At 32.5% G+C, this 49392-nt stretch carries 42 protein-coding genes; 16 read left to right on the top strand and 26 right to left on the bottom strand.

The annotated features are described in order from the left end of the window. Nucleotides 1-112: 112 nt before the first annotated feature. The 6 genes from WNY78_RS18200 to WNY78_RS18175 form a co-directional block, all read right to left on the bottom strand. Nucleotides 113-1279 carry an acyl-CoA dehydrogenase family protein gene (locus WNY78_RS18200; RefSeq protein ID WP_342874655.1) on the bottom strand — a complete coding sequence of 389 codons (1167 nt, stop codon included), beginning with the start codon at nt 1277-1279 and terminating at the stop codon, nt 113-115. 18 nt (nt 1280-1297) lie between these two features. Beyond that, on the bottom strand, nt 1298-2176 hold the full coding sequence (locus WNY78_RS18195) for a helix-hairpin-helix domain-containing protein (RefSeq protein ID WP_342874654.1): 879 nt from the start codon (nt 2174-2176) through the stop codon (nt 1298-1300). Between the two features lie 10 nt (nt 2177-2186). Further along, nucleotides 2187-3773 carry an alanine/glycine:cation symporter family protein gene (locus WNY78_RS18190; RefSeq protein WP_342874653.1) on the bottom strand — a complete coding sequence of 529 codons (1587 nt, stop codon included), beginning with the start codon at nt 3771-3773 and terminating at the stop codon, nt 2187-2189. Between the two features lie 92 nt (nt 3774-3865). Continuing rightward, the gene (locus tag WNY78_RS18185; RefSeq protein ID WP_342874652.1) at nt 3866-4885 is read right to left on the bottom strand and encodes a potassium channel protein; all 1020 of its coding nucleotides are present in this window, start codon (nt 4883-4885) and stop codon (nt 3866-3868) included. After that, nucleotides 4882-5109 (bottom strand): PspC domain-containing protein, encoded by a 228-nt coding sequence (locus tag WNY78_RS18180; RefSeq protein ID WP_342874651.1) that lies wholly within the window; start codon nt 5107-5109, stop codon nt 4882-4884. Before WNY78_RS18180 ends, WNY78_RS18185 begins: the two co-directional genes overlap by 4 nt. A gap of 55 nt (nt 5110-5164) precedes the next feature. Further along, complete coding sequence (locus tag WNY78_RS18175; protein WP_342874650.1) at nt 5165-6442, bottom strand: DUF2851 family protein; 1278 nt, start codon at nt 6440-6442, stop codon at nt 5165-5167. A 53-nt stretch (nt 6443-6495) separates the two neighbouring features. On the opposite strand from WNY78_RS18175, the gene WNY78_RS18170 reads away from it, so the two are divergent. The 4 genes from WNY78_RS18170 to WNY78_RS18155 all read left to right on the top strand — a co-directional run bounded on the left by WNY78_RS18170 (nt 6496) and on the right by WNY78_RS18155 (nt 10476). Further along, nucleotides 6496-6963 carry a DUF1572 domain-containing protein gene (locus WNY78_RS18170; RefSeq protein WP_342874649.1) on the top strand — a complete coding sequence of 156 codons (468 nt, stop codon included), beginning with the start codon at nt 6496-6498 and terminating at the stop codon, nt 6961-6963. Nucleotides 6964-7063: 100 nt separating this feature from the next. Then, a complete protein-coding gene (locus WNY78_RS18165; RefSeq protein ID WP_342874648.1) occupies nt 7064-8218 on the top strand; it encodes an acyltransferase in 1155 nt (384 codons plus the stop codon). Nucleotides 8219-8388: 170 nt separating this feature from the next. Next, nucleotides 8389-9867 carry a hypothetical protein gene (locus tag WNY78_RS18160; protein ID WP_342874647.1) on the top strand — a complete coding sequence of 493 codons (1479 nt, stop codon included), beginning with the start codon at nt 8389-8391 and terminating at the stop codon, nt 9865-9867. Between the two features lie 15 nt (nt 9868-9882). Continuing rightward, nucleotides 9883-10476 (top strand): DUF6705 family protein, encoded by a 594-nt coding sequence (locus tag WNY78_RS18155; protein WP_342874646.1) that lies wholly within the window; start codon nt 9883-9885, stop codon nt 10474-10476. Nucleotides 10477-10672: 196 nt separating this feature from the next. Here WNY78_RS18155 and WNY78_RS18150 read toward each other — a convergent pair whose 3' ends face one another. Then, nucleotides 10673-11410, bottom strand: a complete 738-nt coding sequence (locus WNY78_RS18150) for a uracil-DNA glycosylase family protein (RefSeq protein ID WP_342874645.1) — start codon at nt 11408-11410, stop codon at nt 10673-10675. Beyond that, a complete protein-coding gene (locus WNY78_RS18145; RefSeq protein WP_342874644.1) occupies nt 11411-12133 on the bottom strand; it encodes a tetratricopeptide repeat protein in 723 nt (240 codons plus the stop codon). It abuts the gene before it with no gap. A gap of 88 nt (nt 12134-12221) precedes the next feature. On the opposite strand from WNY78_RS18145, the gene WNY78_RS18140 reads away from it, so the two are divergent. After that, entirely contained in the window at nt 12222-12347 is a 126-nt protein-coding gene (locus WNY78_RS18140) for a 30S ribosomal protein THX (protein ID WP_342874643.1), read from the top strand. An 87-nt stretch (nt 12348-12434) separates the two neighbouring features. Here WNY78_RS18140 and yaaA read toward each other — a convergent pair whose 3' ends face one another. The 6 genes from yaaA to WNY78_RS18110 form a co-directional block, all read right to left on the bottom strand. Further along, nucleotides 12435-13193 carry a peroxide stress protein YaaA gene (gene yaaA / locus WNY78_RS18135; RefSeq protein ID WP_342874642.1) on the bottom strand — a complete coding sequence of 253 codons (759 nt, stop codon included), beginning with the start codon at nt 13191-13193 and terminating at the stop codon, nt 12435-12437. A gap of 101 nt (nt 13194-13294) precedes the next feature. Continuing rightward, nucleotides 13295-14683: a DUF5672 family protein gene (locus WNY78_RS18130; protein ID WP_342874641.1), complete on the bottom strand. Its 1389-nt coding sequence runs from the start codon at nt 14681-14683 to the stop codon at nt 13295-13297. Then, nucleotides 14667-15851 (bottom strand): glycosyltransferase family 9 protein, encoded by a 1185-nt coding sequence (locus tag WNY78_RS18125; RefSeq protein ID WP_342874640.1) that lies wholly within the window; start codon nt 15849-15851, stop codon nt 14667-14669. The genes WNY78_RS18130 and WNY78_RS18125 overlap by 17 nt, the downstream gene beginning before the upstream one ends. A 155-nt stretch (nt 15852-16006) precedes the next feature. Next, entirely contained in the window at nt 16007-16234 is a 228-nt protein-coding gene (locus tag WNY78_RS18120) for a hypothetical protein (RefSeq protein WP_342874639.1), read from the bottom strand. A 55-nt stretch (nt 16235-16289) separates the two neighbouring features. Next, complete coding sequence (locus WNY78_RS18115; RefSeq protein ID WP_342874638.1) at nt 16290-17330, bottom strand: RluA family pseudouridine synthase; 1041 nt, start codon at nt 17328-17330, stop codon at nt 16290-16292. A gap of 1 nt (nt 17331) precedes the next feature. After that, entirely contained in the window at nt 17332-17892 is a 561-nt protein-coding gene (locus tag WNY78_RS18110; protein ID WP_342874637.1) for a PASTA domain-containing protein, read from the bottom strand. A 180-nt stretch (nt 17893-18072) separates the two neighbouring features. On the opposite strand from WNY78_RS18110, the gene WNY78_RS18105 reads away from it, so the two are divergent. After that, nucleotides 18073-19047: a D-alanine--D-alanine ligase gene (locus WNY78_RS18105; RefSeq protein WP_342874636.1), complete on the top strand. Its 975-nt coding sequence runs from the start codon at nt 18073-18075 to the stop codon at nt 19045-19047. A gap of 33 nt (nt 19048-19080) precedes the next feature. Next, a complete protein-coding gene (gene coaD, locus WNY78_RS18100) occupies nt 19081-19536 on the top strand; it encodes a pantetheine-phosphate adenylyltransferase (RefSeq protein WP_342874635.1) in 456 nt (151 codons plus the stop codon). On the opposite strand, the gene WNY78_RS18095 is transcribed toward coaD, so the two are convergent. From WNY78_RS18095 to alaS, 6 genes are all read right to left on the bottom strand, one after another. Beyond that, a complete protein-coding gene (locus tag WNY78_RS18095) occupies nt 19529-20179 on the bottom strand; it encodes a response regulator transcription factor (protein WP_342874634.1) in 651 nt (216 codons plus the stop codon). The two genes, coaD and WNY78_RS18095, sit on opposite strands and share 8 nt — an antisense overlap. A 68-nt stretch (nt 20180-20247) precedes the next feature. Further along, nucleotides 20248-22131, bottom strand: a complete 1884-nt coding sequence (locus WNY78_RS18090) for a tetratricopeptide repeat protein (protein WP_342874633.1) — start codon at nt 22129-22131, stop codon at nt 20248-20250. Between the two features lie 313 nt (nt 22132-22444). Then, on the bottom strand, nt 22445-24298 hold the full coding sequence (locus tag WNY78_RS18085) for a PQQ-binding-like beta-propeller repeat protein (RefSeq protein WP_342874632.1): 1854 nt from the start codon (nt 24296-24298) through the stop codon (nt 22445-22447). A 10-nt stretch (nt 24299-24308) separates the two neighbouring features. Then, nucleotides 24309-24845 carry a DUF6252 family protein gene (locus tag WNY78_RS18080; RefSeq protein WP_342874631.1) on the bottom strand — a complete coding sequence of 179 codons (537 nt, stop codon included), beginning with the start codon at nt 24843-24845 and terminating at the stop codon, nt 24309-24311. A gap of 142 nt (nt 24846-24987) precedes the next feature. Next, nucleotides 24988-25938, bottom strand: a complete 951-nt coding sequence (locus tag WNY78_RS18075) for a GSCFA domain-containing protein (RefSeq protein ID WP_342874630.1) — start codon at nt 25936-25938, stop codon at nt 24988-24990. A gap of 41 nt (nt 25939-25979) precedes the next feature. Beyond that, nucleotides 25980-28592, bottom strand: coding sequence for an alanine--tRNA ligase (gene alaS / locus WNY78_RS18070; protein ID WP_342874629.1), 2613 nt, complete (start codon nt 28590-28592; stop codon nt 25980-25982). A gap of 193 nt (nt 28593-28785) precedes the next feature. On the opposite strand from alaS, the gene WNY78_RS18065 reads away from it, so the two are divergent. The 6 genes from WNY78_RS18065 to WNY78_RS18040 are packed head-to-tail and all read left to right on the top strand — an operon-like array spanning nt 28786 to nt 32479. After that, nucleotides 28786-29757: a M23 family metallopeptidase gene (locus WNY78_RS18065; RefSeq protein ID WP_342874628.1), complete on the top strand. Its 972-nt coding sequence runs from the start codon at nt 28786-28788 to the stop codon at nt 29755-29757. A gap of 4 nt (nt 29758-29761) precedes the next feature. After that, entirely contained in the window at nt 29762-30091 is a 330-nt protein-coding gene (locus WNY78_RS18060) for a MerR family transcriptional regulator (RefSeq protein ID WP_321222272.1), read from the top strand. 12 nt (nt 30092-30103) lie between these two features. Further along, the gene (locus WNY78_RS18055) at nt 30104-30709 is read left to right on the top strand and encodes a LemA family protein (RefSeq protein WP_342874627.1); all 606 of its coding nucleotides are present in this window, start codon (nt 30104-30106) and stop codon (nt 30707-30709) included. Beyond that, nucleotides 30709-31146, top strand: a complete 438-nt coding sequence (locus WNY78_RS18050) for a TPM domain-containing protein (protein ID WP_342874626.1) — start codon at nt 30709-30711, stop codon at nt 31144-31146. Before WNY78_RS18055 ends, WNY78_RS18050 begins: the two co-directional genes overlap by 1 nt. Before the next feature lie 8 nt (nt 31147-31154). Continuing rightward, a complete protein-coding gene (locus tag WNY78_RS18045) occupies nt 31155-32012 on the top strand; it encodes a TPM domain-containing protein (RefSeq protein ID WP_342874625.1) in 858 nt (285 codons plus the stop codon). Nucleotides 32013-32056: 44 nt separating this feature from the next. Beyond that, complete coding sequence (locus tag WNY78_RS18040) at nt 32057-32479, top strand: hypothetical protein (protein ID WP_342874624.1); 423 nt, start codon at nt 32057-32059, stop codon at nt 32477-32479. A gap of 360 nt (nt 32480-32839) precedes the next feature. Here the strand turns inward: WNY78_RS18040 and WNY78_RS18035 are convergent, their stop codons facing one another. From WNY78_RS18035 to der, 4 genes are all read right to left on the bottom strand, one after another. Then, complete coding sequence (locus tag WNY78_RS18035; RefSeq protein ID WP_342874623.1) at nt 32840-35620, bottom strand: outer membrane beta-barrel protein; 2781 nt, start codon at nt 35618-35620, stop codon at nt 32840-32842. A 103-nt stretch (nt 35621-35723) separates the two neighbouring features. Continuing rightward, nucleotides 35724-35924 (bottom strand): helix-turn-helix transcriptional regulator, encoded by a 201-nt coding sequence (locus WNY78_RS18030; protein ID WP_194509120.1) that lies wholly within the window; start codon nt 35922-35924, stop codon nt 35724-35726. A 3-nt stretch (nt 35925-35927) separates the two neighbouring features. After that, the gene (locus tag WNY78_RS18025; protein ID WP_342874622.1) at nt 35928-36386 is read right to left on the bottom strand and encodes a hypothetical protein; all 459 of its coding nucleotides are present in this window, start codon (nt 36384-36386) and stop codon (nt 35928-35930) included. Between the two features lie 210 nt (nt 36387-36596). Continuing rightward, nucleotides 36597-37904 (bottom strand): ribosome biogenesis GTPase Der, encoded by a 1308-nt coding sequence (der, locus tag WNY78_RS18020; protein ID WP_342874621.1) that lies wholly within the window; start codon nt 37902-37904, stop codon nt 36597-36599. 149 nt (nt 37905-38053) lie between these two features. Between der and WNY78_RS18015 the strand changes: the two genes are divergently transcribed. Beyond that, nucleotides 38054-38569, top strand: coding sequence for a GTP-binding protein (locus WNY78_RS18015; protein WP_342874620.1), 516 nt, complete (start codon nt 38054-38056; stop codon nt 38567-38569). 5 nt (nt 38570-38574) lie between these two features. Here the strand turns inward: WNY78_RS18015 and WNY78_RS18010 are convergent, their stop codons facing one another. Both WNY78_RS18010 and era read right to left on the bottom strand, forming a co-directional pair. Next, nucleotides 38575-39312, bottom strand: coding sequence for a YoaK family protein (locus WNY78_RS18010; protein ID WP_342874619.1), 738 nt, complete (start codon nt 39310-39312; stop codon nt 38575-38577). A gap of 40 nt (nt 39313-39352) precedes the next feature. Then, nucleotides 39353-40234, bottom strand: coding sequence for a GTPase Era (gene era / locus WNY78_RS18005; RefSeq protein ID WP_342874618.1), 882 nt, complete (start codon nt 40232-40234; stop codon nt 39353-39355). A 295-nt stretch (nt 40235-40529) separates the two neighbouring features. On the opposite strand from era, the gene WNY78_RS18000 reads away from it, so the two are divergent. Beyond that, nucleotides 40530-45710, top strand: coding sequence for an immunoglobulin-like domain-containing protein (locus WNY78_RS18000; RefSeq protein ID WP_342874617.1), 5181 nt, complete (start codon nt 40530-40532; stop codon nt 45708-45710). Nucleotides 45711-45999: 289 nt separating this feature from the next. Next, on the top strand, nt 46000-49392 hold a 3393-nt coding region (locus WNY78_RS17995), incomplete at its 3' end, for an HYR domain-containing protein (RefSeq protein WP_342874616.1).

Here is a 49392-nt window from a genome sequence, read left to right as displayed (position 1 = left end):
TTTTCGCTAAAATAATAATTAAGATATTATGTCGCTGGTTTATAATCTTTATTGTCAATTACCATTTTAGCGATAATTGAAATTGATTTTCGCTAAAATAATAATTAAGATATTATGTCGCTGGTTTATAATCTTTATTGTCAATTACCATTTTAGCGATAATCTCACGTAAGATTTCAGAAGTTCCACCACCAATTGGTCCCAATCTACTATCGCGCAATAATCTTGCCATAGGATATTCTTCCATATAACCGTAGCCTCCTAAAAACTGAAGACATTGATAAATCACTTCATCTGCCATTTTGGTTGAACGCAATTTAGAAATCGTAGCTTCTTTAACTACATATTCTCCATTGTTAAGACGATCTGCTATTGAATAATTAAATTCTTTACACATAATCATATCTGCGTAGCAATCAGCAAAGGCATGTCTCAAGGCTTGGAATTTATCAATAGATTTCCCGAAAGCTTGTCGTTCACTCATATACTTTTGGGCATAATCTAAAGCAAATTCTGCACGAGCGTGAGAATTAATACCCATGATTAAACGCTCTAATGCAAAGTGTTGCATGATATAAGGAAAACCTTTGTTCTCCTCACCCATTAAGTTTGATACTGGAATTACTACATTATCAAATGCAATCTCACCAGTGTCTGATGCTCGCCAACCTAATTTATCAAGCTTTGTAGCCGAAATTCCTGGTGTATCACGATCCATTACAAATATGCTAATACCTTTATTACCTAGCTCAGGATTAGTTTTTGCACAAACCACTAAATAATCGCTATATACTCCATTGGTAATAAATGTTTTAGACCCATTAATGACGTATGTATCTCCTTTTTTAACTGCAGTTGTTCTCATACCTGCAACATCACTACCACCAAATGGTTCTGTAATACATAGACAACCTATTTTTTCTCCAGTGATACTTGGTGCTAAATATTTTTCTTTAATAGCGTGATCACCTTCTTTATTAAGGTGAGTCATTGCTAAATAGGCATGTGCCCAAATTGCGGCAGCGAATCCGCCAGAATTTACTTTTTGTAATTCTTCAAGTAAGATAACAGTGTAAAACAAATCGAGATCCATACCACCATATTCTTCAGGATATGCTAAACCGAAGAAACCCATTTCTCCAAATTTCTCCCAAATGAATCGTTCTATATGACCTGTTTTCTCCCATTTTTCAATATGTGGAACAACTTCTTTTTGCAAGAAATCTTTTAAACTTTGTCTAAATAATTCATGTTCTTCTGTGAAGTATCTACTGCTCATATTGTGTTATTTTTATCTTTAATCGATGGACAAATATAACTTAATTATCTCACTTTTTTTGACCGGAAAACCTTTAACTTTTGTTAGTTCATCAAAGGACTTAAATCCTTCTCTAAGCGTTCTCTGCTCTATAATATTATGAGCAATCTCATAATCAATATATTTAATTGTCACCAATTGGGCAATGGTCGCCTCATTAATATTGATTTTAGTAATTGGTTGTGCAGTTTTAACCGTAAAATCGTTTAGCGCTCTTTCAATGACTTCTGGTGACAAACCATATACTTCCTGAAGTTGAACATCTGCAATGAAGTCTCCATATTTTGTTCTGTAGGCTACAATACGCTCAGATAATTTTTCTCCAATACCATACACTCGTTTTAATTGTGCTGCAGTTGCAGTGTTTAAATCTTGTTTTTGTTCAAATGTTTTTGGTTTTGAATTATTTGAAAAACTGTTAGTATAGTTTGTTTTGGGTTTAGGGTTTGTTACCCAATCTGGAAATTTGAAATAAGGCGATATTTCTGCTAAAAGGGAATCGGATACTTTGGTTACCTTTTGAAAGTCTTTTGCAGTATTCACCCATTTATTTGTTTTTCTAAAGGCGTGAAGTCTATCAATTTCAGCATTAGACATTCCTAAAGAATAGCCTTTAAAATCTGTTATATAATTTGGATTGAATGGAAATATAACTGGTTTTGAAGCTTCTAATTTTGCAATTCTCAGAGAATCCATCTCTGCCTCAAACATAGAAATATCTTGGGTATTTGTATCAAATTTTTCAGAAGAAAAATCAATAAAATAATACGCACATTGAACAGCCAATATCAAAATTAGCAATAAAAAAATCCCACTTCTCTGTTTTTTAGTAAACGAAAAGTGGGATATAAAATTCATTGTTTCTGGTTTATGATTTATCAGCTTTAATTGCAGCCATGTATCTATTTAATTCTTGCTTCACTTTAGGTGCAAGGATAATTAAACCAACCATATTGGGAACCATCATGGCAAATACCATCGCATCTGAGAATCCTATTACAGAACCTAAACTTGCTGCTGCTCCAATAACTACAAATATGCAAAATATTACTTTGTAGGTGTACTCTGCTTTTTTAGATCTTCCAAATAAATAAGTCCATCCTTGAAAACCATAGTAAGACCATGAAATCATTGAACTAAATGCAAATAATACAACTGCAACTGTTAATACATATGGGAACCATGATATTGATGATTCAAACGCACTTGACGTTAATAAAATAGCTTGAGCGTCATTTGCTGGCGGATTTAAAGGATCTACAAATCCAGTAATAATTAATACTAAAGCTGTCATTGTACAAACAACAACTGTATCAATAAATGGTTCTAATAATGCAACCATTCCTTCACTTGCTGCATATTTTGTTTTTACTGCTGAATGCGCAATAGAAGCCGAACCAATACCAGCTTCATTTGAGAATGCTGCACGTCTAAATCCTTGGATTAACACACCAATTGCACCACCTGCAATTCCTTCTGGACTAAAAGCGCCATTCCAAATTGCTGCAAAAGCACTACCAATCATATCGTATTTCGCGAAGATCACAAATAATGATGCTGCCACATATATGACTACCATAAAAGGCACAATCTTATCTGTTACTTTAGCAATCTTTTTTATACCTCCAATAATTACAATACCAACAAGAACAGCCATTACTAAACCAAAAGCCCAACCATTTCCGTGTAAAAAGGATTGTTCTCCACCTGTTATATTTTCTACTAATTGAAATGCTTGATTAACTTGAAACATGTTTCCACCTCCAAATGATCCACCAATTACAAAAATGGCGAATAATACAGCTAATACTTTACCTAAACCTCCTAGTCCTTTTTCTTTAAGTCCTTTTGTAAGGTAATACATTGGTCCACCGTAAACGGTTCCATCTTCTGCAATATCTCTATATTTTACACCAAGTGTACATTCAACAAACTTAGAAGCCATACCAAGAAAACCTGCTACAATCATCCAAAACGTTGCTCCTGCACCACCAATAGAAACTGCAATTGCAACTCCTGCGATGTTACCCAAACCGACAGTTGCAGATAATGCAGCTGTTAAGGCCTGAAAATGTGACACCTCTCCTTCATGATTTTCTATAGCAATAGTTTCTATATTATCACCTCCTGGAGTTGAATCACCTGCACCTATTAAAGACTCGTGATGATCTAATTCATCATACTTTCCTCTTACAATATTTACAGATGTAAAAAAGCCTCTAAAATTGATAAAGTTGAAATATATAGTAAAGTAGATTGCTCCAATTATTAAAGGAAATAATACCCAATAGACACTTACAGTATCGGTAAATGGAATTTGATAAAATATTGCTTCTACAAACCATCCTGTTGCATCACCAAATTTTTCATCGATGACTTCATCAATACCTTTGTCTTGAGCAAAAGTTAGAAGCGGTAAAATGAGTGCAAAAATTGAAAGAAGATGTTTCTTCATTGTATAATTTAATTAGTTAGTTACGTATAATGTGACAAGATGCTAAAAAAATTCGACTTTTTAAAGCATCGCTTGTTAAAATGAAACTCCGTTTATGTGATATCGTAGAGCGAATTCAGTTTTTGAATTTGCTCTGGTCTACCTAAAACAATAATTTTAGAATTAGGGACTAATTTTAAATCGGCCTCAGGATTAACGAGATATTCGCCTTCTGCATTCTTAAAACCAATAACATTACATCCTGTTTTTTTCCGAAGATCTAGATCTCTAATTGTTCTTGTTGCAGAAGTATCATACAATTTCTCAATTGGGATTTCTTCTATATTAACATTAGTCTTACCTACAATAGACAAGTTATCAATAAATTCAATTAAACCAGGAACAACCACTAAAGATGCCATATGATCGCCTCCAATTCTATCTGGAAGAATCACATGATTAGCTCCTGCTAATTTTAATTTTTGGTAAGAAGTTTCTTGAGAAGCACGACTTATAATATTTAGTTTGTTGTTGATTTGTCTAGCAGAAAGCACCACAAACAGATTATCTGCATCATTTGGCAAAGCCGAAATAAGCGTACTTGCACGTTCAATTCCTGCTTGTTGTAATATGTCATCCTCATTAGCATTCCCTAAAACAAAAGGCACCATTTCGTTTTGAAATTTCTCCAAAATCTCTCTATCTTTCTCTATCACAACAAAAGTTTTATTATAGGCTAACAATTTTTGCGAAGCCTGTTTTCCATTTCTTCCGTAGCCACAAATAATGATGTGATCTTTAAAACCGTCAATTTTCTTTTGCATCTTTCTTTGTTTTAGTTCTTCAAAATTGTTTTTACTTAAAATATATTCGGTGATGACCGTAATAGCATAACCTAAGATGATTACACTTGCTAAAATTAAAATTATTGTAAATATTTTGGCATTATCATCTAAGGGTTGTACCTCTCCAAAACCGACTGTAGTAATAGTAATCACAGTCATATAAATAGAATCTACCCAAGAGTAATTGGACATGATTTTAAATCCAAAAACGCCAACAAGCAACACAAATACCAACAGAAAAACTGCTGTATAAATTTTTACTCTAAAAAATTTTATTAAGGGATTCATAAATCAAATACAGAAGAGCGTTTGGTATAAACAATATCTTTTATTTTTATCCAGAAAGCAAAAAACAAATACAACGCAAATCCGAAACCTAAAGTAGCAAACGTAAGGTACATAAAAGAAGTCCTCACAATTTTTGCTCTAATCCCAATACGGTCTGCAATACGTTGACACACGTAAAACCCACGTTTTTGAAAATAGTAAAGCATTTGGTAAAAACTGTTCATATTGCAAGTTAAAATTTATTTCTTTTTTTACGCTATCTAATTCTATAAACTTCAATTAAGAAGCATTAGTGAGTAGTGCATTCCCAATTGCGCATTGTAAACATTTATTTTTATCGCAATACTCACTTTTTAATTGAATGAAAGCTTGAGATTCTAGAGCCGATTTCGGTTTATGTTTTAATTGGCTAAAACCATCTACAACAGAATTTTTTTCTGGTACTATTGCATTTATAATTTCTAAAATCGAATCATCAATTGCCTCACCGTTTTGCTTTGCGTAGCAAAATTTTATTGGTAGAATCGTATTTATAAGTAACAAATCTACAAATGCTTTCGTTACTTTTTTTGTGCTCTGTTTAGACTCTTTATCAAAGGTGTAGTGGGTATTCCAAAATGGTGAGGTATTCACTTCAAAAAGTGTATAAATGTCTTTTAGGTTTTCTGCGGAAATTACTTTTGAAAACAACTGCTGTTCTTTATGATATAAATTTGCAAGTTGAGATAATCGTATCGTTGGAAAATTTGGAGGTCGTAATCTAAAAAATTGCACGTTGATAACACCTTGGTTATCTAACTGAAATTTTTGTTTTAGAAATTTGTATTCTTTCTGAAGCGTCTCATAATAATTAGTACTACTCTCCTTCTCCAACAATCCTGCTTGTCCAAAAAGTAAAGCTTCCAACTGTTCTAAGTTAGAACCTGTTTTTCTCACTATTGAATAGTCTATGGAATTTGCTATGCTTGCAAAGGCTGATCCGTTGACTTTAAGTCCGAAGTTTTTGAAAAGCAATTTAAACAAGACAGCTTCCCAATCGTTTTTTGAAGCTTTTAATACCTCTTCAATAGTATTAGATTTTCGTTCTAAACGTTCAAAGTATAATCGTTCTTGCCAATTTTTGAGTGTAAATTCATCAACCTCAGGAAAATCCTGTTCACAGTTAATCCATTTGTTTTTTGAGGAGAAGAGCTTTTGGTAATTATTTAAAATTTCCGAAGAGATAAAAGATTTGAGCTCTAAGGTTGGAATTGTAGAATTATCACTTCTAAAAATTTCTGTATCGTGCTCATAAACTACATGCAAAATCACATTATCATAAGCAGCATCTTGCTCATGACCATGAACAAACCAATCGCTAGATTTGATATGGATTTCTATATTACCAGCCCAAAGCTGATCTCCAATTCTTACTTGACCGTTAAAAAAATCTGGTCCAGAATTATGATTGTGCTGTCCTACATTAACGATTTTTAAACGCTCATGCTGCGTTGTTTTTAATTGGAGTACATTAAACTTTTTATGTAACCATAAGTAGTGTAAGAAATCTTCTTGCATGCTTAAATGTAATTCAATTTTTTAAAATAAATAATATTTTGTTTTTTTATAAGATGAAAACTGCACAACATTTAGCTACACATTTAAGAGGTGTATTTTTTGGAGGCAATTGGACGAGTGTGAACCTCAAAGATCAATTGGCAACTATTACTTGGGAAGAAGCCAACTATAAGATCAAAGATTTAAATACTATTCTTGCACTTACCTATCATATTGGTTATTACATTACAGGTGTGCTAGAGGTTTTTAATAATAGACCACTTGAAATTAGAGATAAATTTAGTTATGACCATTCTAAAATTAAAAATGCAAAAGATTGGGAAACGCTATGTGATACTATTTTAAATCATGCTGAAATTTTAGCACAACACATTGAGGTCTTAAAAGAAGACATGGTTTGGAGTGATTTTGAAGACCCTAAATATGGTAACTATTACAGTAATATAACAGGAATTATTGAACACACACATTATCATTTGGGACAAATTGTTTTAGTGAAGAAACTAATAAAAACACGATAATTGATATATCTACAAACACGTTTGTTGACTTCATTAAAAAAAGTCGAACTTTGATTAACTCAACCAATCGACATCCTAACACATTGTCAAACACTCATGAATGACTCCTTCTAATCCATTTTTTGCGCTTTTAATTATTTTAATTACCTTTTGTACAGGTTATATTATAAATTTAAAATACAAATTAAAAGTTTCTCCAAACAGGTTTGAAACCATTGATGGCTTAAGAGGTTTTCTTGCTGTAAGTGTGTTTATTCATCATTCAAATATTTGGTATACTTACGTTCAAACTGGAAATTGGGCATCTCCAGATTCAAACCTTTTTAATCAACTCGGTCATACAAGTGTTTCTTTATTTTTTATGATTTCTAGTTTTCTTTTTGTGAAAATGCTAATGGATTTCAAAGGAGAAAATTACGACTGGAAGTCATTTTTCGTTAGACGAATTTTTAGGCTAGCACCTTTACATTTTTGTATAACTACAATTATAATAGTCATTGTGTTTATTCAAAGTAATTGGGAACTTAACGTGAGTTATACAACACTTACCAAAAATTTAATACAATGGTATGGTTTTGGAACATTAGGATTAGGACCCATAAATGATTTTAGAGCCACTATAATAAACGCTGGAGTTCTTTGGTCTTTACCTTATGAGTGGTTACTTTATTTTTGTTTACCATTAATATCAATACTTATTTTAAAATCAAAACCAAAACTATTCTATATACTATTAGGTGTTATTTTTATAATAATTAGCCTTCAATTTAGAAGTTATAGATTTGTACATCTTCTATCTTTTTTAGGAGGAGCTATTGCTCCTATAATCTTAAAGTATAGTAAGAAAAGTATAAACTATAATAATTGGTGGTTTACAATACTCCTATTGTTCTCAATGATATTAGTTTTTCAATTTTATTCTTCAAATAATTATATCTGTAAACTTTTCATTATAATATCATTTACACTTATAGCCTTAGGTAATACCTTTTTTGGGCTACTAAAAAATACGACGCTCAAACTACTTGGCGAAATTAGTTACAGCACGTACTTGATACATGGTGTATTATTATTTGTTACTGTACACTATATTTACGGATTAGAACAAACCAAATTATTATCTCAGACAGACTATTGTTTACTAATACTAATGATGTCTCCTTTCTTGATAATTATTAGCTTCCTAACTTATCTATTTATTGAAAAACCTTTTATGGCAAGAGCAAAACGTATTACAATGACCACTATTAGATAAAGCTTGTATTACTTTTATGCGGAAATTTTAGTCCAACAAGCCACGACTTAAAAGTTGAAACTTTAACACTTAAAAACTAAATTGTACTTAGAACTACGTATTGATTTGAACAATTTTTATTTTAGTTTTGTTGTCTAATTAAGACATAAAAAAATCAAATCACCTTACTTATGAAGAAATATCGCTTTAAAAACTATTTATTATGTGGGATATTCCTAATTGGGATTTGTGTTGCAATGAATTCTTGTCAAAAGGATGTCATTATTGATGGACCACAAAACCAAATTAAACGAAAACTTCCTAAAAATCTTAAATCTACTATTATATCTATTGACTCTGTCTTAAATGAAAATAAAAGTATTAAAAGGCAACTATTAAAAATAGGCATGAATTTAAATTCCAAAAATAGAACGTTAACATCAAATTTGGGATTTAGCATTGACACTTCTTTAGTTCTTAAGATAGAAACAGATAGCTACAATAGTTATTCGTTTCAAACAGAAAGAGATACAGAAACACCAAATAATCTAGAAAACTATATTATCACATATTACAATACTGGTAATTATGTTCAACATCTTATAAATTATCCAATTTTAGAAGATGGAATTTATGATTTTGATAATGCCCAAATAGAAATAATACATGATGAATCTTTAATTTTCATGCGTGAAAGTTGTGTTATGGTTGCTGAGTTTGAAGAATCTGTATGCACAGAACATGTTTGTGGTGACCCTCAAGGTGCTGCACATACTTTTGCGCAAGGTGATGCTTGTCTTTATTGGGGAACCTCATTATCTGCTACAAAAAATTGCACCCAAGCTGGCTGGGTAGAAAATGAGTTTTGTAGTGGTGGCTCTGATAATGGTAGTGGACCAGGTAATGGTGGTGGCACAGGTGGTAATAGTAATGATGATGATGATGATGATGATGATGATGAGCCCATAGTTATTATACCTACAGATAACAATATTATTAAACATAAATCAAATTGCAATGCCCTCAATAAACTAAGTCAGTCTGATGAACACAGTGCAAATATTAATCCACTTGTACAAGAATTGAGAACAAGAATTAACGAAGAGAAGGAGTATTCTGTAAATTTTAAAAAGAATATTAATTTTGGTGAGGAATATAGTTTTCCAAATGACGAAGGCATTATTGAAGGTGATAGTAAAACTGTTTCAACCATTCATTGGGGAATACAACAATTTGGAGCTATCCATACTCATCCTGTAGGTACAATCCACATGTTTTCATGGAAAGACGTAGATAGATTAAGATTGGTTTATAATAATTTACACGATAACTTTACTAAAGAAGATGTATTTGTAATGATTGTTAATGGTGATGGCACAGTATATGCGATAAAAGTAAATGATATTAATGCATTAAATACTATATTGGATGAAGAGTTGGAAAACGTAAAAGGCAAAACAATAGAGATTAAGGAAAACAAATTGAATGAAAGGTTAAGTAAAAAATATAGAAAAAGTGACGATGATGAAACTGTATTCCTTGAAAAATTTCAGAATTATGGTGTATCTTTATATAAAGCTGATGACGAAAATTTAAGCAATTGGAGTAGATTAGATTTTGACAACATAACTTTAAACAATCCAAATGTAATATCAATACCTTGTAACTAAAAATAAAATAAAGAAATGAAAAAATTACTAATAATATCAATATTCACAATAGCTTTCACCTGTAAAGCACAAAGCCCAATATTTCCGTTAGAGGATTGGGACAAAGAACAATCCAATGCTTATTATAAAGATTTAGATAATGAATTAGATACCTTTGTAGGCACTTGGCTTTATACTAATGGTAATACATCTTGGAAAATAAAGTTAAAAAAAGAAATAACATTTTTTAATGACAAGTATTATGAAGACCTTATTGTTGGCGAATATCAATACATAGCTAACGGAATCCAAATTATTAACACCTTACCAAATATAGATACTGTAAATGGATATCTTCATGAAATAACAGGCAATTCAATATATAAAAACTGTGACTATTTACCACCAAGTGACTGCATACCTGGTGAGAGCAGATTAATCACATCTTTATCAGATCCATTAACAGGTCACGCTGCAACGGTAATTTTGAGTAAACGTATTGTTGATGGTCTGGAAACTATAATTGCTTATGTGATTTTTGAACAATTAAGTTCATATAATGGTTACTCACTACCTAAACCGGAACCAACAATGCCTTGGCAGAAAGAATATACATTGATTAAGCAATAAAAACACATTATAGTAAAGTTTAAAAGCAAGCAAGTACCGTAATATTTTTAATAAAATCCAGAACTTAACTTTAATTATTGAACACCTTCTAGTTTTGTAGTTATAGAGCAGTAAATATTATACTAAAAAGTAGTTTAAACATTTCAAAATGTTCAAGCTACTTTTTTTTTAAATAAACTATAATATTAATCATACTCTAAAAAAACTCACGATACTGCATGACTCTAAAATCAAACGTATTAAAGTTTGAGTTTTTAGCTTTAAGCTCTTTGTATAATGGGTTTCTACTAATTGAGATATTTGCTGCGCCAGAGGACGAGGTTAATGAGATGGTTTTGATGCTTCTTTTGTTTGGAGATTCTTCGCTACGCTCTGAATGACAATCACACTCTGAATGAGAATCACACTCTGAATGACGTTGGTCTTGATGGTAATCAAGTTCAAACTCATGAATTCTTGGTGTTTCGTTGGAGACTAGTTTTAATTTTAAGTTGTAATTTTTTAGATGTTTTCTGAAAAAATATTCTGGTCCGTTTTTACTGTTGCCACCTGTAAATAAAAGGGTATCTATATTTGGATATTGTTTGAGGTAACCAATCACATCTCTTAATTTGATGTTAGTCATCCCAATATCTGATGCATCAATTTTTTCACGCTCTGCTCTGTCAACAATATCGCAAACTCCAATTTTGTGTTGTATTAAATAGTCTTTACGTTGATCTATGGCCTCTTGAGAATTATCGTATCGTAAATCCAGATTATGGATATTGTCTATAAATTTCCAAAGTGAGTTGTGGTAGCTTCCGTAGCAAAAATTAACATCTTTTTCGAGTAAGTTTCCTGTTGTAAACCTTGGAGGTGGTAATGTACCAACAATAAGTTTTGTGGTGTCTTTTCTAATAAAAGGTTGGTATGGATGTTTGTGTTGGAACATCTATAACGTTTTTAAAAGTCGTTCTACTTCACGTATAGTTGCTCTATATTTTTTTCTATTTATAGTAGTCATGTGTTGTGACTCAATAGAAATCTCGTTTAACAACTCTTTTGCTTCTTCTCCTTTATTTTTATTGATATATAGCTGAGCAATTTGTAGGCGTTCTGCATAATTAGAATAGCGTTGATCTATAAATTTCAACTGCTTTTCAGCTTCTTTGGATTGTCCTAAATTTTCTAATGATAATCCATAATAAAACTGCGCTTTCGAGCCTTTAAAATCGGTATGATCTTTTACTTTTTCAGCATAAAAAATCACTTTATCATAATTTTGAATAAAATAATAGCATTTGATAAGCTGAAATAAGACATAAGTATCATTATGAAAATCTTTAGCTATTGCTGTTTCATAATGTGAAATCGCAGTTTTAAAATCTTTGATTTCTAAAAAGGCATCAGCAAGATTTACTCTATTTTGAAATGTTTCAGAAAACTCTAAGGTCTTTTCTAAATCTCTTACCTTTTTCGATGGATTTATAATTGTTGTTAGTTCTTCTTGAATTTTATTAACATCACGTTTATTATAAACTTGAGTAATGAGATAAATTATACAACCAATTGCAGGCAGAAATATGATTAAAAAAAACCAGTAATAATCGTTCTTATTTTTATACAAATGATAAATACAAAACACTTGCAAGGCAATGATTAAATAATATGGCATTTGATAAATTAAGATTAAAGACTAAAAACACTAAAGTAAATTTTTAAATTTTAATTATCTTAAGATTTATATTTAAAATGAAAAGATCATGGGAAAAGGAGACAAAAAATCAAAACGAGGAAAAATCAATATTGGCAGCTTTGGTGTTAAGCGACGTCGTATAAAAAAACGTCCTAGAACTGAAGACAAGATAAAACCTGGAAAAAAACCGTAACTGAAATTAATTAAGCAATTACGCTTAACTAATAATGAGATTCCTCGTCGTACCTCCATCGGAATGACAAACGGAAATAGTTTTACATTATCTGGTAAACACCAATTCATTGTTACTAGATAAATCTTCAGTAAAGCGATAATTCTCTGCATTAAAACCTTTGATGTCTTCAATCGTTTTAGCATTAGTTTCTATTATATATCTAGCCATTAAACCTCTTGCTAATTTTGAAAAAATAGCAATGGTTTTATATTGTCCATTTTTTAACTCTTGAAACTTAATAGTAATGACTGGTACTTTTAGAGCTTTTGTATCTATTGCTTTAAAATACTCGTTACTCGCCAAATTTAAAAACAACTCGTCATCTTCTAACTCCTCATTTAAAGATTGAGTGACTTGCTTTTTCCAGAACTCATAGAGGTTTTTATTTTTACCGATAGGGAATGTTGTTCCCATTTCTAAACGGTAAGGTTGAATAAGATCTAAGGGTTTTAAAATTCCGTAGAGACCAGAAATTATACGCACTGTATCCTGAACTTTATCTAACTTCTTACTCTCAATTGAATACGCATCTAATCCTCTATACACATCTCCACTAAACGCATAAATGGCTGGTCTTGCATTGTCTTTTGTAAAAGGCAATGTCCATTCTTGGTTGCGCACATAATTTAATTGACCTAAATTATCTGAAATCTTCATCAATTTAGATAAACTCTTAGCCGATTTCTTTTTCAGCAGTTTATTAATACGCAATGATTGGTCTAAAAATCTAGCTTCAGTAGATTTTTTAGTTGGTAGTTTACTATCGTAGTCTAAAGATTTTGCTGGTGATAGGACGAGTTTCATAGATTCAAAAATTTATATCCAAAAATACAAATCTAGGGATGACTTTTCAACTCATTAACAAAAAGAAAAACTATGAATGGATAAATAAAATTTATATAATTCTATTTATTAATCTGTTCCGCTAATACTTCCCACTCAAAATTGAGATATAATTTACTTCTGGCATCTAATGGGTTTGCTGAGTTTTTTAGAATCTCTAATTTATCTGCTATTAGCTGCTCATTAATATCGCTATCTCTAATTAAACTGTTATGCTGAGTTTCTTCGGAATCTTTATGCTCTTTATGCACAATATTTGAAAAACCATACAGATAAAATTTAGTTCCTAAAGCCTTTTGTTGATGGTAAAAAAAGATGTCCTCATAACCGTAATTTCCGGAGAATTCCTCATCAACACCTGTTGTTTTCATGTACACCTTTTTAGTCATAAAAAAAACGTTAACATGTGGTCTTACAGGTTCTAAATTAGAAATGGTATTAAATTTAAACACCGAATTATTAGGTAGACTATAATCTACTAACTTGCTTAATAAATTTTCTGGAAATATCACATCGAGATCTGTGACAATAAAACGTTCAGATTTTGCATAGGTGACACCAAGATTTCTTGCGCCTCCTTGATTCCACATAATATCAGTTGTAACTCTTATAAGCGTATAATTAAGGAAAGTATCCTCTGGTATTTTAACAGGTATTGGAGAATGATCATCTACAAACACAAAATGCATTTGCTTCAGTAAATCTCTACTATAACTACTATAAATATCTATTAATTCTTGTAATGGGTTTGATTGATTGTCCTCTAAATAAATCTGAACAACATAACTTAATTTTATAATGTTAGAATCATCTTTTTCTTTTTGAACTTGATCAATAAATTGCCTATGCTTATCATCACTAATGAATTTCTCACTATCCCATAAAGAAATATCTGCGTTATGAAATCCAAACTGTCCATTCCAAGTATTGTTTTCTACGCTAAATTTTTGTGCAATCTCTTTAGGCGCATATTTTATGCCTTGAGCTTCTAATTCTGGTTTATAAGTTTTACATATTTTAAAATCTTCAGGATGAAAATCAACAATGCTTGGTTCGTTTTTCAAAATATGTAGCAATTTTTTAGACCTCAAACTAAAACCGCCATTTCCCATTCCCCAAAAACAAGGTGCACCAATGTAATCGTACTCTAAAAAATCATTGGACCAACGATTGGGATTAATAACAAAACCATCATATTGAAATACTAAAACAAAATCGGTATCTACATAGTTGTACAGCTCTTTAATCATAAATTCGCTGTAAGCTTCAATTGATGTTATCTTCGGAATTTTAACAACTCGATTATCGTTAGATTCAAAATGTGTTAGGAGTTTAACCGACTTAAAATTGATGAATTTTTCTGAAATATCTGCAGCACAGATTAGTCTGTTTAAATCCACACAGTCTACTCCTAATAAAGTAACATTTTCTAAATTAAGCATTGACTTCATTAATAATATTAAAATCTAAATTAGGAAAAGGTGTAAAAACAAGTAACTTATTTAAAGACTGAAATGTCTCTCTAAATTGAGTTGGCATATGTTCTATTGAAATATCTTTTTCGGTTAAATTATTAGCTAAATATTTACGACTTTCAAAATCTTTAATTTCTAATAAATACTCGTTGGCTTTACTAGAAAAAATATAAGAATCATCTTCAATAATAATTTTAAAATCTGGATTTAAACAATACAAATCCGAAGGTGAATTATATATTTTATGTAGCAATTTAAGCAACTGAAAAAACATTTTCTCAGGCTTCACACTATTTAAACATACACGATCTTTACAGTTAATTATGACTTCATAATTACATTTTAAACCACAATTACCTTTTTTACCCCAAATAAGTTCAACTTTTTCAGAAAAAGCTCCCCAAGACCCTGGACCTGTTGGACCATAAATTGTGAGTATTGGGATATTAAATGCACCAGCTAAATGTGTAATACCTGCATCATTTCCTATATGAAATTGTGCACCAGATACTTCATGAGCAACCGCATCTATATCTCCAGTAATTAGTTCGTAATTTAGATTCTCTTTTACAAAATAAGACTCTGGACTAGGATCATCAGGTCCTATGATAATTTTTGCAGTAAGTTGAGGAAATGCATCATGAATAAGCTCAATCAGTTTTGCATAATAATCTATTGGCCAAGCTTTCAATATAAATCCTGCTCCTGGATGCACTGTATAATAAAGATTTGAAGCTTTTCTCTTTTCAAAAAAAGGATACCGCTTTTTAGATTTTTCTATTTCAGAAAACACTGAAACAATTCCATCCTTATAATGTTCAATAGAATGTTGTCTAACTCTTTTATGCGTATGGTATTTAATTTGAGGCTTTTTTTCTGCAGTATTATTAAATCTTGGATAGTTACCTAATTCAATTACTTCGGTATAATTAGCTTCATCAACTAGATTTTCGTCAATAACTGTAATACCTTTTAAATGGGTTTTAAATAATTGAACAAGCCTAGGCTGAGTTGCATAAGTGACCTTATCAAACTTTTGTTTCAGCATATATAATGACGGAATTGTAAAAAAAATATCACCTATTCCTCCATAACTCTTATAAACTAAAATTGATGATTTTACATCACTTTTTGAAGCACTCATTCTTTTTATTTAGGATATTATTGAAATCATTGAAAAGCAAATACTATTGTAAACAAAAGTGTTTTTCAAATCACACCTTAACGGATCATTTGAAAAACACTTTATTATTTTTTGAAAACTAGTTTTATCTTGAATTCATTCAGAATGAAACACTACTAATCTTCGTAGTATCCATCATCATAATACCCATCATCGTAATAGCCATCATCATAATAACCATCATCATAATACCCATCGTCATAATATCCGTCATCGTAGTAACCATCATCAAACATTGCATCATCATCAGATGAACATGATACTGCTGATAAACCTACAATACTTGCTACAGATGTTATTGCTAATGCTTGTCCTGATTTCTTTATAAAGTCTCTTCTTTTCATATTTTATGCTAAAATTCTTACTCAAAAATAATATTTTTTTTTACTTCACCAAACTCTAATCAGAATCTTTGTGCTTTGCGTAATGCCTCCACTTTTCAATACAGTCTTGCATGTCTTTTGGTATTGGCGAATCAAAACTCATCTTTTCACCCGTTTTAGGATGTATAAACCCCAGAGTTCGAGCATGTAACGCTTGCCTTGGCAAAATCTTAAAACAATTATCTACAAACTGTTTATACTTTGTAAATGTCGTTCCTTTTAAAATGCGCTCTCCACCATAGCGTTCGTCATTAAAAAGTGTATGACCTATATGCTTCATATGCACACGAATTTGATGTGTACGACCAGTTTCTAATTTACAAGTTACCAATGTAACATAGCCTAAACGCTCAATAACCTTATAGTGCGTAACTGCTGGTTTCCCTTTCTCATCTGCATCTTCACCTTCAAAAACAGTATTTTGCAGTCTGTTTTTTGGATGACGTCCAATGTGACCTTCAATTGTGCCTTCATCTTCCTCCATATTTCCCCAAACAATTGCCACATATTCTCGCTCACTAGTTTTATCAAAAAACTGTTTTGCCAGATGCGTCATCGCCTGTTCTGTTTTGGCAACAACTAATAATCCAGACGTGTCTTTATCAATTCTATGAACTAATCCTGGACGCTCGCTTGAGTTATTAGGCAAGTTGTCAAAATGAAAAATCAAAGCGTTAATTAATGTACCTGAATAATTTCCATGTCCTGGATGAACAACCATTCCTGCAGGTTTATTAAGCACTAATAACTGATCATCTTCATAAACAATATCTAAAGGAATATCTTCAGGAGTCAATAAATTTTCAAAAGGTGGATGCTCAAAAAGCACACGAATCTTATCAAAAGGTTTGACTTTATAATTCTGCTTTACTTGAACATCATTGACGTAAATACTTCCATCTTTAGCTGCTGCCTGAATTTTATTTCGGGTGGCATTCTCGATGCGATTCATCAAATATTTATCTATTCGAAGTGGTGCTTGTCCTTTATCTGCTGTAAAGGAATGATGCTCATATAAATCGTCATCATCTTTCTCTGTTACTGTATAATCAGCCATTTTAGTTGGATCCTCGTTTACCGTTACCTAAAACAACATCAATTTTTGAAGTTAGCGGAAGCATATCTCCTGCTTTTATAGTTTCACCTTTGTACTTAATCGCAATCACTTCTTCTTTACCTATATCATCAACATAAGTCACGTTACCCACTTCAAAACCTAAGGTTTCTAATGTTGGTTTTGCTTGCCTAAATGTACGACGTACAATATTAGGCACTGAGACTTTACGATATCCTGACGGATTTAAAGTCAGGTAAATTTTTCTATTTTCTTTAACCTGAGATCCTGCTGTTGGATATTGTTCTATCACAGAAAACTTAGGATATTTAGGATTGTAATTTGCTGAATCTTGAATTTCCATCACCAAATCATGATCATTTAATTCTATTTTAGCTGTTTCTAAAGACTTTCCAGTTAACTCAGGAACCTTAATGAACTCACCATGATTAGTGGTGCTCTTTAAATACTGCATGGTTAGAAACACAATAACAATCAAAGCGATTATTGCTAATCCTATTTGCTTAAAAAATGTTTTACTCTTAAGAAACTGTACTAAACTCATTGAATAATTTATTATCTGACAAATATATAAAAACGAAAGGGTTTATTTGGTATTTTAGCTTAACTGAAAATAGTGATATTTTATTGTTATTTTTAATTGAATTATAAAACATAAATCTTTTTTCTTCGGAAATAGATATTGAATACTGAAATGGATTCAGCACAAGTAACTTCAGCAAGCATGAAAAAAAATATTGCCATCATTATGGGTGGATATTCTAGTGAATATGAAATCTCCTTAAAAAGCGGACAAGTCGTTTATGACACGCTAGATAAATCAAAATACAATACCTATCGCGTTCATATATTCAAAGAGAAATGGGTTTTTGTTAATGATATGAATGAGGAATTCCCAATTGATAAGAATGACTTTTCAGTATTAGTCAATGAAACAAGAATTAATTTTGATTGCGTTTTTAATGCTATTCATGGTTCACCTGGAGAAGATGGTTTTATGCAAGGCTATTTTGAGTTGTTGGATATTCCGCATACAAGTTGCAATATGTATCAAGCCGCATTAACATTTAATAAGCGAGATTGCTTAAGCGCTCTAAAACCCTACGGAATTAAAACGGCTGAATCTTACTTCGTTAATTTAGGAGATGTAATTGATGAAAATGCAATTGTTGCTAAAGTAGGTTTGCCTTGCTTTGTAAAAGCCAATCGTGCTGGAAGTAGTTTTGGAATTACCAAAGTGTATAAAAAAGAAGAATTACAACATGCGCTTGATGTTGCTTTTAAAGAAGATGACGAGGTGATTATTGAATCTTTTCTTGACGGCATTGAAGTCTCAGTTGGTGTCATCAATTACAAAGGTAAAACTGTGGTTTTGCCAATTACTGAAATCGTCTCAGACAATGATTTCTTTGATTATAAAGCAAAATACCTTGGACAATCCCAAGAAATTACACCTGCAAGAATTGATGAAGACAAAGCAGAACAAGTACGAACGCTTGCCAAAAAAGTATACGACGTTTTAAAGCTTAAAGGATTTAGTAGAAGTGAATACATCTTTAAAAATGGAGAACCTCACCTATTAGAAGTCAATACAGTTCCTGGGTTAACAGCAGCAAGTATTTTACCTCAGCAAGCTGCAGCAGCCGGAATTAGTATGAGTGAGTTATTTGAGAATGCGATTGAGGAAAGCCTAAAATAAATTATAATTATATTTGATAGCAGAAATCAAACTATGAAAAGAGCAATATTCCCAGGATCATTTGACCCAATCACTTTAGGTCACTACGATATTATAAAACGTGGTATTAAACTTTTTGATGAAGTTGTAGTTGCTATTGGTATTAATAGTGAAAAAAAATATATGTTCTCCTTAGAGGAACGTCAACAATATATAGAAGAAGCTTTTAAAGATGAACCAAAAGTTAAAGTTGTCACTTATACAGGTTTAACCATTGATTTTTGTAAAGAAATTGATGCAGATTTTATACTTAGAGGATTAAGAAATCCAGCAGATTTTGAATTTGAAAAAGCTATTGCACATACCAATAGAAAATTATCTAAAATTGAAACTGTCTTTTTATTAACTGCTGCAAAAACCTCTTACATTTCTTCATCTATTGTTAGAGATGTCATTAGAAATAATGGTGATTACACTGTTTTAGTCCCAAATAGTGTTCGTGTTAAATAAGATTGTTACGTTTTGCTTTCTGTACAGCTTCTAGTTTATTATGTACTTGTAGCTTACGGTAGATGTTTTCGATGTGTTTTCTAACCGTACCTTTTGATACAATTAGATTTTCTGAAATTTGAATATAATTTAACCCTTTACTTAAGTGTTCTAAAACTTCGGTTTCTCGATTGGTTAATTTAATATCTTCTTTGTCTTTTTCGTTTTCTATACTCAAAGGGTTGCGAAGTAATTTCAACGTTTTAAGCGCAATTGAAGGATTCATAGCTGCGCCTCCATTTAAGGTTTCAATAATGCCATCATGTAAATTTTTAGCATCAATCTCTTTGAGCAAATAACCATCTGCTCCTGCTTTTATTGCATTGAAAATATTTTCGTCATTATCAAAAACCGTGAGCATGATAATTTTTATGTGTGGATATTTTTGTTTGATAATCTCTGTTGCCTCAATCCCATTGAGAACTGGCATTTCAATATCCATTAAAATCAAATCAACATTTTGGTTGTTTTCAATTTGTGATAATAAATCAGAACCATTTACAGCCGTAAACTTAATTGTAAACTCATCAAAAAATGACAACTTCTCTTTGACTGTATTAATTAAAAACGAATTGTCGTCAACGATAACTATTTTGATCTGCATTGGTCTATTATTTAGAACTTAAAGGTAATTTATTTACTACGTATTTGTTATACGTTATATGTCGTATTTTATGAATGCTTAATCTTTAAAACAACCTGAGTACCTTCATCAATTTTTGAAGTAATCTCAAAATCTGCAGCGATATCCTGAGCTCTTTTATTCATGTTATTAATACCATTTCCCATCTGTGTATTTTGTAAATCAAAACCAATACCATCATCCTCGATTTTAAATATGAGTGTGCTTTCTTCAGCAGAAAAACTAACTTTTATATGTTTTGCTTCAGAATATTTCAAAGCATTATTTATACTTTCTTGGATGATACGATAGATATTCATCCCTTCAACAGATGAAAATTGGAGATTTCCAATTTCCGAAGTATAGGAACTAAAACTAAAGTCCACTCCATCTGAAGCTACATCTGCTTTGTCAATAAAATTTGAAATTCTAGATTGCAAATCTTCTAGTGATATTTCGGTTTTATTCATTGCCCAAATAGTATCTCTCAACTCATAAATGGTAGACGTCGTAAATTCACTAATGGTTTCTAATTTACTTGTCAATTTCTTGTCTTTGATATCAAAACCATATTTTAAATTATCTATAGATGAAATTATAAATGTGAGTTGCGCACCAATATTATCATGCAAATCTCGAGAGATCCTCAATCGCTGTTCTTGCAATTTATTTTGAGTTTCAATTTTAAGAAGCGCATCTTTTAATTCATTTTCCTTTTGTAATTGACGGTTTTTTAATCGTTGTTGGCTATAAAACAAATAACCAATTCCTGCTAATAAAGCTGCAAACACAATTAAACCTAATAACTGTGTATTTTTTTTGTTTAGACTGAGTTCTTTTTCTGCGATATCTGCACGTTGGGAAGAGATTTCTTTTTCTTTTTTTTCGGTTTGAAATGCAATATCCAATTTTGCTATCTTTTCATTTGTCTCTATATTTAATGTACTATCCCTAAACTTTGCCAATTGTTTATGGTAAGAAATTGATTTTTTCAACTGATTTTTATATTCATAATAAATAGAATAATTTATCAAAGCTGCTTCAATATCTGTTGACACTTTAGAGTTGTTGGCATAATAATAAGCGCTATCTATGTAGGTTTTAGAATCGTCAGTTTTTCCGCTAGACAACAAAACATCTGCAATATTATTATAACTAGCAGCAACACCTGCAAGGTTTCCAATAGATTTTTCAATGGTTGCAGATCTATTAAAATACACTAATGCAGAATCAATACTATCCATATAGTAATAAACAGCACCTACATTATTTACAGACTCTGCCATTCCTTTTTTGTCATCTAAACCTTCTTCAATTTCTAGAGAATATTTAAAATAATCTAAAGCTTTATCTAAATCTCCATCATTAGCATAAATGATTGCAATATTATTATACACTTCAGAAATTCCTTTTTTATTATCCAGTTTTTCAAATGAAGTTTTTGCTTTTAAATGGTAATCAATTGCTTTATCATTAATCCCGTTATAACTATAAACTAAACCAATAGCATTATGAGTTGTTGCAATTTGTCGCTCCATTTTCTTGGCTTCATAAATACTCAAAGCCTTTATATAACTAGCTAATGCTTCGTCATAAAGCCCTAAGTTTCTATTTACAACTCCAATATTATTATAAGCAGAAGCTAAAATTAGAGAATCATTAATTGTTAATGCCTCTTGTGATAGTGCTTTAGCTTCTTCAAAACGACCAAGATCACGAAATACAATTCCTATATTATTTTTGGACTTTGCAATTCCATTTTTATCAATTTTTTCTTCGGAAATTTTAAGTGCAAGTTCTAAAATCTCCAATGCTTTATTGGGATCAGATTTATAAATATCCATTGCCAAATCATTAAGCTGATTTGGTGAATCTTGAGAATACATAAGCTGTATTGTAAAACACAGACATATAATGAGAAGTAGTTTTTTCATCTGAATATGATTAATAGCACTTTCAAGATACTATTTTTTTGAAATAAATGAATGACTATTGATTTTTGAAGTTTTAAAATTAAAATAGGTAGCGTATATCTTAATCTGACTTTTGGGCATAAAAAAAGCATCAGATTTAATAGACCTTTTTGGGGACAATAAATTAGCTGACGCTTTTTTAAAATTGATTAATAGCAAGACGAATATATAACTAATTGTCAGTTGAGTAGGATTTTTTCGACAAGTTGCATTTAAAAAAGATTAAGCGTAATTCACTAGAAATCACGCCTAATCATAATCTCAACAACAAGATTTAATTATTAAGATTGTAAGCATAGATTGTTTTATCATTTACTTTGTAGTACAAAAAGCCACCAAATTCATCGACTTGGTATTCTGGTTTTTTGTCTTTTAAAATGATTTCTTTCTCTACTTCACCTGTGTCTTTATTCAATTTAACAAGACCTACACCATCGTCTAGTTTTGTAAGTACAAATTGTGCATCTTGAGTAGCAGATGTTGCTTTAAATCGTTTTAGCATTTCTGCAACAGATGCTCCAGCTGCCGAAGACATTCCTGCAGATAAATTATTTAAACGATCACCTCTAGCTGTATATTGACCTATTCTATTTCGTTCTGTCATATTAGCTTCATAGGATGCTGAAGCAGATGCTGTTGCTGCTGCTACAGCTGTAACTCCAGCTAGAATAGCACCAAAAGCACTTTTTCCTGGCGCTCTTTTGTATTCATGCCAAGAATTATCACCATTCCAATCTAACATCATCATATTTTGATCTGATGCTAATAAAATCCCTCCATCTCTAACTTCTACCGAAGTCGGATCTTCTTTACCTTCAAATTTGGCTTCTGCTAATAGTTCAGATGTTCCAGAATTAGCATCTATACTATATAATTTTTCATCTGCTGTAATTAAGTACCTGTCATTCTTCTTATCATAATCAGAACTCACTACATCTGCTCTTTTAAATTTCAAAGGTTTTTTCCATACTTGATCTCCAGTTTCTAAATTCACGATATTGGCATCTTCCGAAGTGATATAAATTAAACCCTGAGGCGTTGTTGCCATGGTTAAAATATTTTCTCCTGTCTTTAAAGGTTTTTTAAATAAAGTTTGTCCGTCGTATGAAATCTTATTAATTCCGCCTTCTTTAATTCCGAAGAGAATACCATCATCCATAATATAAAAATGCTGAACATATCCTTTTGTTTTAGGTGCTTTTTCCCATAAATCTTCTCCATTAGATGCGCTAAGTAAAGCAATTTTAGATTCTGATGCTGCACCAAAAGTGCTACTACTACCAGCAACATCACTAACTACTGCTAAACCTTGAGATAATATTTGAAAGTTAGAAACATTCCCTTTTACTTTACGTTCATCTGCCCAAGTTGATGCTCCATTTGCACCAATCTTATAAATCTTTGTATTTTTTTTATTTGAAGTAGATGCAAAAGCATAAATATCTTTTTCTGTGTCATCTGCGACCATCCATCCAATATATTTTAGTTCATTTTCCCAAAGCACATTACCAGATGTCATATCAATTTTCATTAACCCTTTTGTAGTTGGTATAATAACACCATCAGATAAAACGAGAGGTGTTCCCATGGCTTGTCTAGTGCCTTTAAATGCATAAAAACTAATTTGATCACCAGTATTTAAATCATAAATTGCTACTGCTTGAACAAACTTTTCATCAGATCTTCGTTGACCACTAACAATTAGCTTGTTTGACGGCATAAGTACTTGAGACATTCCTATGGCTTTCCATCCATTTTTTTCGGTACTAAACAACACTTTTCCAGACATATAATCGATCACAGCACTTTTAGTTTGTAAACCACCAAAACCTGTTTGACCAACAACGACATAAGGAGCTCTTGGTATAAAATTGAGTTCCTCTGGTTTTACGCGTCCATAATCTGTAAAATTAAATAGTAATCCATCTTGACCAGGTTTAATTCCAACTAAACCGTCATTGGTTGCTACCACCACAGTGCCTCCTTCTGTAATAGTCATTTCGTTAATCTTTGCTCCAAGTTCATAATTATGGTCTGGAGTTTCTGCTTTTTGAGCGTTAAGTGAAGTTGCATTCATTACGAATACAACTATCACTAAGCTCTTAATTTGAATTAATAGCGTTTTCATGGTTCTCCTTTTAGTTTACAACTTGCTTATTTAAATCAAAAGAGCCATCTGTTATTGTTTTGATTGATTGATCACCACCTACATTTTTGCAAGTAAAATTGAAAGTTCCAATGACTTTAGAATCTGTTTCATCTGAAATATTGACTTCTCCAACCATTGAATCATTGTAAGGCGCTTGCCAAATTTCAGTTGTAGAATTTTGAGGGTTGTTTAAATCCACATCCGTTTCACTATAAGAGCCAACATTTGCAATATTTGCTCCACCACCAATTGGATAAGTACCAACGCCTTCATAACCAAAAATGGTAATTGAAAATGCGTTACCATCGCTATTTGATGCGATGATTATTAAATTTTGTCCAGAATTTGCAACTGTTGCAGAGGATGAAATTTCCATAGATTGAAAATTGGCTCCATCTACTTTTGCTGTTAATGATCCAGATGGTGCACTTCCTGGCGCTCCTCCATCGTCATCACTTGAGCATGACGTTAAACTTAGTAATGATCCTACCATTACAAATAACATAAATTGTTTTAAATTTCTCATTGTTGAATAATTTTGTGATTAATAATGAGACAAAGTTGCGTTATATCACAAGGCAAGACAATACGACATATGACGTATATTTTGTAAAATATAATTAATTTAATTTTCAACCAACTGATTTACAGTATTTTGAAAATTATTTTTAAAAATGAATATGAGGTAAATTAGTCATCAAATGCTGTTTTTTCTCTTCTAATTGTGTGAGAAAGGTTTGATGGGCTGCAGAGTGTGGATTAAACGGTCTATGAGATAATCCTTTTTGAATCTCGTCAACAGATGTCATTGTAGTATTTGTTTCTTCGGAAATGTAAACCTCTTTAAAACGTTGCCATATATAATTAACAGCAGTCGTATTTGGATGTAACATATCTTCTTTATAGAATCTATAATCACGAAGTTCATCCATCATAATCTCATAAGACGGGAAATAGTAGTTATGGCTTCTTGGTTCTGTTACTTGATGAATTGCAGTAATTAGATGTGATTTACTTTGCGTATTCTCAACAAATCCATCTTTAATATGTCGTACTGGTGAAACTGTAAAAATAAAAGCGACCTTAGGATTTACACTTTTCACCAAACTCATAATCGCATCAAGAGATTCTGAAATTTGTTCTACGGAAAGCAACTCCTTTAAAAATTTTTTCTGCGGAATCTTATGACAATTAGCAACAAACTCATCTGTTTCAATAAAGCGATAAGCCCAAGCAGTTCCTAAAGTGATGATTATATGAGAAGCCTCTTTTAAAAACTGATGTGTATTTCTAATTTGATTGTTCAAATCTTGGAGTAATTCAATTTCCGAAGCATTTGAAAATTTAGAATGTGCATCATAACAATGCCATTGCTCATTATGAAAAAAGAGATCGTCTTTGGTATATGTTTTTTCGTTAATCGCATTGATTATCAAACTTTCAATCGCTAAAGGATGAAACAAGATCCCAAACGGGTTTTGCAATTTCTGAAATTTAAAATACTCAAACTTCTCACCTATATTCTCAGAAAAACAAGAACCTAACAAAAGCACCTTTGAGTTATAATCTATTTGATTATATCTGTTTGGTTTTAGTGGTATTATGGTTTGTAGGTTCATATCATGAGATCCTGAATCAAGTTCAGGATGACAAACTTCTGTTATTTTAAATAGTTTTCCGCAGCCTTCAAAGCAGCCTCAATCCCATCAGGATTCTTTCCTCCTGCAGTTGCGAAGAATGGTTGTCCGCCACCTCCTCCTTGGATGTGCTTTCCTAATTCTCTAACAATTGTTCCTGCATTTAAGTCTTTACTTGCAACAAGCTCTTTAGAAATGTAACATGATAAAATAGCTTTACCATCATTCTCTGCTCCAAACAATAAGAATAAGTTATCAAACTGACTTCCCAATTCAAAGCATACATCTTTAATTCCTGCTGCATCTAAATCTAGTTTCTTAGCTAAGAAATTGATACCATTAATTTCGGTGATTTCATTTTTAAGATCACCTTTTATAGATTTTGCTTTATCTTTTAATAAGCCTTCTATTTGTTTTTTAAGTGTTATGTTTTCGTCTTGTAAATTTTGTAATGCTTTTACAGGTTCTTTTGCATTATTTAATAAATCTTTCATTTCAAAATACGCTCTGTTATTTTCAAAATAGAAATCTTTAACTGCATCGCTTGTAATTGCTTCAATACGACGAATTCCTGCTGCTACGGCACCTTCAGAGACTATTTTAAAATGCCAGATATCTCCAGTATTTTTCACGTGTGTTCCTCCACAAAGTTCTATAGATTGCCCAAAACGAACTGCACGAACTGTATCTCCATACTTTTCGCCAAATAAAGCCATTGCACCTTCATCAATTGCTTGTTGCATTGGGATGTTGCGCTTTTCTTGTAATGGCAATTTTCCGTAGATACGTCTATTTACAAAATCTTCAACGTCACGTAATTCTTCAACAGTCAATTTTGAAAAATGTGAAAAATCAAAACGTAAATATTTAGAATGCACTGCAGATCCTTTTTGCTCAACATGTGTTCCTAACACCTCACGTAATGCTTGATGTAAAAGATGAGTTGCGGTATGATTAGACTCTGTTCTACTTCGTTGTTTGGCATCTACTGAAGCTTTTAAAGTTTCATTGACATTTTTGGGTAAGTTTTTAGCAAAATGAACTGCAACGTTATTTTCTCGTTTTGTATCAATGATATAAACAATATCTCCTTGCGCATTTTCTAAATACCCTTTATCTCCTACTTGTCCTCCACCTTCAGCATAAAAAGGTGTCATATTAAATACGAGTTGATATAATTCACCATCTTTTTTAGAGGTCACTTTTCTGTATTTAACAATTTTCACCTGAGCTTCTAAAGTATCATAACCTATAAACTCTTGCTCTTCATCTTCAACAAGGACTGTCCAATCATCAGATTTTAATTGAGACGCTTCCTTTCCTCTTTGTTGTTGCTCTTTTAGTTTCTTTTCAAAATCACTATGATTATACGTAAATCCATTTTCTCGAAGAATCAAACCTGTTAAATCCTCAGGAAACCCATAAGTATCTTTTAATTCAAATACTTTAGCTCCCGAAATTTCTTTCGTTTTTGAATTATCAATAATACGGTCTAGTAAAACCAATCCTTGATCTAAAGTTCTTAAAAAAGACGTTTCTTCCTCTTTAATAACGTTTTCTATCAATTGACGTTGCACTTTTAACTCAGGAAATGCTTTTCCCATTTGCTTCACAAGTACTTCTACTAATCTATAAATGAAGGGTTCTTTTTTATCTAAAAAGGTGAATCCGTAACGTACTGCACGACGTAAAATTCTACGAATCACGTAACCAGCTCCTGTATTGCTTGGCAATTGTCCGTCAGCAATAGAAAATGCTACAGCACGTACATGATCTGAAATGACACGAATCGCAACATCTACCTTTTCATTTTTACCATATTCCTTATCTGTAATTGTTTCAATCTCACGAATAATTGGAGTAAAGACATCTGTATCATAATTAGATTGCACACCTTGCATCACCATACACAAACGCTCAAATCCCATTCCTGTATCTATATGTTTATCTGGTAAATTCTCTAAAGATCCATTGGCTTTACGGTTGTATTGCATGAAAACCAAATTCCAGATTTCTACAACCTGAGGATGATCCATATTGACTAACGTTTTCCCGTCCACCTTAGCTTTTTCTTCTGCCGAACGAATATCTACATGAATTTCACTACAAGGTCCACAAGGTCCTTGATCTCCCATTTCCCAGAAGTTATCCTTCTTGTTTCCCATAAGGATTCTATCTTCGGAAATGTAACCTTTCCAGAAATCGTAAGCCTCTTGATCCATTGGGATATTATCGTCCTTATCACCTTCAAATACGGTGACATAAAGAATGTCTTTATCTATTTCTAATTTTTCGGTCAGTAGTTCCCAAGCCCAAGCAATGGCTTCTTTTTTGAAATAATCTCCAAAACTCCAGTTACCTAGCATTTCAAAAAGTGTATGATGATATGTATCATAACCTACTTCTTCCAAATCGTTATGCTTCCCAGAAACTCGTAAGCACTTTTGAGAATCAGCAAGACGATTATTCTTAGGCTGCGCATTTCCGAGGAAATACTCTTTAAAAGGTGCCATCCCAGAATTGACAAACATTAAGGTTGGATCGTCCTTTAAAACCATTGGTGCAGATGGCACAATGCTATGCTTTTTTTCTTCAAAGAAGCTTAAAAATGTATTTCGAATGTCTTGAGACTTCATGTGCTGTTTATTATTTTTTATTATCTGTCACATGGAACATCACAAAACAATACTCTTTTTGATTAGAGTTATTGCTAGATGTTTCATGTCTTTTAGTTAAACCTTGTACTTATTAAAATTCGATTAATAAGAAACAATTTATATATTTGTGTTACGTTCTATTTAGTCTTGCAAAAATAGAATTTTTTAAGATATGTCTAAAGTAAAATATTATTACGATCCAGAAACACTTTCTTACCGCAAAATAGAGCGTAAGAAAGGCAAAACCGTTACCTATGGATTTATATTTTTATTAGCATCTGCACTTTTTGGTTTCCTATTCGTTTTTATTGCCAGTCAATATATCCAATCTCCTAGAGAGCGTGCTTTAAAACGCGAATTGGCAAACATGGAATTGCAATACGAACTTTTAAACAAACGTGTTGATAATGCCTTTGCTGCTCTAGAAAGCGTTGAAGAGCGTGACAACTCTATTTACAGATTGTATTTTGAATCTAATCCAATCCCTGAAGAACAACGTCGTGCTGGTTTTGGAGGCGTTAATCGGTATAAAAAATATGAAGGTTACGATAATTCTAAACTCATTATAGAAAGCAATAAACGATTAGATAAATTACAAAAAGCTGTAGTTGTGCAATCGCGATCTTTAGATGAAATAGCTGTTTTAGCTGCAGATAAAGAAAAATTCTTATCCTCAATTCCAGCAATTCAACCCGTAAGAAATAAAGATTTAAAGCATATGGCTTCTGGCTATGGTTATAGAACAGATCCTTTTACGAAAGTGCGAAAATTTCACTTTGGTATGGATTTTACTGCTCCTCGTGGCACTCCAGTTTACGCAACTGGTGATGGTGTTGTGAAACGTGCAGATAATAATTCTACAGGTTATGGTAATCACATAAGAATAGATCATGGTTACGGTTATGTGTCTCTTTATGCCCATTTATACCAATATAAAGTGCGTGCTAACCAAAAAGTAAAACGTGGTGACCTTATTGGTTATGTTGGAAGCACAGGACGCTCTGAAGCACCTCATCTACATTACGAAGTATTTAAAGATGAAGAACGCATCAACCCAATTAATTTTTACTACGGAAATTTAACTGCGGAAGAATATGCACGTTTATTACAAAAAGCATCATTAGAAAATCAATCTTTAGACTAAAGCTATGCACATAAATCTTCCAGAAAAACGATATTATGGCATTGGCGAAGTTGCTAAAGCTTTTGACGTCAACACCTCTTTAATTAGGTTTTGGGAAAAAGAATTTGATATTCTTAAACCCAAAAAGAACGCTAAAGGCAATCGTAAGTTTACACCAGAAGATATTAAGAACCTGAAATTCATTTATCATTTAGTAAAAGAACGTGGGTTTACTTTAGAAGGTGCAAAAACACATCTTAAAGAAGGTAAAAAACAATCGCTAGATACTTTTGAAATTATAGAAAAGCTAGAAGGTATCAAAGCACAACTAAATAAAATAAAATCACAACTTTAAAACTCTAACATCATGAAAAAATTACTCATTCCTATAATTATAATTGTCCTTTTAGTAATTGCAGGTTATTCTTGGGGAAAAGGATTTAACAATACAGCAGTTCAACTTAATGAAAACGTAAGTGAAGCTTGGGGAAATGTTCAAACCTCTTACCAACGACGTAATGATCTTATTGGCAATCTAGTAAACACCGTAAAAGGCGCAGCAGATTTTGAACGTAATACACTTACAGATGTTATTGAAGCAAGAGCTAAGGCAACGTCAATTAATATTGATCCGTCAAATGTAACTCCAGAGCAATTAGCAAAATACAACGAAGTACAAGGCGGACTTAGTGGTGCATTAAAAAGTTTATTAGTGACTGTTGAGCGTTATCCTGATTTAAAATCGAATCAAAACTTTTTGAAACTTCAAGATGAGTTGGTGAGTACAGAAAACACGATTAATACTGCACGAACACGTTACAACGAAGCGATTAAGCCATATAACATTCATGTTAAAGAATTTCCTAATTCGCTTCTAGCAGGAATGTTTGGGTTTGATGACAAACCATATTTTGACTCAGAAGCTGGAGCAGAAAAACCTGTTGATGTAGAATTTGATTTCGATAAAAACTAATGTCTAAAGTTGAAGATTTTTTAACAGCAGAAGAAGAGCAAGCCATTATTGATGCTATACGAGATGCAGAGAAAAACACATCTGGAGAAATTCGTGTACACATAGAACGAGATACTGAGCTTGATACTTTTGATCGCGCTATGGAAGTTTTTCATTATCTAAAAATGGATAACACCAAACAACAAAATGGTGTTCTCATCTATGTTGCTGTTGATGCTAAAACGTTTGTGATTTATGGAGACAAAGGTATAAATGATGTTGTACCAACCAATTTTTGGGATAGTACAAAAGATATAATGCAATCACATTTTAAAGCCAATAGATTTAAACAAGGCTTAATAGAAGGTGTATTGAAAGCTGGACAACAATTAGAACAACATTTTCCATGGATTCATGGAGACACTAACGAATTACCTAACGAGATTTCTAAAGGATAAAAAACAGTATGCAGTATTCCGTTTGCAGTAAAAAAAACTTAATTAAGAATACAATTTTATTGTGTGTTCTGTTTTTATGTGCTTTTCAAACCGTAAATGCTCAATTTGATATTCCTCCTATTCCTGAGAAACAAACGAGTGTATATGATTATGCTGGATTATTAACGTCTTCAGAAAAAAACAATCTAGAACAAAAGCTTGTTCGATATTCTGATACGACCTCAACGCAAATTGTAGTTGCTATCATAACGTCTCTTCAAGGAGAAAATATTGGTCTTTTAACACCTAAATGGGCTCATGAATGGGGAATTGGTCAAGCTAAAGAAGATAATGGTGTTTTTATATTATTAGCAAGAGATGATCGTAAAATCTGGATTTCTCCTGGTTATGGTGTTGAAGATAAATTAACAGCAGGTATTGTTGGAGAAATCACAAGAAACGTTATTATTCCAGAATTCAAAAGAGGCGATTACTATCAAGGACTTAATAAAGGCTCTGATGCTATTTTTCAAAGATTAAATGGTACGTATCAAGGCACAAGGCAAACTGATTCTGGAGGCGACTTCCCTGTTGGTGTTTTAGTATTCATAATTCTCATCTTTATCATCTTTGTGATTGCTATTTCTAAAAACCGAAGAGGTGGAGGAAATAACGGTAATGGTGGACACAGAACTAACGGCACAAGTATTTTGGATGCTATCATTTTGAGTAACATGGGACGTGGAAGCTATGGAAGAGGCAGTAGATCAAGTGGAGGACTTTTTGGAGGCGGAAGTTCATCAGGAGGTAGCTTTGGTGGTGGCGGTTTTGGAGGCGGCTTCGGTGGAGGTGGATTCTCTGGAGGTGGTGCTGGTGGAAGTTGGTAGTTTTTTTTGGCTTTCCTAATATGAAAGTAATATTATAGATTATCATGAAAACAACGATTATTTTGCTATTCACCTTATCAACTTTCATTTCTTGTGAACAGAATATAACTTGTGAAGATTTTATTGAAGGTGAATTTATTTCTACTTCATCTGCATTTCCTGGAGTTGAATGGAAAACTATTAAAACAAAAAATAGCCAAATTGATTTCGAAACAAAAATACCTGAAAAGTACATAGGTAGAGGAATATCAACAGATACTACTTTCGCCAATATTAATCAAATAGATAATTGTACATATTTCTATTTTTATGATGAAACAAATACTGACTTTCCTGAATTTCTCAAAATATTAAATGAATCTGGATTTTTAATAGAAAAGAAAAAGATAGTAGATAATTGTCTATACTGGATTATGACCCATGAAGGACAGTGTATTGTAGAGGGTACAATATGTAAAACAAATTAGAATAAATTTAATCAGGTAACCACCGCTTCTTCATTCACTTTACTGAGAACGAATTCACTCCTCCTTGTGATACCGAAACAAGTTTAGCGCAAAAGGAGGAGAATTTAAACCTAAAGCTTTTAAAGACTATAAATTTCTAATAATTCCTTCCTTTTTTTTAAGGGAAGGTGGATTTGATTTCGGTGAAGAAATCAAAGTCGGAAGGGTTTTAAAAAACTTAAATTAATTAAATTCAAACTATATCCTAAAAAAACCACCTCTTCTTTGCTCCTTTTCTAGGAGCAAATTCACTCCTCCTTGAAAAAAGGAGGAGAATTAAATAAGTCTTATTTCATATTGATTAGCTACTAAGACTGTATACTAATCCAAAATAAACATACTATTACTACTTGTATCTCCTTTTGATCCAAGACTATTAAATTTCCAACTAAAACTTAACATAAAGTATTGTTCTAAAACGGTACTTTGTCTATCTTCAATATAGTTGTTAGTTGCGCGACGTCTTGCATTTGTGTTTTGATTGAGTAAATCATACACTTTTAAAGTCATAACTGCTTTATCTTTTAAGAACGAATATGCAAGTGTAGAATTCCAAAACCATGCACTCTTTTGAAACCCTTCTGCAACATTAGGATTATATGCAAAGTCTATATTATTGGTCCACTCAAAATCTTTAGGAATGAAGGTTGTGAAGTTTAAATCTAAATCATGTCTAGCAAAATTGACGTCTTCAAATGTATCAATATCATAGGTGTTTTTTGAAAATGTTAAACGGTATCGTGGTCGTAACTCTAAAACTTTATTCCATGTGAACCTCAAACCTAGACTTGGAGTCAAAGAGGAAACATTACTTTTATATTGCACTTCGTTATTAAAATTTACATTTTGATTTAAACTAACTCCCATTCCTATATCAAATTTGATAGATCGAATAGAATCTGCTTTAACGGTTTTGCTATAGTTGATGTTTCCGTAGACATCATAATTACCATTGACGTTAGCATATGTAGTTGTTCTCTTTAAAGTTTCTGGATCCACAATGGTTCTAGAAACAACTGCATTATTATCAAAGTTGACACTTGCATAACTGTAAATTCCTGTTTTTTTCTGAAAATCAAACGCATTATAACCCATATATAAACGATGGCTATTTGTAGGTTCTAAGTTTGGGTTACCTGTAATGGTATTTAAAGGATTATTTACGTTTTGAAACGGTTGCAACTGTGTTAAACTTGGAGGTCTATTATTTAAAGAATATCCTGTGTACATGGACGATTTCTCACTAAAACGATAATTGAAATATGAACGTAATTCAAGCGCCTGAAAGTTTCGTTTGATATCTAAATCTGGTCTTAAAAAATCTTTATTTTCTAATGTTCTAAACACATAACGTGTTGTAAAACTAGTGGACCATTTCTCTTTACGATAAGTCAATTTTAAAGATGGTGTATTTTCTTGATTTAGATATTCAAAGTCTGTACTTAAATCAAGATTGAAATCATCATATTGATTGGTCACATCATCACGATCAAATGTGCTACGCAAATTGGTACGATTTTCATCTCTAAATCGATATTCAAAATCTAAGAATAATTCTTTAGCAATTAAAGGCATACGGTACGTTGCAGAAGCTCTAAAATTACGATTCTTGTTTTCGGAATTGGTGAATTGATCTCGAATGACATCGTCTTCTTCGGAATTTAAAAAGTTAGTTTCAGACGTTAAAAAATCGGAAGATTCATTGGTATTATATTCTGTATCTATTTCAAACTTTAAGAATGCACCTTTATTACCAAAACGTTTTGTAATTTCTAATTCATTCCCAAAATTCTTTGCATCACTTTCTGAAAACGAAGCTGTTGTAGATTGATTGGTTAGTTCATTAGCTTCATTGCGTGTTTCTTCATCTTCGGAATAAGATCGATTTGACGTTGACCATTTTATTGACGGATTGATATTAATTAAAAACGTAGAATCTATTTCGATATCAAAACCTAGATTAGCGCTATGATTGTTACCATCACTCAAGGATTTTGATCGCGAATCTGAAAAGAACCTAGAGTCTGGTAAAATGTTTTCACGCTCTGTAATGGTTTCATTATCTGAGCTACTTCCGGAGAAAAAATAATCGGCATTGATTTCTACTTTGTCACTGAGAACATCTGCATAGTTTGCTCCAACATTTTGTGATGTGGTGATGCCTTCTCCATTTCCAAAGGATCTACCATCTATGGTAAATGCTCCACTACTGTTCATAGTCATACTGTAGCCTCCTCCAAACATTTTTTGAATTTCGCCAAAACTAAATCCTGGTGAATTTGTATTGTTCCCTCCAGCAAGCACACTAACACGTTGATCATTATCAAAAACATTGACCATACCAGCAAACTCGTAACGTTCATCAGTTCCTCCACCTGCAGACACTCTTCCAAAAACACCTTTATTATTTTCTTCTTTTATGGTAAGATTTATGGTTTTATTCTCCTTGTCTCCTTCTTCTCCTGTGAAAGCTTCAGATTTTGTTTTGGTATCTGTAATTTGAACTTTCTCAATAATATCTTTAGTTAAATTACGTGTTGTAATTGTTGGATCATCACCAAAAAAGGGTTTCCCATTCACTAGAATTTTACTTACGTCTTTTCCGTTTACTGTTATTTTTCCTGCTTCATCAACCTCAACACCTGGCAATTGTTTTAGTAAATCCTCAACGTTAGCATCTTTTTTAGTTTTAAAGGATTTTACATTAAACTCTAGCGTGTCTTTTTTGATTGTAATTGGTGATCTAGATTTAATGACTACTTCATCCAACGCATTACTAATCCCTAATTCTATAGTGCCAATATCTATGACTTCTTTGTTAATTATAATCTGTTTGAAATAAGTTTGATAGCCTACATAATCTATATATAAGTTGAGTTTCTCGTCATAGGTTTCATCTGCGATTTCAAATAATCCTTCTTTATCAGAAATTGTATAAGTCACTAGGCTACTATCTTTTACTCGTTCTAAGTAAATCGTTGCAGCTTCTAATGGATCTTTATTATCTTCGGAAAGGATCTTACCCGAAATTTTAAATGATTTTGATTGAGAGAATGAGATAGCGACACTAAAGAGTGCGATGAAAAAGATTAATTTCTTCATGTGATTGGTTGATTGATTGATTGATGGTTAATTGTATCTCTACAAAAACGAATATAGTTTAGTTTTCGTATGAAAATTCTTAAAATTTTTATAATTTTTGTTATTATTCTCCTTCTTCTAAAAAAAAGAGATCCTCAACGGGAAGCTTAAATAGCTTCGCAATTTTTATAGCTAATAATGCTGATGGTACATATTTTCCTTTTTCAATAGCGTTGATAGATTGTCTGCTTACTCCTATTTTTTCTGCTAAATCTCCTTGTGTGAGGTTATGTCGTGCGCGTTCAATTTTGATATTATTTTTCATAATCTAAGCTCTTGCTTTTAAGAAATTAAATCTGATGATAAAAAATAATAATGGAGTGAACATATTATAGACCAAAACATCGAAGAATGTAAATTCATAAATAAAAATTATGGCCAACATTAAGATTATGTAATTAAAGACAATTGCCCAAACTAATGAATCGTTTCTAATTTTATAAATAAATTCGTCTTCGATCTTCTCTTTTGAAAAACCAACCAACAGACCTCCAATAATAATTGCTAATGCGATAATTTCATCTACGATACTGTTTTCTATAATTTTAAAAAAACCTCCACTACTTGAAAATACGTCATTATCACTATATACTGAAAAAACATTTATTTTTAATAAATCAGATTCAAACCCTGTGATACTTAAAAATATTCCTGAAATTATTCCTAAACTTAATAATATCCAACCTGGCACTTTAAACTTGTTTGATAATAGATAATTTGATTTCATATCATTTGAATTTAATTAATAGACTTCAAAAGTAAACAAAAATTTACAAAAAGTAAACTAAACTTTACATTTTGTATAAAATAATTGATTTATTGTGTTATCCATACACTTCAATCAATAGTATAAAAGATTACAAAAGCAAACATCCAACAGTTGAACTATTGGATGTGGCACATTTCCGAAGACATACATATTATAAAATGTATGTCATTATTTTTTACGCATATAAATACTAATTGGCACACCTTTAAAATCAAAAAGCTCTCTTAAATTATTTTCTAAGAAACGCTTATAAGGTTCTCTCACATATTGCGGTAAATTACAGAAGAATGCAAACTGTGGTTGAGGTGTAGGCAATTGCATGATGTACTTAATCTTCACGAATTTACCTTTGTATGCAGGTGGAGGATAATTTTCAATAACTGGCAACAAGACTTCGTTAAGCTTGCTAGTTTTGATTTTTTTAGTTCTATTTTTATAAACCTCTACAGCAGTTTCAATAGCTTTAAAAATACGTTGTTTTGTCAATACTGAGATAAATACAATTGGCACATCTGTAAAAGGTTCCATCTCTTTTCTGATGACCTTTTCAAATTGCTTCATGGTTTGGGTTTCTTTTTCTACCAAATCCCATTTATTGACAAGAATAACAATTCCTTTACGGTTACGTTGTGCTAGCCAAAATATATTTTGTACTTGACCGTCAAATCCACGAGTTGCATCTAAAACGACTAAACATACATCGCAATGTTCAATTGCACGTACACTTCTCATTACAGAATAAAACTCTAAATCTTCTTTGACTTTAGATTTACGTCTAATTCCTGCAGTATCTACTAAATTAAATTCAAATCCAAAACGGTTATATTTTGTATCTATAGAATCTCTTGTTGTACCTGCTACATCTGTAACGATGTAACGATCTTCACCAATTAGTGCATTGATGAATGATGATTTTCCTGCGTTTGGACGACCAACTACTGCAAATCTTGGGAGTTCATCTTCTTCTTCTTCCTCTACTATTTCTGGTAAGGCTTCTACAAGAGCATCTAATAAATCTCCTGTTCCACTACCATTAATACTAGCAATTGTATAATACTCTCCAAGACCTAGTGAATAGAACTCAACTGCGTCTTCAGATCGTTTATTATTATCTACTTTATTTACTGCTAAAAAAACAGGTTTGTCAACCTTGCGAAGCAATCTCGCTACGTCTTCATCCATTCCTGTGACACCAGTCTCAACATCTACCATAAATATGATAGCATCTGCTTCTTGGATAGCCAATTCTACTTGTTTATCTATTTCAGCTTCAAAAATATCATCGCTACCTTTGACGTAACCTCCTGTATCAATTAAAGAAAATTCTTTCCCGTTCCAATCACTTTTACCGTAATGTCTATCTCTTGTAACACCACTTACTGCATCAACAATAGCTTCTCTACGTTGAATTAAGCGATTAAAAAAAGTCGACTTACCTACATTTGGACGACCGACTATTGCAACTATACTTCCCATAACTTGTTTATTTTATATGCATTACATATCCTGTAAGCGGGTGCAAAGATAGTCAATATGTTGGATGCACTATTATTTTTAGCTGAAATAGTATTTAAATTGATTGTTTAATCTAAAATTAGTAATTTAAACATCAATTAAAAAATAGAATGTCTACAACCAACGATATCGTCTTAAGACCACGTTTTAAGTTTAATGTAAATCAAGAAAACACATCTATATTAGACGTATTTGAGGATACAAAAAACACACAAAAAGAATTCATTGTCTCTAGAATTGATGACCATATCTTTATTAAAATCCCTAAAGCTAAACAACATTTTTGGTCACCACAACTCCATTTAGAAATTAACGAAAATGAAAACAAGAGTAGCATTATTTATGGCTTGTTTGGACCAAATCCAACCGTTTGGACGCTATTTATGTTTTTCCATTTTATTGTTGCTGGACTATTTATTGGATTTGCAATTTGGGCTTATGTGAATTGGAGTTTAGGTTATGATTTTGCAATGCAATTATTTGTCACATTGTTTACAATTGTTGTATGGTTTGCGCTATATTTTGGTGGACGTTTAGGTAAGAAAACTGGAATGGCACAAATGCATGAACTACATCATTTTATGCGTGACACGTTGAGAAATAATGGGATTCATACTGAAGACTAACTCTTCTAATATTTTCTTTGCTTAAATTTTCTTTGTGTTCGAATTAATTTATACTTCATATCGTCATAAAATAAACTTAAGAACAAAATTATTGCTCCAAAAATTAGAGTGTTTAATTGCAAATTAAGTTTTGAGTAAATAAATCCTCCAATAATTCCACCAAGAAAGAAAAAACAAATTATATAAATCCGAAGTTTTATAGTCGCTCTAATATGTTCTCTGTTTGGATAAGATTTAGGAAAAAACAGTTGCGATAGCTCTATTCCTAAATCTGTGAACAGACCTGTAAGATGTGTTGTTCTTACAATAGCATTTGAGATTTTTGTCACAAACGAGTTTTGAAGTCCCATAGCAAAGAGTAGCGAACAAATAATTAAGTCAGGATTTTTTATTTCTCCATAATTACTTAGGATTGAAATTGTAGATAAAATCAAGCATTCTATTAGTGTTGGCAGAACAAAAACATTAAGTTTTCTATTTTCTTTAAATTTTTCAATTAGGAAGCTAGACAAAAAAGAACCAAAGAGAAAGGCAAAAATATATAGAAAATAAATGGTTCCTTTCCAAAACTCAAAATTGGCAACATCACTAATAAAAAGAGCAAAATGTCCAGTTACATTTGTTGTTAGTTGTTTAAAAGCTAAAAAACCTGTGACATTAACTAATCCAGCTACAAAGGATAAAATCGTAGCAATTTGCAGATTATGTTTTAATGTTCTGCTTTTACCTTGATGTCTAAACATTTAAATACCATTTAGTTTGGGTTTTAAAAATTAGTTACAACTACTGATTATAACCAAAACGTTTTAATTGACGTTGGTTACTTCTCCAATTCTTGTTCACTTTCACATATAATTCAAGGTGGACTTGCTTTCCGAAGAACTTTTCCAAATCCTTACGAGCCTCAACTCCAACACGTTTTAGAGCACTACCTTTATGTCCAATTATAATTCCTTTTTGAGTCTCTCTCTCAACCATAATAATAGAACGCATTTTAATAATTGTATCCTCTTCAAAAAATTCTTCTGTATCGATTTCTACTGCGTAAGGAATTTCCTTTTTGTAATGCATCAAGATTTTCTCTCGTATGATTTCATTGACGAAAAAACGTTCTGGCTTATCTGTAAGCTGATCTTTTGGATAAAATGCAGGAGATTCTGGCAGCAACTCAACAATACGTCCAAATACTTCTTTAACGTTGAAACCTTCTAAAGCGGAAATTGGAAATATTTCAGCATTAGGCACTTTGCTTGACCATAGTGCTACTTGAGATTCTAGTTGACCTTGATCTGATTTATCAATTTTATTCAATAACAGTAATACTGGAATTTTAGAGTTCGTGATTTTATTAAAAAACGCTTCGTCTTTTAATTCTTGCTCACCAATTTCTACCATATAAATTAAAACATCTGCATCATCAAAAGCAGATTTTACGAAATCCATCATAGATGCTTGTAGCTCATAAGCTGGTTTAATAATCCCAGGTGTATCACTTAATATCACCTGAAAATCCTCACCATTTACAATACCTAAAATACGATGTCTCGTCGTTTGTGCTTTAGATGTGATTATTGATAATTTCTCACCAATAAATGCATTCATTAAGGTTGATTTCCCAACATTTGGGTTACCAATAATATTTACAAAACCTGCTTTATGACTCATTTTAATTACATTTAATACGCTACAAAGTTACGACCTTATTAGGCTATTTTGAAAATAATAGATTCTTATCTTTATAATGTGACTATTTTTTTTAAGCTTCAACCCTTGTTTGTAAAGTTGTTTAGGTAGTAATAAACGTAGTTAATCGATTAAATTTGAATACCTATTTTATGAATCATACTTTGAAATAGTATACCTCCAACTCTATAATTAGATTATCGCTTTTAAACCTACACACTTGGTAATCGATTTTTATTAAACAATTCAACTTTTAATACTTAAAACAGCATTTTTGTTGAGCACCATTAAAAAACATATTATTTTATTTGTAATGCTAGCAACAAGCATTATTATTAATGCGCAATGTGCTCCAGACGTTACACCTCCTACAATCACATGTCCAGGAGATGTTATTGCTGCTTGTCCTCATTCTCCAATTCTTAATGCTTTAGCACCTACAACTTTTGACAATTGCGGCTCAGTAGTTTTACAAACCTACACGCTTTCAGGAGCAACAACAGGATCTAGTCCTTCCACTGGTATACATGATGTTAACTCTGTAATTTTTTTGGCTGGCAACACGACTGTTAGTTATTATATTGAAGATACTTCTGGCAACTCAGCAACCTGTAATTTTAATGTCAATGTAACTGATCACACAGCTCCAATTGTAGTTTGTCAAGATGATGTAGTGGCTGTCAATGATTCGGGTTCATGTACTGCAAATGTAAATATGTTCGATTTTAATGTGTTTCCAACTGCATATGATAGTTGTTCAGGACTATCTACCGTTCCAACGGGTGTTCCTGCAGGTTCAAACTTCCCAGTAGGAACAACAACAGTTATTTGGGTAGTTACTGATGCAGCAGGTAATTTCACAACATGTCCTCAAGATATTACTGTTACAGATGAAGAAGACCCAACAATTACATGTCCTTCAAATATAAGTGCGAATACAGATGCAGGTCAATGTACTGCTACAATAACTATTCCTTTAGTAATTGCGAATGACAACTGCTCTGTTAGTTCTGTCACTAACGATTTTAATGGTGGAGGAGCAGATGCTAGTGGTACTTATCCTATAGGAACAACAACTGTTACTTTTACCGTTACAGATCCCACAAACAAAACAGCTACTTGCTCAATGGATGTAGTGGTGACTAATAATCAAAGTCCAACAATAACACTCTTAGGAAGCAATCCTCTAACACTGGAGGCTTGTGATATTTATACCGAATTTGGTGCTACAGCTAACGACGCTTGTTTTGGGAACATTTCTGGAGATATAATTATTGATAGCTCAACCTTAGACCCAACTACAGTTGGCTCTTATCAAGTAACCTATACAGTTGATAATGCAAGTGGAAATACAACTCAAATTATCAGAACTGTAAATGTAATTGATACTACAAATTCAAGTTTAACTTTAATTGGACCAAACCCTTTAACAATTGGTGATTGTTCAACTTACACAGAGCTTGGTGCTTCCTTAATTGATCCTTGTTTTGATGATATTTCTGGTAATGTTATTATTGACAATTCAAACGTAGACACTACAACACTGGGTTCTTATACCGTAACTTATACAGGAATGGATGATAGTGGTAATCCTGCTATACCGATAACAAGAACTATAAATGTAATAGACAATTCGCCTCCAGACATCACACTTATAGGTGACAACCCACAAATTATAGAAGCATGTGATCCATATATAGAGCTAGGTGCTACTGCATTAGACCCTTGTTTTAATATTGATTTTACAAGTAGTATTATAACCGATGCTTCAGGTATAGACACAAGTACACCAGGTATATATACTGTTATTTATAGTGTTACAGATTCATTTGGAAATACATCAATTGATTATATTAGAGACATTGAAGTTATTGATACCATAAACCCAAGTATCACTTGCCCAAGTGACATTACGTTAAATAATAATGTTGGAGACTGTTCTGCAATTGTTACTTATGCAGATCCTGTTGGAGTAGATAATTGTCCTATTACTATTACCCAAATTACTGGATTACCTTCTGGCAGCACATTTCCTATTGGTACAACGACGAATACATTTGAAGTTAGTGATAATGATGGTAATACAGCAACTTGTAGTTTTGATGTTACAGTAAATGATTTTGAATTACCAGTAGCAGTATGTACCAATTTTTCTGTTGAATTAAATCCTACTACTGGATTAGCAACAATTAGCCCAAATGATATAGATAATGGATCATCTGATAATTGTAATTTTACCCTTTCAGCATCTCAAACCGATTTTGATTGTAGTCATATTGGAGACAACGTAGTAACTCTTACCATAACAGATGACACGGGAAATTTTAGCACATGTGATGCTACTGTAACTATTACAGATAATAGTGTGAATGCTGCGGTAACTATTTCAACTCCTATAAATCCTATTTGTGAAAATGAATCAGTAACTTTTACAGCCACACCAACTGAAGGTGGAACAGCTCCTAATTATCAGTGGCAATTAAATGGCACAGATATTTCAAGTGCAAATTCGTCAACATATACGAGTAACACGCTAATTGATGGTGATGAAATTACTGTAAACATGACTTCTAACGCTACAGCTTGTGCGCAGAGTGTAACTAGTAATACAATTACAATGGTTGTAGTTGACAATAATCCATCAGCAGATGCAGGACCAGATATAACGAGTTCTATTTGTACAAATACAACGGTAACATTAGCTGCTAATGCAATTATTGGCAGCGGAACGACTGGATTATGGACAGTAACTTCTGGGCAATCTTCGGGTTTTAGTTTTTCAGACGATTCTAGTCCAACCTCAACATTTACAGGTGATATTGGAGAGATATACACACTTGTTTGGACTATAGACAATCCGCTTCCTTGTAATGATTCAGACGATAGTATGACTGTAACTTTTATAAACTGTACAGCTTTAGATTTTGATGGTGTGGATGATAATATCACATTTAGAAACAACTATAATTTTAATTCTGATTTCACGATAGAATTATGGATAAAATCTGAAGTTTCAAATGTTAGCACGCAAACTATACTATCTAAAAGAGAAGCTACAAATCAAATTGACGGTTATGATTTAAGAATAGAAAACAATTATGTGTCTTTTAATTGGAATAATGGTGAATCGTTGTTGTCACCAAATCAAATTATCACGAACCAATGGCATCATGTCGCTGTTGTTTTAGGTAGTGGAACTTATACCTTATATATAGATGGTGTTGAAATGAATAGTGTCGCAGGAAGTGTACCCATTAGTAATACTGTAGATTGTATTTTAGGTGCTATGGATGAAACTATAACACCTCCTTTTAAACCCATGTACTATTTTAATGGAGGAATGGACGAATTACGAATTTGGAATACAGCTTTAAGCAGTACCCAAATTAGAAAAATGATGAATCAAGAAATTGAAAATAATTCAGGTTCCATAGTTGGTTCAATTATTCCTATTGACATTTCTGGTTTAACATGGACTAATCTTAATGGTTATTATCAAATGAACCAAGCTACAGATCTTTCTGGAGGTAATTTAACATCCACTAACGCCAATTCTATTGAAGGATTATTGAGATATATGACCACTTTACAACCAGAATCTGCACCAATTCCTTATCATTCATTTTCAAATGGTTTATGGAGTAACACAAGTACTTGGCTACATGGTGCTGTTCAAGCCATACCAAATAGTCTAAGTATTGATGGATCAACTCAAATAGATTGGAATATCGTCAATTCTGCACATAAAATTTCATCTGGAAATATAAATATAAAACTGCTCGGATTAAATGTAGTAAGCGATACCCTATCAATAGAAAATGTAGATCCGTTAAACGGACAAAGTCTTAGTATTTCAGATTATTTAAAAATAGATGGCACTCTAGATCTTGTTGGAGAATCTCAATTAATTCAAGATATTGGGAGTATAGTTGATTACAATGGAACTGGTAATCTACAGCGAGATCAACAAGGAACAACCAATCTGTATAATTATAATTATTGGAGTTCACCTGTGAGCCTAAATGGTAATACATTTAGTATTGGTAGCATTCTAAATGATGGAACTACATATACAAATCCACAATCCATTAATTGGACAAATGCTCACGATGCCACAGGAAGCATTAATCCTATAACATTAAGTTCTAAATGGATTTACACTTTTCAAGACTCACCTGGTACAGATTATTTTGATTGGGTATCTCAAAATAATACGAGTTTTATTGATGTAGGATTAGGTTTTACATTGAAAGGAAGTGGTGTTGGAGATCCAATATTAGACCTACAAAATTATGTTTTTATAGGTCAACCAAATAATGGAGAAATTCTTGTTCCTATAATTGCACCTTATCAAGCTTTAATTGGAAACCCATACCCTTCTGCTGTTAATGCAGATCAATTTATAATTGACAATGGACCATCTGGCACAAATGCTATAAATGGATCATTATATTTCTGGGAACATGCTACTAGTAATACATCACATGTGCTTTCAGAATATGAAGGCGGTTATGCAACTTACAGCTTATCTGGTGGAGTTGCTGCAGTAAGTGCACCTTCAGAAATTGGAGGACTAGGAAGTACTGGAAAGATTCCTGGTCAATTTATTCCAATTGCTCAAGGGTTTTATGTCACTTCTAGCACATCTGGTGGTACAATTGAATTCAATAACAGTCAAAGAGTTTTTGAGAAAGAATCTACAAGTAGTTCTATCTTTTTAAGGACTTCTGAAAATAATATAGAAAACACAACCAACAATACAATTAAACGAATTAGATTAGAAGTTAAATTACCAGATGGAGCTTTACGTCCCTTACTATTAGCTTTTACACCAAACAATGAAGCTACTGAAGGATTAGATTATGGTTATGATGCAGAAAACACAGAAAACTTTATTAATGACGCGTCGTTTATGATCGAAGATTTACCTTATGTTATTCAAGGCACTAGTAATTTTGACGTCACTAAACAATACCCATTAGGGCTATTTATATCAACTTCTGGCACTGTTGAAATAAGTTTGAAATCTATTGAGAATTTTGAAAATAATATCGACGTTTTCATTTATGATTCTGCTACAGAAATCTATACAAATATTAATGAGTTTGATTCGACCTTGACATTGAATGCTACAGATTATATAGACCGATTTTTTATCACATTTGAAGCACAAGACACACTTACAACTGGTGAACATTTCAATGACGAACTTACGTTAATCTATCTCAATGATTCTAACGAAATATACATCAAACTTACACCTACTCAAGACGCTAAATTAGTAAGTCTTCATAATGTAGTAGGGCAACAAGTGAAATCTTGGCAATCTGAAGATCTAGATAGAATAGCTAATGAAATTAGAATACCTATTAAACTTATTTCGGAAGGGATTTATGTCGTAAAACTAACCACCAATGACGAGAGGGTCATTAGCAAAAAATTGATTATAAAAAACTAGTGGAATCACATAAAATGTCTTGTTAAAAAAATGTTTTAACTAATTATGTCCAATTCGTGCCTTATAATTAGCTTTTCATCGAAAAATTAACAAAATCTTTAGGAATCTATTAAAAAAACTTGCGTAAACAATATTATTATTTCATTTTTATAATGCTATTAATCAACACATCTTCCAATCAAAGACTTGTTGAGACTGACCAAAGTCTACACTAAATTTTTCTTAAAGCACAATTAAGCTTTACAAGCTATCTATGTTTTGGTTTTACAACTAACGTAACTGAAACATTATGAAACGATTACTACTCTCTCTAGAAAATTACTTGTCTTTTATTTTCTCAAATGTTTTTTTCATAAAAAGAAAACTACTGATTATTTCAATTTTTTCACTAGGTTCTATAGCTTATACGCAATGCCCTGATGATAATATACAATTTGATACATCCACTCCTAATTGTACTGGAGCACCCGAAACATTAACAACTTGTATTTATGGTGGAGAGTACAGAGCTGTTAATGTTATTGCAGGGAATACTTATACATTTGAAACCTGTGGAGATACTAACTTCGATACACAGCTTACAGTCTATGGCGCAGGTGGGAATGTTTTAGGCTACAATGATGATTTTTGTGGACTTCAGTCCAGCGTTACTTTTGTAGCAGGTGTTTCCGAACAAGTACGAGTGTTGATTAATGAATACAATTGCGTATCAAACTCTAGTTGTATGACACTTATTTCTACATGTACTCCACCAATTTGTATACCTCCAACAGCAACTGGAGTTGAAATTTGTGCTGGAGAGAATAGCCAAGCACTGACCACTAATGAAGTTTGTCCTTCAGGAACGGTTCCAGGCACACTTACGGCTACAGGAGCAGGTGGTGTGTCAGGTAGGTCTAGTGGTACTTTTAGTGATCAATATACAACCTTTAACAATACGAATATAAATATTAATTTCCCTGCCTTACCAGCAGGTGCCATTGTCACAGGAACATCACTAACTATTTCCTATACCTCAATAAATGGTTCTTACAGAAGCGAACTCAGAGTGCAAGCTAATCCTCCAAATGGTCAACCACAACAAAACAACATACAACCTTCAACATTTAATTCACAAGGCCCAGTATCTAATGCAACTTTAGGAAGTTGGGGAACAAACAACCCTTCTGGAAATTGGAATTTCAAATTTAGAGAAACTTATAATGATAATGGAACTAATGCAGATGCTAACATCTCAAATATAACAATTACAGTTACTTATGATTTACCTGTACCAGGAAACATTGAATGGTATCAAAATGCAACTGGAGGATCATCCATTGCATCAGGTGCTTCGTTCGATCCTATAGCTTTTTTACCTGGAGGAAATACAGATACTCCAGGAACCTATACGTTTTATGCGGCTTGTTCAGCAACACCAGATTGCAGAACTGCGGTAGATTACACTATTAAAGAAACAATAGATTATGCTAATCTTCAATCTCCTGGTTCTGAAACTATGTGTTTGAACGACACTTTAACAGCTTACGGACAAGTTTACGAGGCTGGATTGACAGATTCTAACAGCTCAGCAGTTTCAGATATTTCAGTAGAGTTTGGGGTTAATGAATCTGATGTTGATCCTTCAACTTGGCCAGCGGGTAATTGGGATACGGCAATACCAAACCCAACATATGATTTTAATCAAAATAATGATGAATACCAATATGAATTCACACCTAACACTGTAGGAACATACTATTATACATTTCGTTATTCGCTTAATGGATGTGAATGGCAATATGGTGGACACCCAAACGGTTTTTGGAATGGAAGCTCTCAAAAAAATGGAAGCCTTACGGTTCAAGAAAACCATACCTTAAGCTTAAGTTTAGGAAGTACTAATCAAACCCTTTGTCCAAATACGACAATTGAGGATATTGTATACACTTTTGATGGTGGTGCCTCATCGACTTCGATTTCACCAGCACTCCCAACAGGCTTAACATTTAACCCTTCTACTGCAACAATAAGCGGAACTCCAACCAATTCAGGTACCTATAATTATACAATTTCAACTGTAGGAAATAGTTGTTCTTCCGAACAGCTATCGGGTACGATAACAGTGAAAGAACTTCTAGATTATGCCAATCTTCAATCCCCAGAATCAGAAACTTTATGTCTGAGCGAAACTTTAACCGCTTATGGACAAGTTTATGAGTCTGGATTAACAGATTCTAGTGGTTCGGCAGCTTCAGGAATTTCAGTAGAGTTTGGTTTTAATGGATCTGATGTTGATCCTTCAACATGGCCAGCGGGTAATTGGGATACGGCAATACCAAACCCAACATATGATTTTAATCAAAATAATGATGAATACCAATATGAATTCACTCCTAACACTGTAGGAACATACTATTATACATTTCGTTATTCGCTTGATGGATGTGAATGGCAATATGGTGGACACCCAAACGGTTTTTGGAATGGAAGCTCTCAAAACAATGGAAGCCTTACGGTTAATGAAGCGCCTGTGATTACATCTTCGTTTTCAAATATTACACAAAATACAGATAGTGGTGTTTGCGGTGCTATAGTAACTTATGACGATGTTGTTGCTACAGGAACACCTACTCCAACAATAAACTATTCACATCTATCAGGATCTTTATTCCCAGTGGGAACCACTTTGGTAACCGTTACAGTAACTAATAGTTGTGGTAGTGAAAGTAAAACTTTTGAAATCACTGTTATAGACAATGAGATACCAGTAATCAACGGCACACCTGCGAATATAACAGTTAGTAATGATCCAGGAAAATGTGACGCAATTGTGACATGGACTCCAGCGACGGTTGCAGATAACTGTCCAGGTGCAACAATCAGTTCAGACTTACCTTCTGGACATACATTCTCATTAGGAACTACAACTGTAAATTATACTGCATCAGATGCAGCAGGAAATAATGCCGAAGCAACTAGCTTTACAGTAACAGTAGAAGACAATGAAATTCCAGTAATCAACGGTACACCTGAGAATATTACAGTAAGTAATGATCCAGGAAATTGTGATGCAGTAGTGACATGGACTCCAGCGACGGTTACAGATAACTGTCCAGGTGCAACAATCAGTTCAGACTTACCATCTGGACATACATTCCCATTAGGAACTACAACGGTAAATTATACAGCAGTAGATGCAGCAGGAAACAATGCCGTAGCAACTAGCTTTACAGTAACTGTAGAAGACAATGAAAATCCTGTTATCAGTTGTATTACAGATGACGCAAGAGATACTGATGCTGGTGAATGTACATATACAATTCAAGGCACTGAATTTGATGCCACTTTTACTGATAACTGTACTGATGGTAGTATCACTAACGACTATAACAATAATGCTTCTTTAGCAGGAGCTGTTTTCCAAAAAGGAGCTACTACAGTAACTTGGACGGTTAATGATGGTCATGGCCAAACAGCGATATGTACAACTACAATTACGGTTGAAGACAACGAAGATCCAACAATAACTTGTGCTGGTGACATCACTCAAGATTCCGATTTAGGATCTTGTGATGCCATTGTTACCTATTCAGTTACAAGTTCAGACAATTGTGCTGGTGAATCGCTTGTGCAAACTGCAGGATTAGCATCAGGAAGCACATTCCCTCTTGGAACAACAACAAATACCTTTGAGGTCACT

The organism is Psychroserpens sp. AS72 (genome assembly GCF_038900375.1).
In the GTDB taxonomy this organism is placed as follows: domain Bacteria; phylum Bacteroidota; class Bacteroidia; order Flavobacteriales; family Flavobacteriaceae; genus Psychroserpens.
The sequence above is the reverse complement of the archived record's forward strand: the minus strand, read 5'-3'. Positions and strand labels throughout refer to the sequence as shown.

Excerpts from the sequence above, each read along its gene's own strand:
- WNY78_RS18195 (WP_342874654.1), bottom strand. The coding sequence starts at position 2,176 with ATGAATTTTATATCCCACTTTTCGTTTACTAAAAAACAGAGAAGTGGG.
- WNY78_RS18025 (WP_342874622.1), bottom strand. The coding sequence starts at position 36,386 with ATGAAATCAAATTATCTATTATCAAACAAGTTTAAAGTGCCAGGTTGG.
- WNY78_RS18055 (WP_342874627.1), top strand. The coding sequence starts at position 30,104 with ATGAAAAAATTACTCATTCCTATAATTATAATTGTCCTTTTAGTAATT.
- WNY78_RS18200 (WP_342874655.1), bottom strand. The coding sequence starts at position 1,279 with ATGAGCAGTAGATACTTCACAGAAGAACATGAATTATTTAGACAAAGT.
- WNY78_RS18170 (WP_342874649.1), top strand. The coding sequence starts at position 6,496 with ATGAAAACTGCACAACATTTAGCTACACATTTAAGAGGTGTATTTTTT.
- yaaA (WP_342874642.1), bottom strand. The coding sequence starts at position 13,193 with ATGAAACTCGTCCTATCACCAGCAAAATCTTTAGACTACGATAGTAAA.
- WNY78_RS18075 (WP_342874630.1), bottom strand. The coding sequence starts at position 25,938 with ATGAACCTACAAACCATAATACCACTAAAACCAAACAGATATAATCAA.
- WNY78_RS18040 (WP_342874624.1), top strand. The coding sequence starts at position 32,057 with ATGAAAACAACGATTATTTTGCTATTCACCTTATCAACTTTCATTTCT.
- WNY78_RS18160 (WP_342874647.1), top strand. The coding sequence starts at position 8,389 with ATGAAGAAATATCGCTTTAAAAACTATTTATTATGTGGGATATTCCTA.
- WNY78_RS18085 (WP_342874632.1), bottom strand. The coding sequence starts at position 24,298 with ATGAAAACGCTATTAATTCAAATTAAGAGCTTAGTGATAGTTGTATTC.
- WNY78_RS18175 (WP_342874650.1), bottom strand. The coding sequence starts at position 6,442 with ATGCAAGAAGATTTCTTACACTACTTATGGTTACATAAAAAGTTTAAT.
- WNY78_RS18090 (WP_342874633.1), bottom strand. The coding sequence starts at position 22,131 with ATGAAAAAACTACTTCTCATTATATGTCTGTGTTTTACAATACAGCTT.
- WNY78_RS18120 (WP_342874639.1), bottom strand. The coding sequence starts at position 16,234 with ATGAAAAGAAGAGACTTTATAAAGAAATCAGGACAAGCATTAGCAATA.
- der (WP_342874621.1), bottom strand. The coding sequence starts at position 37,904 with ATGGGAAGTATAGTTGCAATAGTCGGTCGTCCAAATGTAGGTAAGTCG.
- WNY78_RS18015 (WP_342874620.1), top strand. The coding sequence starts at position 38,054 with ATGTCTACAACCAACGATATCGTCTTAAGACCACGTTTTAAGTTTAAT.
- WNY78_RS18190 (WP_342874653.1), bottom strand. The coding sequence starts at position 3,773 with ATGAAGAAACATCTTCTTTCAATTTTTGCACTCATTTTACCGCTTCTA.
- WNY78_RS18165 (WP_342874648.1), top strand. The coding sequence starts at position 7,064 with ATGACTCCTTCTAATCCATTTTTTGCGCTTTTAATTATTTTAATTACC.
- WNY78_RS18030 (WP_194509120.1), bottom strand. The coding sequence starts at position 35,924 with ATGAAAAATAATATCAAAATTGAACGCGCACGACATAACCTCACACAA.
- WNY78_RS18045 (WP_342874625.1), top strand. The coding sequence starts at position 31,155 with ATGCAGTATTCCGTTTGCAGTAAAAAAAACTTAATTAAGAATACAATT.
- WNY78_RS18125 (WP_342874640.1), bottom strand. The coding sequence starts at position 15,851 with ATGAGTGCTTCAAAAAGTGATGTAAAATCATCAATTTTAGTTTATAAG.
- WNY78_RS18060 (WP_321222272.1), top strand. The coding sequence starts at position 29,762 with ATGCACATAAATCTTCCAGAAAAACGATATTATGGCATTGGCGAAGTT.
- WNY78_RS18110 (WP_342874637.1), bottom strand. The coding sequence starts at position 17,892 with ATGAGTTTAGTACAGTTTCTTAAGAGTAAAACATTTTTTAAGCAAATA.
- WNY78_RS18130 (WP_342874641.1), bottom strand. The coding sequence starts at position 14,683 with ATGAAGTCAATGCTTAATTTAGAAAATGTTACTTTATTAGGAGTAGAC.
- alaS (WP_342874629.1), bottom strand. The coding sequence starts at position 28,592 with ATGAAGTCTCAAGACATTCGAAATACATTTTTAAGCTTCTTTGAAGAA.
- WNY78_RS18145 (WP_342874644.1), bottom strand. The coding sequence starts at position 12,133 with ATGCCATATTATTTAATCATTGCCTTGCAAGTGTTTTGTATTTATCAT.
- WNY78_RS18080 (WP_342874631.1), bottom strand. The coding sequence starts at position 24,845 with ATGAGAAATTTAAAACAATTTATGTTATTTGTAATGGTAGGATCATTA.
- WNY78_RS18185 (WP_342874652.1), bottom strand. The coding sequence starts at position 4,885 with ATGAATCCCTTAATAAAATTTTTTAGAGTAAAAATTTATACAGCAGTT.
- WNY78_RS18115 (WP_342874638.1), bottom strand. The coding sequence starts at position 17,330 with ATGGCTGATTATACAGTAACAGAGAAAGATGATGACGATTTATATGAG.
- WNY78_RS18180 (WP_342874651.1), bottom strand. The coding sequence starts at position 5,109 with ATGAACAGTTTTTACCAAATGCTTTACTATTTTCAAAAACGTGGGTTT.
- WNY78_RS18105 (WP_342874636.1), top strand. The coding sequence starts at position 18,073 with ATGAAAAAAAATATTGCCATCATTATGGGTGGATATTCTAGTGAATAT.
- WNY78_RS18095 (WP_342874634.1), bottom strand. The coding sequence starts at position 20,179 with ATGCAGATCAAAATAGTTATCGTTGACGACAATTCGTTTTTAATTAAT.
- WNY78_RS18010 (WP_342874619.1), bottom strand. The coding sequence starts at position 39,312 with ATGTTTAGACATCAAGGTAAAAGCAGAACATTAAAACATAATCTGCAA.
- WNY78_RS18050 (WP_342874626.1), top strand. The coding sequence starts at position 30,709 with ATGTCTAAAGTTGAAGATTTTTTAACAGCAGAAGAAGAGCAAGCCATT.
- WNY78_RS18035 (WP_342874623.1), bottom strand. The coding sequence starts at position 35,620 with ATGAAGAAATTAATCTTTTTCATCGCACTCTTTAGTGTCGCTATCTCA.
- era (WP_342874618.1), bottom strand. The coding sequence starts at position 40,234 with ATGAGTCATAAAGCAGGTTTTGTAAATATTATTGGTAACCCAAATGTT.
- WNY78_RS18065 (WP_342874628.1), top strand. The coding sequence starts at position 28,786 with ATGTCTAAAGTAAAATATTATTACGATCCAGAAACACTTTCTTACCGC.
- coaD (WP_342874635.1), top strand. The coding sequence starts at position 19,081 with ATGAAAAGAGCAATATTCCCAGGATCATTTGACCCAATCACTTTAGGT.
- WNY78_RS18155 (WP_342874646.1), top strand. The coding sequence starts at position 9,883 with ATGAAAAAATTACTAATAATATCAATATTCACAATAGCTTTCACCTGT.
- WNY78_RS18140 (WP_342874643.1), top strand. The coding sequence starts at position 12,222 with ATGGGAAAAGGAGACAAAAAATCAAAACGAGGAAAAATCAATATTGGC.
- WNY78_RS18150 (WP_342874645.1), bottom strand. The coding sequence starts at position 11,410 with ATGTTCCAACACAAACATCCATACCAACCTTTTATTAGAAAAGACACC.